Below are 57,355 nucleotides of genomic sequence, written 5' to 3'. Positions count from 1 at the left end.
GTACCTTTCCACCAAAAACACCATTCTCAAGAAGTACGATGGTCGTTTCAAGGACATCTTCCAAGAGATTTACGAGCAGGACTACTTGGCCAAGTTCAAGGAAGCCGGCATCACCTACGAGCACCGCCTGATTGACGACATGGTGGCCTCGGCGCTGAAGTGGAACGGCAATTTCGTGTGGGCCTGCAAAAACTACGACGGCGACGTGCAGAGCGACACCGTGGCCCAGGGCTTCGGCTCGCTGGGCCTGATGACTTCGGTGCTCGTGACGCCCGACGGCGGCACCATGGAGGCCGAAGCAGCCCATGGCACCGTAACGCGCCACTACCGCGACCACCAGAACGGCAAGCCCACCAGCACCAACCCCATCGCCAGCATCTTCGCCTGGACCCGGGGCCTGGAGTTCCGCGGCAAGCTCGACGGCAACCAGGAGCTCATCGACTTCTGCCACGCGCTGGAGCAAGTGTGCATCGAAACCGTAGAAAGCGGCAAAATGACCAAGGACCTCGCCGTCTGCATCCACGGCAACAAGGTCGAGCACGGCCGCGACTACCTCTACACCGAGGAATTCCTGGCTGCCCTTGATGAGAACCTGCAAGCCAAACTGACGAGCAATTAAGAATTAACAATTAGGGATTAAGAATCGGGCTGTTCCGCTACCTCGTAAGGAGTAGCGGAACGGCCCGATTCTTAATCCCTAATTGTTAATTCTTAATTGTACCCGACGCCCTTTTTCGATTTCACGTCGGCCACGAAATCCTTGACGCGCTGTTCCTCGGTGCGCTTGCAGATGAGCAGCACGTTATCATACTCGGCCACGATGTATCCTTCGAGGCCCTGCACCACTACGAGGCGCTCGGCGGGCGTTTTGATGACGCACTCCTTGGTATCGTAGAGCAGGGCGTTCCCATCGACTACGTTCTCATCGGCATCGTGCTGGCCCATGCGGTGCAGCGAGTCCCAGGTGCCCAGGTCGCTCCAGCCGAAATCGGCGGGCAGCACGTACACGTTGTCGGCCTTTTCCATCACCCCGTAGTCGATGCTGATGTTGCGGCAGAGGCTATAGGCGCGGGAAATGAACTCCTCCTCCTGGGGCGTGCCCAGCTGGTCGGCACCCTCCTCGAATACCTCGGCAATATCGCTCAGGTAGTGGTGGAAGGCCTGAATAATGGCATCGGCCCGCCATACGAACAGGCCCGAGTTCCAGAGAAACTCGCCGCTGTTCACAAACATCTGGGCCAGTTCCGGATTGGGCTTTTCCGTGAAGGTTTTCACCTTGCGCAGCTCTTTCGGGAACGTGCCATTGGTGTGGCCGGGCATGGTCTGCACGTCCTGGGGCTTCACAAAATCGTCGAGGAACTGAATGTAGCCGTAGCCGGTATCGGGGCGCGAGGGCTGAATGCCAAGCGTGATAAGCACGTTGTGGGCCCGGGCACCGTCGATGGCCGTACGGATGGCAGCGCGGAAGTTGTCCTCGTGCATCACGGCATGGTCGGCGGGCGTGACCACTATCACGGCCTCGGGGTCGAGGCGGGCGATGCGGTAGCTGGCGTAGGCGATGCAAGGGGCCGTGTTGCGGCCGATGGGCTCGCCCAGAATCTGATCAGGAGTCAGTTCGGGCAAATGCTGCTGCACCAGTTCCGTATAGTCGCGGTTCGTGACGACGAACACGTTTTCGGGTGGGCACATACCCCGGAATCGGTCAACGGTTAGCTGGAGCATCGAGCGGCCCAGGCCCAGCACATCATGGAATTGCTTGGGGTGGTGGGTGCGGCTGAAAGGCCAGAAACGGCTGCCGATGCCGCCGGCCATCACGACCAGATAGGTATGTTTTTCCATCGAAGTCAGATCAGATTAACGTGAAACGGCGAATGAAAGAGCGAATAACTGCGGCCATACGGCCAGTGCGGCTTAGCCGGAGCCAGGCGGTGCCAACAAGGTACCGAAGAAGAACTTGGCAACCCTGCCAGAGGGCAAGCGTGCTGCTACACCAGCCCTTCGCGCAGCAAATCGTGCAGGTGAATGAAGCCGCTGAACTGGCCCTGCTCCGTTACCAGCAATTGCGTGATGTTGCGGGCCTGCATCCGGGCCAAGGCCTCCACCGCAAAATCATCGGCCTCTACCGTTATGGGGTTGGGCGTGAGGATGTCGCGGGCCAGCACGGTTTCGAGGCGGCCCTCGTAAGTGGTGAGCATGCGGCGCAAGTCGCCGTCGGTGATGATGCCCAGCAGCTCGCCGCCAGCGGCCAGCACGGCGGTAGCCCCGAGGCGCTTGCCCGAAATTTCCATTATAATATCGCGCAACGGGGCCGATTCGGTTACCTGGGGTTGCTGGTTCTGGCGGCTCAGGTCACCTACTTTCAGGTAGAGCTGCTTGCCCAGCGTGCCGCCGGGGTGCAGGTGGGCAAAATCCTGGCGCGAAAACTCGCGGCTTTCGAGCAAGCATACGGCCAGCGCGTCGCCCAGGGCCAGGGCAGCGGTGGTGCTGGTGGTGGGGGCCAGGTTGTGGGGGCAGGCCTCGCTTTTCACGGGGGCATGCAGGATGTAATCGGCTTGCTGCGCCAGGTAGGAGTCGGCGTTGCTCACGAGGGCCGCCAGCGGCACGCCCTTGCGCTTAAGCAGGGGCACAAGCACCTTTATTTCGGGCGTATCGCCCGACTTGCTGATGGCAATGACGAAGTCATCGGCCTGAATCATACCCAGGTCGCCGTGGATGGCGTCGGCGGCGTGCATGAACAAGGAGGGGGTGCCGGTTGAGTTGAACGTAGCCACCATTTTGCCCGCAATGTGGGCGCTCTTGCCAATGCCCGTCACCACGACCCGGCCCCGGCGCGCGAGAATGGCATCTACGCATTGTGCAAAATCGGGGCGCTCATCGAGGGCTGCCGCTACGCCCTGGATGGCTTCCGCTTCCAGTTGGAGCACTTTTTTTGCGATGTTATGAAGTTCGGTAGGCAGTTTCAATCTAAATTTGATATCAGGTTTCAAAACTGAGGTTCAGCAGGAGCCCAGTTGGTCGGGGCGTTTTTTCTAATCGCCCGGGTCCGGTGCCGAATACCCATAAAATCCTTAGATTGAGTTTGGCAACCCCTTTAGGGCCGTCACTCTTATTCAATCAACCTAATCGAGCTAAGTGCGGATGTCGATGTCAGCGGTAAACCAGGAAGTGCAGCAGGAAGTACAACAGCAGGCTGATTTGAAGGGCAAGTTAAAGGAAGTTTTCGGCTACGGACAGTTCCGCGGCGTGCAGGAGGATATCATCCAGAACGTCATTGCCGGCCATAACACCTTCGTAATTATGCCTACTGGGGCCGGCAAAAGCCTGTGCTACCAGCTGCCGGCGCTGGTGCTACCGGGCACGGCCATCGTGATTTCGCCCCTCATTGCCCTGATGAAAAACCAGGTCGATCAGCTCAATGCCTTCGGCGTGAACGCGCAATTCCTGAACTCCACGCTGAGCAAATCGGAGATGAACCGGGTGAAGCGCGACGTGATTAGCGGCGAGGTGCGCCTGCTGTACGTGGCGCCCGAATCGTTGACCAAGGACGACACCATCGAGTTTCTGCACAAGGCCACCATTAGCTTCGTAGCCATTGATGAGGCCCACTGCATTTCGGAGTGGGGCCACGATTTCCGGCCCGAATACCGCAAAATCCGCGGTATCATCGACAACCTAGGCGCCAACGTGCCCATTATTGCCCTCACGGCCACGGCCACGCCCAAAGTGCAGCAGGACATCCAGAAAAACCTGCAGATGGATGATGCCTCGGTATTCAAAACCAGCTTCAACCGCACCAATCTCTACTACGAAGTACGGCCCAAGCACAACACCAAAAAGCAGCTGATTCAGTACGTGAAGCAGCACAAGGACCAGGCCGGCATCGTGTACTGCTTGAGCCGCAAGAAGGTGGAGGAAATTGCCGAGCTGCTGCGCGTAAACGATGTGCGGGCCCTGCCCTACCACGCCGGCCTCGACCCCCACGTGCGCATGGCCAACCAAGACGCGTTTCTACACGAGGAGTGCGATGTTATTGTGGCCACCATTGCCTTCGGCATGGGCATCGACAAGCCCGACGTGCGCTTCGTGATTCATTACGACACGCCCAAGAGCATCGAGGGCTACTACCAGGAGACCGGCCGCGGCGGCCGCGACGGGATGGATGGCGACTGCCTGATGTTCTACAGCTACGACGACATCGTGAAGCTGGAGAAGTTCAACAAGGACAAGCCCGTAACCGAGCGCGACAACGGCAAGCAGCTGCTTCAGGAAATGGCCAACTATGCCGATTCGGCGGTTTGCCGGCGCAAGCAGCTGCTGCACTACTTCGGCGAAGTTTACGCCAAAGACTGCGGCTTCTGCGACAACTGCCGCCACCCCAAGGAGCGGTTCGAGGCCCAGGCCGAGGTGCTGCTGGCCCTGAAAGCCGCCGTGCAGACCGGCGAACGGTTCGGCCTCGACCACCTCGGTACCGTGCTCATGGGCATGTCGAACCCCCACGTGGTCAGTTACGGCCACAACAGCCTGCCCGTGTACGGGCAGGGCAGCGGCCACGACGCCCAGTTCTGGCACTCGCTGCTGCGCCAGTCGCTGCTCAATGGGCTACTGGCCAAGGATGTAGAAAATTCTGGTGTTATTCGCGTAACGCAAAAAGGACTTGATTTCATCGAAAATCCCCATTCCATGAAACTCACTAAAGACCACAACTACGATGAGGAAGTAAAGGAGGAGCAGCAGCAGGAGGACGTGCAGCTGGCCGCCGGCCACGATGAGGCGCTGTTCGACATGCTGAAGGCATTGCGCAAGAAGGTGGCCAACCAGAAAAACCTGCCGCCCTACGTGCTCTTCCAGGACCCTTCGCTGAAGGAAATGGCCACCACCTTCCCCACCAAAATGGAGGATCTGGCGCACGTATCGGGCGTGGGCCAGGGTAAGGCCCAGAAGTTCGGCACCCCCTTCCTGACGCTGATTAAGCAGTACGTAGAGGACAACGACATCACGACGGCCGCCGACGTGGTGGTGAAATCGGCCGTCAATAAGTCGAAAATCAAGATTTACATCATCCAGCAGATCGACAAGAAGATGGACCTGGAGGAAATTGCGTCCTCCAAGGGCCTCGAAATGCGGGAGCTAATGGAGGAAATCGAGCACATCTGCTACTCGGGCACCAAGCTCAACCTGGGCTACTACATCAACGGCGTGCTCGACCAGGACCGCCAGGACGAAATCTACGACTACTTCATGTCGGCCAGCACCGACAACATCGCCGCCGCCCTCAAGGAGCTCGGCACCGACGACTACACCGAGGAAGATTTGCGCCTGATGCGGATTAAGTTCTTGAGCGAAGTAGCGAACTAATGTTTATTTATCCACTCCAATACACATTAATATTCGCATATACCTAATGTTAATGTATGCAAAAATCCAAATCAAAATCATCTCATTTTAAAATACTTCAAGCAATATGCTGTTCAAAAATTTGAAAATTGATGGCTGGAGACAATATAAGAATATTGATATCAACTTCCATCCTCGTCTCACTATTATAACAGGTGCTAATGGAGCAGGTAAGACAACTTTACTCGGTGTACTTAACCAGCATTTTGGCGGAATTACACCACAATTAATAGGAGTTCCTATCATAGCCTCTGGTGGATTAAAATATTTATCTAGCATTTGGGGGCAGAAAAGAGTAGGTTTAGCACCTAATAATTATCCACCTGGGATGCATAGTGGCACTATCAACATTGGGAGTGTAGAATATGGGAATGGGACTATATCACAAATTAATATTCCTGAGAACACAGGTTCGATATATCATTTTCAATTTAATAGCATGCAATCCGTTAAAGGCGCATCTATATCTTCACACAGACCAATATTCAAATATGAATCAGTTAGCACAATTCCAACAAACGTAAGTACGAAGAGTCAGATATATCAGAACTACAGAAATTCTTATATCAATAGATATAATGGAGGACAAACCAATAACAGAACAGAAACATATTATATAAAAGAAACCCTTATTTCATTGGGTGCTTTTGGAGAAGGCAATGCAGTAATTCAACCAAATCCTCAAGCTTTACAACTACTAGAAGGGTTTAAAAACATTTTAAAGGTTGTATTACCAAAAAATTTAGGATTTCAATCCATATCTGTCAGGATGCCTGAGGTAGTCCTTGTCACTGCTACTGGCGAATTTCCTATTGATGCTGTATCAGGCGGTGTAGCATCAATAATAGATTTAGCATGGCAGATATATATGTATGATAACGATGGATTTCCTTTCGTTATCACAATTGATGAACCAGAAAATCATCTCCATCCTGAAATACAAAAAAGCGTTTTAGTTAATATGATAAATGCATTTCCTAACTGCCAATTTATAGTTTCAACTCATAGTCCTTTTATTATTGGCTCCATCCCTGAATCAAACGCTTATGCGCTTAGATACGACGAAAGCAATAAAGTATATTCAACTCTTTTGGAAACGGTAGATAAGGCTGGCACTGCTAATGATATTCTGCGTGAAGTACTAGGACTAGATGATACTATGCCAGATTGGGTTGATGCTAAAATTGAATCAATTGTTAATCAGTATAAAAATATTGGCGTAAATAAGGAAAATGTGGCTAGCTTCAAACAATCACTAATAGATGCTGGCCTCGGAAAATACGTTTCTTCATCATTAATAAAACTTGTAGAAGAATATAAAATCATTGATAATTAAATGATTAATTTAACGAAAGGTTTAAAGCCTCTGATTTTGCAAAATCATGCTAATCAATGGACTAATGAGGCACTAATATTTTTCAACGCGGGTAATAGGATACCAGACGCGATAATCAATAAATATAACCATCCAAATGTAAAAAAAGCTCTGATTGAGGAAACAAATGGAAAATGCGCATATTGCGAAAGCTTTATTCTTGATGTTGATTACGGAGATATAGAACATATAATTCCTAAAAGGAAGAATCCATTGACGGCATTTGAGTGGGATAATTTGACATTATCCTGCAGCGTGTGTAATAACAACAAAGGAGATTATTTTGAGCAGCCAACACTATTATTAAATCCTTATGTAGATAATATTAATAAACATTTAAAAGTTTTTGCTACCCTTGTTATGCATGTAAATGGTAGTACGAAAGGAGAATTTACCCATAAACTTCTCAAGCTAAATAGAGCTCCTTTACCTGAAAAAAGGCGTGAAGCTATAGACTCCTTTCAAAATTTAATTGATAAATACTACCGAGAAAATCATTTATTACTTAAAGATATATTAAAAGATGAAATACTATCAATGATACAGCCTGAGAAAGAACACAGCCTTACACTTAAATGCTATGCAATTGCGCAAGAGCTAGATTTCATTTTTTGATTATATATTTTTATTAATATTCAATTTTGCTTTCTTGCTAACAAAATCTACAGCTATTAATCACACTAACATTCAAATTTCTTATACAACAAATTTATAAATATTCTAACCCCTCATCTTCCGCTTCACGAAGTTGGGGCGGCGGGTGGTTTTGAGGTTGATGCGGTAGATGTACTCGCCCAGAATACCCAGCCCCAGCATAATCAGGCCCACGCCGAAGCCAATGGAGATGATGAGCGAGGGGAAGCCCAGCAGGAAATCGTTGTAAATCAGCTTGCGCACCAACACGTAGCCCGAGTAGCCGCTGGTAACGAGGAATACGAGCACCGAAAGCGCCGTGAGCAGCCGGATGGGCAGGTTGGAGAACGTGACGAAGATGTTGAGGGAGAAGGCCAGCAGCTTGCCCAACGTGTAACCGCTGCTCCCGGCCGCCCGGGGCTGGTGCGTGACCGGCGTACTGGCCACGTGGGTCGTCAGCCAGGTCAGGTAGCCGTCGAGGAAGGTGTGGGAGTTGCGCATGTCGAGGCAGGCGCAGGCGATGTCAGTTTTGAGGAGGCGAAAGGCCGAGTAGTGGGGGTGCAGGTCGGGGATGCCGGCTTGCAGCAGGCGGCGCATCAGCCGCGAGGCGAAGTTGCGGAAGGGCGAATGGCGTAGGTTTTCGGGCATCCCGTACACCACGTCGAAATCCCCTTCCTGCTGGCGCTCTATCAGCCGCCCGATATCGGCGGGGCGGTGCTGTAAATCCTCATCGAGCGTGATAATGAAGCTTCCCCGGGCCTCGGCAAACCCGCAGAGCAAGGCGTTGTGCTGGCCAAAATTGCGCGTCAGGTGAATGGCCCGGATCAGCTCGGGCCCGTACTGCGCCTGCAACGCCCGGATAACGGCCCAGGAGTCGTCGGGCCCACAGTCGTACACGAAAATAAGCTCGAACGTGCTGCCGGCGGCCGCGAAAAAGTCGCCGAGCTGGGCCGTGAGGGCGGGCAGCGTATGCTGGCCCAGGTAAACGGGCACTACCACCGAGTAGTCGGGCATGGGTGTGGGGTTGAGGGCGGGCGCTGCAAAGATGACGGTATTCCCGCTATTGGCCCGGCCGCCGCCTCAGGGTTACAGCCACAGGTGGTACACGTGCTCCTCGTGCACCACCTCGAAGCCTTCGCGCCGGTAGAAGTTGCAGGCCGGGTTGGCAGCCTGGGTGGTGAGCTCTACCGCCGCGTGGCCCACGGCGGCGGCCCGGCAGCGGGCGGCTTCAACTAAAGCGGCCCCGATACCCCGGCCGCGCTGGGCGGCATCCACGGCAATAAGCCCTATTTCCGTAGATGCCCCCTTATCGACCAGCGTTACAAATCCCTGGGGTGGAGCGGCCGGGTCGGGTTGATACACCAGTACCTCACGGGCCAGCTCGCCGCTGAGCGAACGGGCTAGCCACAGCTCGTACAGCTGTAAGCCTACGTCGGGGGCAAAGTTAGGGTCGGTCTGAAAACGCGAGTAGGCACCTGCCTGCGGGGCCAACGCCCGCAGCGCGGCACTGTACTCATGGGTGGGCACGATACCGGCTGGGAGTGCCTTGGGCTGATGAGCCGCCACCGGCAGCCGGAACCGCACCTTCCGGTCGGATAGTAGCGCCAGCGGACACGCTTGCAGGACGGCATCGGCGGCCGAGGCGGGGGCCACGAAACAGTAGAGCAGCCGGTATTTCTGGCGGCGGGCCTCGTCGAGGGTCGTTGCCAGCTGCGCGGGCGTCGTCAGAGCCGCGGCGGGGAGCTGCCCCACGGCGAATCCGAGAAATGCACTGTCCCAGGGTAGATGTTGAATGGGCACGGGCTAATAGAAGAATGCGAGACCCGAAGATAACGGCCGTTTTACGATGCGGGCGACAGAACCGGCCGCCAAAGCAACGACGCCCGTAGCGCAGGGCCACGGGCGTCGTTGCTTTTATGCCAACAATCTGGCGGCTGTTGCCTAGCAGTACTCCTCGAAGGCGCCCTGCAGGTTGTTAACGATGCGCATCAGGTCGTTGCCTTCGATGTGGTGGCGCTCAATCATGTGCACCAGCTCACCATCTTTAAATAACGCGATGCAGGGGCTGCTGGGCGGGTAGGGCAGCATGTGCTGGCGGGCCTGGGCCACGGCTTCGCCCTCCATGCCGGCAAATACCGTCACGAGTTTGGCGGGCTTCTTATCGGAGCTGGAAACGGCCATTTTAAGGGCCGGACGGGCTTTAGCCGCCGCGCAGCCACAAACCGAGTTCACGGCTACCAGCACGGTGCCGCTGTCGGCCGTGAGGGCGCCATCAACTTCTTCGGGGGTCATGAGCTGCTCGAAACCGGCCTCAACGAGGTCCTGGCGAATCGGCGCTACCATATATTCGGGGTACGTGGCCATAGTAGAAAGCTAGGCGTTAGAAAATGAACTGTTCCGGGGGGCACGTTGCCCGGCGGCGGCGTAAAATTACGCAACTGCCGCCGCACTCCCACGGTTGGGCGCTAAAACCATGGCCGGGCCTGAGAAGTTTACTGAATGAAACTGTTAATGCCCGACCTGGGCTTCTGCTACGCCAATAGCTCTTGCCATTTTGATGATGACTTATACTGAATTTTCCGATTCCCAGACCCAGTCCGAAGTACCCGCCGGTCTTTCGCCCTTCCTCGAAGCCCTCTGGTACGCCGGCCGCGACGAGTGGCACCGCGCCCACGCCATTGCCGAGGAGCACGAAAACGCGCCCCTCTTCGACTGGCTCCACGCCTTTCTGCACCGCCAGCAGGGCGATGCCGGCAATGCCGCCTATTGGTATAACCGCGCCCGCCGTCCCGAATTCGACGGCTCGCTGCGCCACGAGTGGAAGGAGCTGGTGCGGACCCAACTGCCGGCCTGAGCCGCGGTAAGCAGCGGCACCATTGCTATTCAATCTTGTCAAAAGACAAATAAGAATCATTTTCAATCCCCTTTAAGGGCATATTCAGCAAATAAATTTATATTTATCCCGCGTCTTTGAAATCGGCGCGGTGCTATGCGAAAAACGTGTTTATTGCTGTTGACACTCCTGCTAGGCGCGGGCGCCGCCCACGCCCAAGTCGATTCGGTGCGGGCCTCCACCCTGCCGCCCGACCAGCAGGCCGAGAAGCTCTACAACAGCGGGCTGGCCAAGTTCAACCAGAAAAGCTACCGCGCGGCGGTGCTCGATTTTGACAAGGCCCTGGCCGCCAAGCCCGATTTCGCCCGCGCCTACTCCAACCGCGCTGCCGCCCGCTATGAGCTCAAAGATTACCAGCCGGCCGTGCAGGACTACGACCAGGCCATCAAGCTCGACCCGAACTCGTTTACGCCCTACTTCGGGCGGGCCCGGGCCGAGGAAGCGTTGCAACAACCAACCGAGGCCGAGCTGGACTACGGCCGAGCCACCGAGCGGCAGGCCGACTACGCCCCCGCCTGGTACTACCGGGGCGCCCTCCGGTTTGAAAAGGCCGATTACGCCGCGGCCAAAGCCGATTTCGATGCTGCCATCAAGGCCGACGCTACCTACGCCTACGCTTGGCACGACCGGGGCAGCGCCCAGCGCCAACTCGGGAGCCTGTCCGCCGCCATTCAGGATTACAGCCAGGCCCTGAAGCTCCAGCCCGATCTGCTGCCGGCGCTCCTCAACCGGGCCGGTACCCGCCGCCGCGCCGGCGACCTGAAGGGCGCCATCCAGGACTACAACAACTACCTGACCAAGAAGCAGGACAACGCCCTGGCCTACACCAATCGTGGCGCCGCCCGCTACGAGCAGGCCGACTACAAGGGCGCCGCAGAGGATTTCACGCGGGCCGTGACGCTCGATGCTGGCTACGCCTTCGCCTGGAACAACCGCGCCGCCGCCTATCTCAAACTCGAAGACTATAAAAAGGCCGACGCCGACGCCAGCCAGGCCATCAGCCTGAACAAGGAGTACGCCGAAGCCTACCTCAACCGGGGCCACGCCCGCGAAATGCTCCGCCAGCCCGACGCCGCCTGCCAGGACTGGCACCGCGCCGCCGACCTGGGCCTGGCCGTGGGCCTCACCCACGCCGCCAATTCGGGCTGCCCGTAGGGACGCGTTGCACGCGCCCGCCTACCCTCCCAATGGTACCCAAGACCTGCTTGGCTGACCGTTTGATTTAGTTAAAGTCCTGCCGAATGGGCGCTTGCAACGCGCCCCTACCACCCCAACTGCTATGTACAGATACCTACTCGCTATGCTGCTGCTCGCGGCCCCCGCGGCGGCTTCGGCCCAGAGCGTGGAGTTCAGCAAAGACCGGTTCGGCAACGACAAGGAAGGGCTGAAAGCGGCCCAGAAGGAAATCAAGGCCGGCGACGAGTTTTACGAAACCGACCCACCCCACTACGAGCAGGCCCTGGCCCGCTACCTTAAAGCCCAGCAGTTCAACCCCAACAACGACCAGCTCAACTACAAAATCGGCGACTGCTACCTGCATTCGGGCTTCAAGCCCCGGGCCCTCACCTACCTGCAGAAAGCCTACCAGCTCAACCCCGACGTAAGCCCGCGCATCCATTACCTGCTGGGCCGGGGCCTGCACTTGAACGCCAAGTGGGACGAGGCCGTGGCCGAGTACAAGCGCGCTACGCCCGCTACCGGAGCCAAAAACACGGCCGGATTGGTGCTCGACATCCAGAAGAAAATAAAGGAGTGCGAGAACGGCCGTAAGCTGGCAGCCAAACCCACCCGCGTGTTCATCGACAACGCCGGGCCGGGCATCAACTCGCCCTACCCCGAGTACGGCCCCGTGATTACGGCCGACGAATCGGTGATTCTGTTTACCTCACGGCGGGCCGGCTCGACGGGCGGCAACACCGACCCCGAGCTGGGCGGCTTTTTCGAGGACATCTACCAAAGCACCCGCGAGGGCAAGGACGGCTGGAGCGCCGCCACTAACCTGGGCGACGCCATTAATACCGACGGCCATGACGCCACCGTGGGCCTCGCCCCCGACGGCCAGCGCCTGCTCGTGTACGTGGAAGACAACGGCGGCGACCTGCAACAGGCTGAGTTGCGGGGCGTGGAGTGGCGCAAGCCCCAAAAGCTGGGTTCGCGCATCAACTCCAAGTACCACGAGTCGTCGGCCTCCTACACGCCCGACGGCCGCAGCCTGTTTTTCGTGAGCGACAAGGAGGGCGGTATGGGCAGCCGGGATATTTACAAGATTGAAATTGAGGGCCGCGGGCCGGCCCAGAACCTGGGCTCGGTTATTAATACCCAATACGGCGAGGAGGGCGTTTTCTTGCACCCCGACGGCAAAACGATGTATTTCAGCTCGGAGGGCCACAACTCGATGGGCGGCTACGACATCTTCAAATCGGTGTTTGAGAACGGCAAATGGAGCGCGCCCGAAAACCTGGGCTGGCCCATCAACACGCCCGACGACGACGTGTTTTTCGTGATTTCGGCCTCGGGCCGCCACGGTTATTATTCCTCGTTTCGGGATGACGGGCTGGGCTCGAAGGATATCTACCAGATTACATTTCTGGGGGCCGAAAAACCGCCCGTGCTCAGCCAAGAAGACCAGCTGCTGGCCTCGCGGGTGCAGCCGGTAAAGGAAATCCTGCTGGCCCCGCCAGTAGCCATTGTGGCCGCCCAGGTTACGATTTTGAAGGGCGTAGTGACGGAGGAAGCCAGCCGCCAGCCGCTGGAGGCTACGATTGACGTGATTGATAACTCGCTCAACCGGGTCATTGCCTCGTTTCAGTCGAACGAGAAATCAGGGCGCTACCTTGTATCGCTGCCTTCGGGCGTGAACTACGGCATCGTGGTGCGCAAGGACGGCTACCTGTTCCACTCCGAAAACTTCGACTTGCCGGCCGGCTCAGCTTACGCGGAAGTGGTGAAAGATATTGCGCTCAAAAAGCTCGACGTAGGCGTGAAAGTGGTGCTCAACAACATCTTCTTCGACTTCGACAAGGCGACCTTGCGCCCCGAAAGCACCGGCGAGCTGGAGCGCCTCCAGAAGCTGCTGGCCGAAACGCCTGCCCTGCGCCTCGAAATCTCGGGCCACACCGACAACGTGGGTAACGCTGCCTACAACAAGGACCTCTCCCAGCGCCGCGCTAAAGCCGTAGTCGACTACCTGCTGACCAAGGGCATTGACCGCGGCCGCCTGACCTTCGCCGGCTACGGCGACACCGAGCCGGTGGCGCCCAACACCACCAAAGCTGGTCGCCAGCTCAACCGGCGCACCGAGTTCAAGGTAACGGGCAAGTAGGTAGGCAGAGAATGTGGCACGGACTTCAGGCCGTAGCTCGCTGGCTTGAACGGCCTGTTAGTCGGGTTCCGGACTGAAGTCTGTGCCACACTCTTAGGACCCAGCTGAACGCCTAAACCAACTGGTTCGCCGGGCAAACGACCCGCTCAAACGCAGAAGCATCCGTCGCCGCGGCCCAACCCCTATCTTGCCGGTCCTGATGCGCCGCCTGCTCCTGCTTCTCTGTTTGTTTGCCCATCTGGCCGCCGCCCAGCCGCTGCCGGCCCGGCAGTTTCTCCGGCAGTTCGGGGCGGCCGAAGGATTAAGCCAGCCGTTCATCTACGCCCTAGCCCAGGACTCCGCCGGCTACCTGTGGCTAGGCACGGCCGAGGGACTGGTGCGCTTCGACGGCACTAACTTCCAGACTTTCACCACCCGCGAGGGGCTGGCCGAGGATTTCGTGACCCGGCTGGCCGTGGAGCCCGGCACCGGCCGGCTGTGGGTGGGACACTACCAGAGTGGGTTTTCGGTGAGCCAGGGGCGGGCCTTCCGCCGGGCCGGTGCCGCCGAAACCCGGCTGCTCAGCGTTGCCAAGGGCCTGCCCGCGCCCGACACGGCCCGTATTGGCCAGTTCCGGCGGCGCTACCAACCGGCATTGCCGCCCCAAACCGTTATCAGTGCCGTACTGCGCGATGCGGAGGGCGCTTACTGGCTGGCCACGGCCGGCGCGGGCCTCTGGCGGCTCACCGACCCACATATCACGCTATTTGCTACCTCCAAACGGCTCTCCGCTTTGGCGGGCAATGCCCCCGGCAGCATCATGGCTGGCACCGCGGCGGGGCAGCTACTGCGGATAGAAGCATCGGTGGCCGGGCTGGCACTCCAGTCACTGGCAGCCCCGGCGGCCAGCGGACCCATAACGGTGCTGCTGCCGGCCGGGCCGCTGTACGGCACCGAAACCAACGGCGTCCGGCCGTATCTGGCCGGATCAGCCAGCCCCAGGCAACCTGGGAGCAGCTACGATCCGGCGGTGCTGGCCGCCCTTCCCGGCCGCCTCCACGTAACGACCCTGGCCCGCGATACGGCCGGCGGCTTGTGGGTGGGCACGCTGGGCGACGGCGCTTTTTACCTGCGGGCCGGCCGCCTGCGCCACTACACCACCGCCACTGGTCTGCTCCACAACGACGTGTACGCCGTGCTGACCGACCGCCAGGGCCGGGTGTGGTTTGCCAGCCACGGCACCGGGCTGGCCGTGCTGGAAACGGGGGGCGAATTCCGTAGCTACCGGCTGCTGCCGGGCGGCATCGATGCCACCGCCCTGGCCCAGGATGCCACCGGCCGGGTGTGGGTGGGCACCGAGGGCGACGGGCTGTTCTGCTTTGAACAGGGCCGGTTCCGGCAGTTCACGGCCCGTAACAGCGGGCTGGCCAGCAACTACTGCTACGGGCTGCTGCCCACGCCCGCGGGGCTACTGGTGCAGCACCGCAACGCCCTCAGCCTGGGCCGGGGCCACGGCTTCAGGCCCCTCACCACCCCGGGCAACCCACTGGTACAGGAGCTGCTACCCAACGCCATGGCCCTGCTGCCCGGCCCCCAGCCAGCCGCAGTGCTGGCCAGCCGTCCCGGCCTGCTGCGGGTAGCCCTCTCGCGCTGGCCAGCGACTACCCACACGGCGGTTTCGGTTACGGCGGTGGAGGTAGACGGTGCGCGGCGTGACCCCGGCACGCTGCCCGAGCTGGCGGCCCGCCCCCACCACCTCACCTGGTTTTTCCGGGCGGCCAGCCTAGCCCCGGCCGGCACCTGGCAGTACCAGTACCGGCTGCGGGGCTACCAGCCCCAGTGGAGCCGCCCCAGCAGCCTCGCCGAGGCTGATTTCCCTCATTTGGAGGCTGGTAACTATCAGTTTGAGGTGCGGGCGCGGCGCGGGGCCGAGGACCACTGGGGGGCAGTGGCGGCCGCGCCGTTGCGGATTGCCACCCCGTTCTGGCAAACCGCATGGTTTGCCGTGCTGAGCGTGGCAGCGGTGGCCGGCGGCGTCTGGGGGTTCACGAGGGCCCGCACCGCCACACTGCGCCGCCAGAAGCTCCGGCTCGAAGCCACTGTGCAGGAGCGGACCGCTGAGCTGCGCCAGCAGAAAGCCGAAACCGAGCAAACCAACGCCGATTTGGTAGTGGCCCGCGACGCAGCCGAGGCCTCACGCCGGGCCAAGGCGCAGTTTCTGGCCAACATGAGCCACGAAATCCGCACCCCCATGAACGCCGTGATTGGCCTGAGCCACTTGCTACGCAACACGCCCATCAACGGGGAGCAGCAGGAGTACCTGGAGGCCATCCAGTCGTCGTCGCAGAACCTGCTGGTCATCATCAACGACATCCTCGACTCCTCTAAAATGGAGGCCGGTAAGCTCACCCTGGAGCAGGCCCCGTTCCGGTTGCCGGCCCTCGTGGAGCGCATCGGCCGCATGTTCCGGTTCGCCACCGAAGCCAAGGGCCTTTATTTTCACACCGAAATCAGCCCCGAGGTACCCGCCGCTATTTTGGGTGACCCGGTGCGCCTCAACCAGGTGCTCGTCAACTTGGTGGGCAACGCCGTCAAGTTCACCACCCGCGGCGGCATCACGCTGCGGGTGGAATTGGTGGCCCCGGCTGGTCCGGAAGCCGCGGCCGGGCTCCGGTTCGGCATTCGCGACACAGGTATCGGCATTGCGGCCGACAAGCTGGACTCTATTTTCGAGGATTTCTCCCAGGCCAACGCCAGCACCACCCGCCAGTACGGAGGCACGGGCCTGGGCCTGAGCATCGCCCGCAATCTGGTGCAGCTACACGGCGGCCGGCTCTGGGTGGAAAGCGAGGAGGGCGCGGGCTCTACCTTCTGGTTTGAGATTCCGGCCCGGCCCGCCGACCCGGCCACCGTGCCGCCCGAGGCCGCGCTGGTACTGCCGCCCTTCGAGCCTCCGCTGCGGGTACTCGTGGCCGAAGACAACCTGCTCAACCAGCTCGTGGCCCGCAAAACCCTCGAAGCCTGGAACGTGCGCGTGACGCTGGCCGACAACGGTCGCCTAGCCGTAGAAGCCGCCCAACAGCAGGTATTTGACGCCGTGCTGCTCGATGTGCAGATGCCCGAAATGGACGGCTACGAGGCTGCCCGCCAGCTGCGCGCCCTCTTCCCCGACCCGCAACGCCTGCCCCTGATCGGCCTGACGGCCTCGGCCCTACCCGAAGACCGGGTGCTGGCCCTGGCCGCCGGCATGAACGACACGCTGGCCAAGCCATTCGACCCGGCCGTACTCTATGCCCGCCTCGCCCATTACACCGGCCGCACCCCCGCTGATGCGCCCACCTCCGCTCCTTCGCCAGCCACCGCCCCGGCTCTGGCGCAGCCCGCACCCGGACCATCCGAAGCGCCCGGCCCCGAAGCGCCCGGCCCCGAAGCGCCCGACTGGACGCTGCTCGAAGAGTTGGCCGGCGGCAACGAAGCCTTTATCTGCCAGATAATCGCCACTTTCCTGGCCCAGGCCCCCCAAATGGCCGAACAGCTCCGGCTGCCCGCCGACGCGGCCCTGAGCCAGGTGGCTCACAAGCTCCGGGGCCAAGCCGCCTACTTCGGCCTCGAACAATTAGGCCTCCTGCTCGAAACTGTGGAGCAGCAGGCCCGGTTAACCCCAGCAGGCCCGGATTTAGCGGACCAACTGGCCGACATCCACCGGCGTCTGCACCACGTTTATCCGCTGCTGGAACAACGGCTGCTGATTAGTTCTACTCCGGGCTGACTGGCTTTTTCCAAGAAACTTTGTAGGTTTGCCCGGCAAATTCTACAGCAAGTAAGCTGTCCGGTTGGCCAAGAAGCAGAATTGCCCTGTAGCTTCCCCCCGTTATATTCGCTCTTTTTTTCTGCGCTCTATGGCCGAAAACTCCGCTCCGCTCCGTTGCCTGGTAGTCGACGACGACCCGCTGGCCGTGCAGATAGTCGAAAATTGCGTCCTCAATACCCCTTTCCTGGCCCACACCGCCAGCTGCGAAAGTGCAGTAGCCGCCGCCGAAATCCTGCGCCAGCAGCCCATCGACCTGCTGTTTCTTGACGTGGAAATGCCCCTCATGTCGGGCCTCGACTTGTTGCGCACCCTCCAGCATCCACCGCTGGTTATCCTCATCACTAGCAGCAAAAGCTACGCTGTGGAGGCCTTCGAGCACGACGTGCTCGATTACGTGGTCAAGCCTATCAGTTACGCCCGGTTTCTGCAGGCCGCCCAGAAGGCGCGGGAAGCGGTGGCCGCTCGGTCCGAAACGCTGCCAGAAGCTGTCAACGCGGCTTTTACCTTCGTTAAGGTCGATGCCAAGCTGGTGAAGGTGCAGTTCGATGAAGTACGCTATGTGGAAGCCCTCGGCGACTACGTGCACATTGTCACCAGCCACAGCAAGCTCATCGTTTATAGCACGATGCGGGCCGTGGAGGAAAAATTTCCGGCCGCTTTATTCGTGCGCGTGCACCGCTCCTTCATTGTCAACCTCAAGCGGGTCGAAACCATCGAGGACAACACCATCGTCCTCGACAACAAGTACATTCCCATTGGCCAAACCTACCTGAAAGAGGTTTTCCAGCGCCTGAACAAGTTTTAAACTGAAACCAGCCTGCCGGTGGCTGTGCTGCCTTCACGATACGCCCTATCCCTTCCGTGGGGCCGCTGCCCAAATCGTCACTGCTCTTTTTGTTACCACACTACTCTTGCGTGCGTTTTTTCTGTTTGTGGTTTCTGACGCCCTTACTACTGCTGGCCCGGCCCGCCGCCGCCCAGCAGGCCGGCGACACTAACAGCACCGCCTGCCCGCTGCCGCGCGTGGTGGAGCTGTGCGTGGAACTCGACGCCAGCCGTGCAGTCGATCCGGCCGCCGGCCCGCTCACCTTTCGCTGGGACATGGGCGACGGCACGCAACTCAGCGGCCCTACCGTTGCCCATTGTTACCAGCGGCGGCTCAGCTATACCGTGCGCCTCGATGTAGTAGACGAAGCCACCGGCGAAGTGCGGACTGCCGAAAAGCTGATTCCTGTTGATTTCACCCAGAAAACCGTCGTCAACTTCCGAGCCGCTGATACCGTGCGGGTGGGCCAGGCCATAGCCTTCGACGCTCTCGACTCGCAACTGCCGCTGTGCCAGAATATGGTCGTGCTTTGGGATTTTCGCGACGGTTACGTGGCCAACGGCTCCCGAGCCGAACATGCCTTCCGCCGTCCTGGCCGGTACGAGGTGCGTATGGCCCTGCGCGCCAACGGACCGGGCTCCTGTCCCGACAGCCACTGCGTGAGCCGCCCGGTAGTAGTGGTGCCATAGCCAACTGGCAACCGCGGATTGCTACTGGCCGGATTTTTTACCCCGTTCACCTGGCTTACTACCTCGTTAAGCACGGCGTTGCGCGGGGCTGGGCCGCAGCCCTTATCTTTGGATAACCTGCCATCTTAGTACTGGATTTTGCTGTTTTTCTCCCTGTTCACTTCCAGTCCTAAGCAGCCCATCCTTCCCCTCTGTAACATGAAATTTTTGATTGGGGGCCTGCTGAGCCTGCTCTTGTTATCTGCACCCGCCGTTTGGGCCCAGCAAGTAGCACCTGCCATGCGCGAAGAAGCCACGGCGGCTACCTGCCAACTGGCTGCCTTTATCTCGCTCGACGATGCCCGCCAGTTGCCCGTACGCCGGTTGGTGCACATCCGCCTCACCCAGGAGGCCGATGTGCGCCAGCAATACACCAACGACCCCGATATGCTCCAGAAAAAGCTGGAAGCCATTGGCCTCGATTACACCGATCAGCTACATAGTATCCTTTCGCCTACCCAGTATGAGAAGCTACTGAAAGCTGCCCCCGGCAGGCTGCCAGACGTTGTAGCTGCTATGCGCCCCCCTGCTCCAACGCCACCCCCTCTAGCTACTCCGGCCACGCTGGTCACGGCTCCACCTGCCTCCGGGCGTACCGCTGGCCCCAAACCAACTACGAAGCCGACGCCAGCTCGTAAGTCAGTTTCGCCCGTATTTCGGTCAGTAGTTCCCCGAACCAACACCGTGGTCCGCCACTAACTACTCCCCCCGGGCCGACAACGCCCGATAACGCAACCGCGCCCGGAACCCGTTCTCAGAAGGATAGTGCCGGGCGCGGTTGCATTAGCAAGAGCCCTGTGAGTATCTACACCCTATTGCGGGACGCATGCTCGGCAGCTACATCATCGGCGGCCAACTGGCGAAGCATGTCCAGCGTCAGTTCCCAAAGGTCTTCGTAAGGAATGATTTCAATTTCTCCGTAGGCTTGCCCCGGTAGCGGCGCAGCCAGCAGCCGCTCCAGCAGCGGCTGGCCCTTTTTCTCGCAGGCTTCCGGCTTGAAGTTCTCCTTTACAATGAGCACCAGCAGCCGGAAAAACAGCTGGCTCCGCAGCGTAGCGGGGTCGCGCAAGTGGCGCTGCTCGTACTTGCGCAGGCCTTCGAGGCGAGCGAGCAGCCCCTCAATGTCGCGCTGCTGCATAAAGTACAGAAACTGCAGAATCAGGATGGCCACGTTGTAGCCCTGCTTGTCGCGGCTGTAATCGGGCACCATCTGTACCAATTGAGTGAAGTGCCGCATTTTGAGCACCGACTGCTCAGGCCGCACGAATTGCACATAGGCTTCATATAATTCCCAGCGCTGCTGGGCCGCCGGCCGCTGCTTGCTATAATAGGGGTTCTTACGGGCCTGTTGCAACAACTGCACCGCCTGCCCATACTGCTTGGCATGAATAGCCAACAGCAGGTAGGTTTCCAGGAAGTAGAACCAGTTACCCGATGAATGGTGAAAATCCTTAAAGTAGCCCTCTGCCAATTCCAACCCTTCTCTCGCTTGCCGACATTGTAGGTGTGCGTAAACACTCATATAGTTGTTAAAACGCTTATCGAAGCGTTTTTTATTGATCTTATCCTCCTGCCAAGCTTTCTCCGTTTCGGTAGTTATAGCTATAATTTTCTGATAATTACCTATTAGTTCATGCTTAGAAATTCTAGCGGCATATAAAAAATAGAAGGTATTGTAGTTACCTATTTCTTCATGGATTTCTTCTAATTTTTTTTCAAACGTTGGCAATTGAATAAGCAGGGATTTTCTAGAGTACACCTTATGATTTAAGGCTAATTTCATATCCGTGTACACCTTCTCAGCTTCATCCTCCAGCATCAAATGAGTTTGAAAGACTGTCAACTTATCTGACATGGCTCTATAATCTGCTGGACGCCCCATCTCCACATACATTTTTCTTAACACTCTGGCTCCTAATGCACTATAATGTGTAAACTCTGCTTCGCTAGATAAACGCATAAATTTTCGGAAGAGCTTCTCTGCTAACTTATACTCACTTTCTCCCATTAGAATTTTAGCCTGATGAAATAAGCCCAAACACTGTTGGTCGTATTGCTTCGATACAATGTGACGTGGATCAGTCTGATCGAGAAAATATAAATGATTCAAAAGCTTCTGCTGAACTCGGGATTTTAACTTCCTAAAATTCGTACTGGACCTATCATCAATCTTTCCATAAACACCTTTTGTTAACTGATTTTTAGTCAATAATTTCCCTTCTTCTAACAACCGCACTAACGTCAAATCCTTGTTAGTTGACTCCTTATCTGAAAAATCGAGGAATGGTAGGACAGCGAGTCTTCTATCAGTCACAATCTTTACTAGAGTTATCAATTCATCCATGGCAAAACAGGCTTTGGTACTAGTTTTTTAGCAATATAGAGTAAGTCACTAGGGTTTTTGTGCGCGTCACAAAATATCCTTACCATGCCTTTATAACTTGATCATCCTATCTAGACCTTTGTGGTTGAGGAATTGTCGTCAAACCAGATTATATATGTCACAAATAACATCTCTTCCGTCCAGCAAAACACTCTCAATATACAAACATACATTACTTTTCAGCTTATACTGGCAACCTAAATACACTTGATAACGAGTCACATTCCCCCCCCCTGCTTCCTTTACGTGAGCTGGCTTGGAGCCCACCTTTGTGTTGTTCAATCGTCTGAACCACAAACAATTCCAAGCCATGTTAGAGCTACTCGCCTTCGCCCTTCTCCAGCTTTCTATTTTCTCCGATTCATCGGGCGAAATCCAGTCTCAGGACGCATCAGATACGAAGCCTAACACTACCACGAATAGCGCTCATGGTCTGGGGGGTTGGTGTGACGAAGGTTAATCACCTTCAAATCCCAACCATTCATAAAACGTGGTAACTTGCCGGGGTTCATTTCCTAAGTGGTTATCCGTTCATGAAGCTATTTCTTTCGCGTCTGGTACTGGGGTTATGGGTTGGCCTACTGGCCTCCTGCTCCACTCCCGCTTCGGATACCCCACCTTCCACGGTCCGGATTCGCTGGGACCGTGATCCGGAAAACCTGGACCCGCTGGTAGTCAGCAACAAAAGCGCCTACGAGGTCAGCACCCTGACTTATTGCAGCCTTTTATCGGGTAGTGAGGCTGATGCTGATTTCGTGCCCTGGCTAGCGGAGGACTTTCCTACGGTGGAACGAACGGCCGACTCGCTGCTGCTCGTCAGCTACCGGCTTCGGCCGGAGGCCCGCTGGGACAATGGCACACCCATATTAGCCCGCGACGTGGCATTCACACTGAAGGTGATGAATTGCCCCGGGCTACCGATTGAGATGGACCAAGCCATGTTCGGCTTTATCCAGGATATCCGGCTCGACTCGACTGACGCGCGGCGCTTTACGCTCGTGTGCTCCGGGCCATCGCCAGACCATATCCGGGAATCGGGCGACTTCTCCATCTTTCCCGAATACGTGCTCGACCCACGGGGTGAACTGCGCACGGTGCAGTTGGCCGACCTGCGGCGGATGCCCGCTCCGGCGGCGGCAACGGCTTTTGCCGGGCGCTACCAAGCCCTGGAATTAGCCAAACACCCCGAGCGGCTTCCTGGCTGTGGCCCTTACAAGGTGACGACCTGGCAGAACGGCCGCTACCTGACCATGGCCCGCAAACCCCACTGGTGGGCTGATACCTTGCCTGCTCCGCCCCCCGCGCTACAGGCTTTCCCCGACCAGCTGATTTACCAGATCATTCCCGACGCGGCTACTGCAACGCTGGCGTTGCGCCGGGGCGAAATCGACCTGTACGCCCTGATGCCCGCTGCCGAATTTACCCGCCTGCAACAATCGGCGGCCGACCGGGAAAAGTTACGCTTCTATACCACTAACTCGTACGAGTTTTTGGCGGCCAGCTTCGATGTGCGCCAGCCGGTGCTGCGCGACGCCCGCACACGCCGGGCACTAAGCGCCCTGTTCAACATACCGGCCCTGATTGCAGGCACTCAGCAAGGTAACGCAACGCCGAGCGTGGGCCTGATTAGTCCGCGCCTCAAAGCCTACTACAACGATAGCCTATCAATACCTGCCTTTAGTCCGGCCGCGGCCGCGGACCTGTTGCGGCAGGCTGGTTGGCAGCGCCAGCCCGACGGTACGTGGCAGCGCCCCGCAGCCGCTGGCGGCCCGCCGCAAAAACTACAACTAGGCCTAAGCTACCGGGCGGGCGAGGCCGCCTTCGAAACGGCGGCCCTGCAGTTTCAGGCGGCGGCCCGCGCCTTAGGCATCGGGGTAGACCTGCGGCCTACCGAGCAGTCGGTGCTGAGCGGTCAGCTACATAAAGGCGAAACCGACCTCTCAATTCGCACTTTCACGGGCAACCCGTTTTCCTTTGATTTTACACCCCTGCTGCATACCCGCGGCATTGGGGCGGGCAACACGACGGGCTTTTCGGAGCCGGCCAGCGACCAGTTGATTGAGCAGATTGCCGCGGCCAATGAGCCCGCCCGCAAGGCCCTGTTGCTGCGCCGATTTCAGCGGCTGCTATACCAGGAGCGGCCCTTTACGGTACTATATTTCCTGCGTTACCGTGTAGCGGCGGCCCAGCGGCTGGGCACGGTGCCGGTTACGGGCCTCAAGCCAGGCTACGAAGCCGCCCACATCCGGCCCCTGGCCCCCAAAAGTTAGCCTGGGTGGTACGGGCCGTACTACGTCGGACCCTGCGGCTGCTGCTGGCGGCCTGGCTGACGTTATCGGCCCTATTTCTGGTGAGCCGGGCCAGCACCGACCCGACGGCCTTTCTACAAGCCACTTTCAGTAACAATACCCGTTTGGGCGGGCAGACCGAGCAGGCTGCCCTCACGCAACGCCTGCTTGGCCGCTACCGCCTCGACCGGCCGTTGTTTTACGCTTCGTGGGGCACGGCTACCGGCTGGCGCTGGCACGGTTTCCATAACCAATATCACCAGTGGGCCACCGGTCTGCTACGTGGTGAGCTGGGCCGCTCCTACCGCCAGGATGAGACGGTAACCGAGTTGCTAACTCGAGCCTTGCGGTACACGCTGCCGCTCACGTTGCTGGCCGCCGTGGGCAGCGGGGCGCTGGCCTTCTGGCTGGCGCTGGGTTTCAGCTACCGGCCCCGGTTGCGGCGTTTGGGGCTAGCCCTGTTGCACGGAGTACAGAGCCTGCCGCTGTTTCTGGTGGCCGTGGGTTTGCTTTTACTGCTCGCCAACCCCGACACACTGGCTTGGTTTCCAGCTTTCGGGTTAGGCCTCGACAGCGACGCGGGAGCGTGGTGGCAATACCCGGGCCGCACGCTTTACTACTTGGCGCTGCCAACGGTAAGCCTGGTTATCGTGAGCTTGCCGGTGCTGGTTGTTCAGCTAGACGGTGCCATCCAGCGCGAATTAGCCCAGCCCTACGTAGCAACGGCCCGGGCTAAAGGGGCTTCGCGGAGGCGTACCGTGCGCCACCATGTGCTACGAAACGCCCTGCTGCCGGTCCTGGCACTGCTGCCAGAGTTGCTGCCCGGGCTGGTTGCCGGCTCGGTGGTAGTGGAGTTTCTGTTCGCGCTGCCCGGTATGGGCCGGCTGCTGGCCGAAGCCGCCGCCACCCAAGATTACCCCGTGCTGCTAGGGGCGGTGGGTCTGGTGGCTCTGGTACGGCTGGCGGCCCAGGCCCTCACCGATGTGCTCTACCAGTTCATCGACCCCCGCATCCGGCTGCTATGAGTAGGGCCCAAACCATCTTCCGACCGTGGCGCCAGTGGCTGGCCGGCACCTGGTTGGGCCTGGTGCTGCTGGCAGCCCTATTGGCGCGCCCGAAATTTCGCCTCCCGACTTAACCAGCATCAACCAACCGCCCTTCGGACCTAGCCACTGGCTGGGCACCGATTCGCAGGGCCTCGATGTGGGCGTGGCGTTACTGCTCGGGGCGCGCACGCTGGTGCTGGTAAGCGTACCTGCTACACTTGTCGCGCTATTGCTGGGGGCCGCAATGGGCAGCGCGGCCGGCTTTTTAGGCAACTCGGGCGGACGGCTACCGCGGCGAGCAGCGGTGGCGGGCGGCTTGGCACTGCTTGGCTTTGCAGCCCTTGCACCCTACTGGACCTTGGCCGCTGCCGCCTTGGTACCAGCAACAGCCGTATGGTGGCTTTTGGGGCGTACGCGCTGGGGTCGCCAAGCGTGGGGCTTTCCCATTGATGCAGCCGTGCTGGGGCTAGCAACGCTGCTCGAATCGGTGCCGCTGCTGATTCTGGTGCTGGTAGCCGTGGCCGTGCAGCGCCCTTCGCTGGGTGGGCTGGTGGCGCTACTCGGGCTAAGCTGCTGGACGGGACCCGCCCGGCTGGTGCGGGCCGCTACGCTCCAAACAGTTGCCCAACCTTATTTGGAAGCAGCCCGGGCCGCTGGCATCCCGGGATGGCAGCTACTGCGGCGGCATATCTGGCCCAATACCCGCCATGTGCTGCTGGTGCGCCTGCCACTCACCGTAGCCCTACTGGTCGGATTGGAAACCACTCTCTCCTTTCTGGGCGTGGGCCTGCCGCCCGATGTGGGCAGTTGGGGCCGGTTGCTGGCAGCCGTACGCCTCGCCCCCACCGACTGGTGGCTGGTGGCGTGGCCGGGTACAGCCTTAGTCGGCACCATTCTAAGCCTACAAAACATCATCAATCGTCGGATTCATTAACTTTTTTCTGTTGTCACTAAGCAGTAACTATACCTTAATTTTATTTCGCTTGCATAGCAACTCTCAGTAAGCTCAATTACTTTATATACAATAATATACAATATTAAAAATTATTAATTTATATCAAATACTACTAATAAATACGCGAATTAATCAAGTCACTTTTATGCTACAAGTGTCCTTTACACTCCTTTTGCTACGCTATACTATTGTAATATGAACGGCCGGCAGTTTGGCTGACCAGCACTCTAAACGGTCTTGATTACTGCCTGCTCAATGTTGTAGCAGGAATCAAAGTCGACCGCTGTGCAGCCAATACCAGGTATCAGCCTAATTTTACTACTCCTGAAAGTTTTCGTCAGCCAGCTTTTTGGCCCGATGAGCATAATATAATAATTCCAGTAGCGCCGGTGCGGTAAGTTGCCGCTCACCCCCTACTGTTAGGTTGTTGCAATAGGTGTGTGAAAATCCCGTGGGCGTTGCTTGCGGGTTTTTTTTCCTAGCTCTTACGATCCGCTAGTTTATAGTACCTCGCTTTAAACCGGTTACACTAATCGTTACGTTATATATAAGCATCAATTACCAGCCATAAAGGGCGGCCTGATACCTATCGGGCGCCTTTATGGCTTTTTACTGCCGCACTTTCGCTACTCAGCTTGCGGGGTCTGCCGAGCAACCAAAGCAATACCTTCGGCAAAGGAGTGCGGCCGATATCCCAGTTCCCGCTCGGCTTTGTCGATTATGAAGCCCGTGCGCAAAGGCCGTTGGGCAGGCTGCGAGAACGTGGCGGCATTAACGCGGGTAATGAGCGCAGCATCAAGGCCATAATAATCGGCTACCTGGAGCGCCATTTGATAGGGCGTGCGTAGTTCGGCCCCGCTAAGGTGGTAGATGCCAGTGGCATGGTGGCAGGCCGCCAGCCAGCAGCCCTGGGCCAGGTCCTCGGCTAAGGTGGGCGTACGCCACTGGTCATCAACTACTTTGATAGCCTGGCCAGCCCGTAGCGAATCGCGCACCCAAAGCACGATGTTGGTACGGCCGTAGTCGTGGGCGACGCCGTAGACGAGCACGGTGCGCAGGATGGCCCAGGGGGTGCGGCACTGCCGCACGAGCTGCTCGGCGGCCAGCTTGCTTTCCCCGTAAAAATTAACCGGCCCCGGTGCGGCTTCCTCGGCCAGTGGCCCGGCATCCCCGCTAAAGACAAAATCGGTGCTCAGGTGCAGCAAATGCACCTGATGCTGCTCGCAGGCCGCCACCAAATGCTGCACGGCCGTTACGTTCTGGCTCCAACAATCGGCCCGATTCAACTCACACTCATCCACATTGGTGAGGGCAGCAGTATGTATGAGGTGGGCGGGCTGCTCCTGCCCGATAACCCGCTGCACCTGTCCGGCATCGGTGACGTCGAGAGGCACGAAGCGCACGTGGGGGTGCAACGTGGCCAGCTTGTTGGGCCCGCGGGAGGTAGCCACCAGCTCCAGGTCGGGCTGCTGGCTGAGCAACGCCACCAGTTTCTGGCCCAGCAGACCGTTGGAGCCGGTTACAAGAATTTTCATGGGCAGGCAGCCGGGGCTTATTTATCGTACTGGTAGCCGTAGCGTTCCGTTATTTTTTTCTTCTTCATCTTCTCCACTTTCACGGTCATTCTTAGGTCCGTGACGGGGCGGTTAGCGGCTCCGGTGGGCTGCTGGGCAATTTTGTCGACCACCTCCTGACCGCTGATAACCTGGCCGAATACGGTATACTGGCCGTTGAGGTGGGGCGTACCCTGCGGGTTCTGAACGATGTAGAACTGCGAGGCGCTGCTGCGGCGCTCCGGGTTCACGAAATCGGGGGTGCGGGCGGCGGCCACGGCCCCGCGCTGGTGGGTGAGTTCGGGGCGGATTTCGGCTGGAATCGTCTTTTCGTTTTCCGGGCTCTGGCCTTCATTGGCGGGCTGGGCATCCTTTGAATTTGGGTTCCCACCCTGAATCATGAAGCCCGGAATAACGCGGTGGAACGTAGTGCCGTTGTAAAATCCGGTTGCCGCCAGCTTGAGGAAGTTGGCTTTATGCAGGGGCGTCTGGGCAAAGAGCACCAGCCGGATATCACCCAACGACGTGCTGATGGTGACTACTTCGTCCTTTTTGCTTTTGCGCGGACCTTTGGCGGCCCGGGCGGCAGGTACGGCCAAGCTCAGGAGCAAACCAATCAGCAGTGTACGGCGGAATATATTTTTCATTGGGTGAAGAGCGGCAGAAGGTAAAACGCAAATAACAGCTCAAATTTACGCGCTTTGTTCGGGAGGCCGGGCGAAAAGTTCGGCCTTGGTCAGCGCGCCTAGCAGCTCAGCAACGGCGCGGCCGGCAACGGTGAGGGGCGGCAGAAAAGCGGGAATGGCCACGCGCCAGTTCCGCGCCGTTTGTGTAGGTTGCCGCGTTTTTCGATTTTTCCTCTGCCAACTATGCCTACTATTCCGGCCCCGGCCCGCGCCTCCTGGTTTCCCAAACTGCTGCTGCTCGTCTATCTCATCGAGTTCGTAGTACTGGGTGTGCACCCCACGGACCGGGCCACCTGGTGGGCCGAGAACGTGCCAATTTTCCTACTGGTCGCTTTTCTGATGGTGCTTTACCTACGGGGCGTGCGGTTCTCCAACCTCGCTTACGCGTTGATGAGTGTGCTGATTTTCATGCATACCGTGGGTGGGCACTACACCTTCGAGAAGGTGCCTTTCGACTGGTTCAACGACCTGTTCGGTTTCAAGCGCAACATGTATGACCGGGTGGCGCACTTCTCAGTCGGCTTCTACGCCTACGCCCTCATCGAGTACACCGATTCCCTCCAGCTCATCCGCAGCCGCGCCATCAGCTACCTCTATCCGCTCTGCGTTATCGGCACGGTAGCCATGAGCTACGAACTAATTGAGTGGGTGTACGCCGAACTAGCCGGCGGCGACGCCGGCGCAGCCTTCCTGGGCAGCCAGGGCGACATCTGGGACGCTCAAAAAGACATGCTGGCCGACTCCACCGGTGCCATTTTCGCCTTGGTCCTCTACGCCCTGTTCGGGCGGGGCGACTCGGTGAGTGAGTGAGTGAGTGAGTAAAATGGTCATGCTGCGTCTTCGCTCAGCATGACCGTTTTACTCATTCCTGCCCTGCCGGATGGCTTCCAGGATTTCGCGGCCACCGCAGCCCAGGATGCTTTCTGCCAACTCCGTACCGAGCCGTTCGGATTCAGCAACGGGAGCGGTGCGGACTTCTTCGAGCAACTGCTGGCCATCGAGGCTGATGAGGCCGGCGTGCAGGTGCACGGTTTGGCTATCGGGGCCGACTAGGGTAGCCAGGGCGAAGCTGGGGATGCTGCAACCGCCTTCCATGGTGCGCAGGTAGGCTCGCTCGGTGGCCAGGCAGATGTGGGTGGGCGCATGGTCGAGGGCGGCGTGCAGTTGGGCTTTAAGGGCAGGCTCCAGGTTGCGGGCGCACTCGATGGCCACACTGCCCTGGCCGGTTGCGGGCACGTACTGCGTTTCGGGCAGCACGTGGCGGATCAGGCCGTCGTATTCCATCCGGTGCACGCCGGCATAGGCCAGCACGAGGCCATGGTATTGGCCTTCTTCGAGCTTGCGCAGGCGCGTCTGGAGGTTACCGCGGGCCTCGGCAGCGGTAGCCTGGGGCAGAAACCGGCGCAGCATGGCCTTGCGGCGGGTGCTGCTGGTGCCCAAAATCAGGTCGGGCCGGTTGAGGTCGAGGTCGGGGTCGAAGCTGACCACCACATCATTGACCCGCTCGCGCTCCATGAAGGCCAGCAGCTCCAGATCGGCCGGAATGGTGCTTTGCACGTCTTTGGCGCTGTGCACGGCAATATCGACGTGGCCGGTGCGCAGGCCCTCTTCTAATTCTTCGGTAAACACCCCCTTGGCCCCGATCTTATCGAGGGAGCGGTCCAGCACAATATCACCTTTGGTGGTGATGATGACGATTTCCGGCGCTAGGCCGGCGCTCCTCAGGCGGTCGGCGACGTGGTGGGCCTGCCAGAGGGCCAACTTGGAGCCCCGGGTGCCGATGCGAATGGAAGTTTTCAATAGGAATTAACGTCAGAAACCAGGAAACTTGGGACAGAAAGCCAGTCCGGAAGCAGCAACAAAGATACGCGCCAGGATACTTGAGGCGGCTGCCTATAATAGTTTTAGCGCCAGCTATATCAATTTAGCAAATAGTATTTACTGCGTTTTTGAGCCATTGAACTGCTTTTCAGCCCAAAATAAGCAACTTCAACTCAGCGGTGGATGAGAATAAGTCTCACCTGCCATTGCGCCTCAACGCTACATCCGCAGCAACTCGGCCAGGCGCAGGGACACATCGACGAATACCATGCGCGGGTTAGCATTGCGCTCGATGTGGTAATGGGCAGCGTTGATTTCTTGGGTGAGGGCGTCGGCGTTGCGGGGCGTCACGAAGGGGCTGAAGCCCTTGATAAACCCCTGCTCGCCAGCGGGCAAATGGGGTACCAGCTGGGGGTCGAGGCCGAAGAGGAGCACCTTGCGCAGCAGCGTGAGGGCGTACTGGAAGAACTCCTTCTGATTTTCGCGACCCAGCTTCTGAAATTCGTCGCTCTTACTCAATATATCGGCTACTTTATTGCCGTAGCAGGTGCGCATCCAGCCCACGAACAGGGCGTAATAGTCGTGCTCGGCACTGCCCGCCCCGGCGCTGGCGGCCAAAGCAGCGCCCACGTTGCCATCAGTGAGTTGGGCCAATTGCCGGGCCTTGGCTTCGGGCACGCCGTGGCTGTCGCGCAGCCAAGCCGTCAGCTCCTCCTCCGAGAGAGCCCGCACCACCACTGGCTGCACCCGGCTGATGATGGTGGGCAGCAGCTGCTCGGGCGCGAAGCTTACCAGCAGAAACACGGTAGCGGGCGGCGGCTCTTCCAGTAGCTTGAGCACGGCGTTGGCCGCCGCCGGGTGCATCAGCTCGGGCAGCCAGACAATAACGAGCTTGAAGCGCGCCTCAAATGCCTTGAGGCTCACCAGCCGCAGCAGCTGCACGCTCTCATCCTTTGAAATGCTGCCCTGCTTGTTCTCGGCCCCGATGTGTTGCATCCAGTCGTTGAGGCCTTGGTAGGGGCTGCTGAGCACAAACTCGCGCCATTCGGCCCCGAACTTGCTGCTCGTGGCATCCTTGGCCACCGCCTTGGTGGTGGTTACGGGCACGATGAAGTTGAGGTCGGGATGGATGAGCTTGTCGATTTTCTGGCAGCTCGGGCAAGCCCCGCAGGAGTCCTCGGCTTCGGGCGGACGGTTCTCGCAGTTTAGAAACGCCGCGTAGGCCAGCGCCAGGGCCAGCGCCGCCGAGCCCTCGGCCCCGCGAAACAGCTGGGCATGCGCCACGTGGCTGCGCCGCACCCCGCCCACGAGCATCTGCTTAACAACTTGCTGACCGGAAATATCGGAGAAACGCATGATTGCTACGGATTGGGAAATCAGGCTTTAAAATGAAGCTGTCACGCTGAGCGCAGCCGCAGGCGAAGTCGAAGCATTTCTACCGCAGTTACAACTCTGACACCAGGATTAGTACTACAGTAGAGATGCTTCGACTTCGCCTGCGCTCAGCATGACAGTCCTTTTTTTAACACAGAGCTAAACCGCCTTCTCCCACACCCGATCCTTGGCCGTGGCCTCGTACACGTGGCGCATGATGTACTGTTCTGTTTCGTCGTAGGCGAGTTGGCGGCGAGCCATTACGCGCTCGGCCACTTCGCCTGCTTTGGGCAAGCGGAAGGTTTCGAAGCCCGCCGGGCCGCCCCAGGCAAAGCTCGGGATGAAGGTGCGCGGGAAGCCGGCCCCGAAAATATTGGCCCCCACGCCCACCACCGTGCCGGTGTTAAACATCGTGTTGATGCCGCACTTGCTGTGGTCGCCCATCATCAGCCCGCAGAAGGTTTGGCCGGTGCTCACGAACCGGCCGGCCGCGTGGCTCCAGATTTTGACGGGGGCGTAGTTGTTCTTGAGGTTGCTCGTGTTAGTATCGGCCCCCAGGTTGCACCACTCGCCGATAATTGAGTTGCCCAAGTAACCGTCGTGGCCCTTGTTGGAATAACCCATGATAATGCTGTTGCCCACTTCGCCACCCACTTTGCAGAAGGGGCCCACGGTGTTGTCGCCGCGCATTTTGGCGCCGGGGTTGATGTGGCTGCCCTCGCCGAGTGCCAGCGGCCCGCTGATGATGGCCCCCTCGTGCACCTGGGAGTTTTTGCCCAGGTAAATCGGGCCGTTTTCGGCGTTGAGAATGGCCGCCCTGATTTTCACGCCGGGCTCGATGAAGATGTTTTCCGCGCCGTACACGATAGTATGCGCATCGCCCACCGGGGCCGATTCGCGGCCGGCAGTCAGCAGGTCGAAGTCGCGGCGGATTTCGGCCCCATTGCGCAGAAACAGGTGCCAGAGCTGCCCAATTACGGTCACGGGCTCCAGTACCTGGCGGGTTGTGCGAAAGCCTTCCTGAATCAGCTCGGCCACCTGGGTAGCGTCGTGCAAGTGGGCGGCCACCAGCAGCTCGCCATCAAACAGGGCCTCGCCCGATTCGAGGCCGCGCACCTGCCGTACCAGCAGCTCGTCGGGACATACAGCGCCGTTGATGACTAGTGCCGGCCCCTGGGTGTCGCCGGCCGGAAACTTGGCCTGCAGGTAGCTTTCGGTCAGGTAGCCGATTTGGGGCGCGTCGAGGCGGCGCTGCCACTTTTCAGCCAGCGTGAGAATGCCGCAGCGCAGCGCAGCCACAGGCCGGGTGAAGGTAAAGGGCAGCAGCTGGGGCCTGATGGCGGGGTCGTCGAAGAGCAGAACGTGCATATTTTCTTAAGCTATTAGCTGATGGCTGCTAGCGGCTAGCTCATGCAGCCGAGCCGGGGAAGGAGACGCGGGAGTTCAAAAATGGAAAATAAAAAACTCCCCCCGGGTTACGAGAGGAGTTTTTTCAAGCGAAGCTAGTAGCTATAAGCTGTCAGCTAACAGCTTAATTAAGCCTTTTTGCTGTAGCGGGTGCGGAATTTCTCCACGCGGCCGGCCGTATCGAGCAGCACGTTTTTGCCCGTGTAGAAGGGGTGCGACTCCGAGCTAACTTCCACCTTGATAACGGGGTAAGTTTTGCCATCTTCCATCGTGATGGTCTCGCCGGAGCTCATCGTCGAACGGGTCACAAATTTGAAGCCGCTGGAGGTGTCCTGGAACACCACCTCACGATACTCGGGGTGAATCTCTTTTTTCATGGTCGTAGTGGTGTTTGTACCTTGTTGCCTGCCGATTTTGCGGAAGGGACTGCAAAAGTACATGTTAGCGCCGGATTTTAAAAACCTTAACTATTTTTTCTCCAACCTGTGGCCCAAGCGCTGCCCAGACGCTCCGCCGGATACTCCTTGAGGTATTCGCAGCCAGTGGGTTTTTTTTATTAACGCCGAAAAATTGTAACATTTTCATCATCTCATTCTGACCGGATACCCTTATACTTGCCAATAATTTCTGTTACTCCTTATTTAGCTATGTCCCGTTCCATTACGCTACTGTCCTTGCTGCTCCTATTCTCGGCCCTGGCCTCGGGGGCAGGCTTTATGCTTTTCCGGGCGCACCAAGAGGCCGATGGCGTTAGTCTGGCCTGGGAAGCGGCTTCCGTACCAAGCGTGAGTAGTTATGAAGTGTACCGCCAAAACGGCCCCAACGACGATTTTGACCGGCTCGTCAGTCTCAGCCCCACCGCCCAGAACGAGTACCGCTACTTCGACAAGGACGTGCTGCTAACTCCCACCAGCCAGGGGCCCCTCATCTACCGGCTTACCGTGCGCACCGCCACCGGCACGCACTCTTACCAAACTACTCCGGCCCCATCTGCCGATAACTCGATGGCCCGCTCCTGGGACCTGATTAAGTTGATGTTCCGCTAATGGAATGCTCCCATCTTCTCCTCGTTGAAACCGGCTACCCGCCGGTTTTTTTATGCCCGTACCTTGCGCCTTCTTTCCCCGCTTCCTAATTCTATAGCCCTATGCGCCTCTGCTTTGCCTCCAACAATGCCCATAAGCTCGACGAAATCCGCCCGCTGCTGCCCGCCGGCGTCGAGTTGGTAAGCTTGGCCGATATCGGCTGCCAGCAGGACCTGCCCGAAACCCAGGACACCCTCGCGGGCAATGCCCGCCAGAAGGCGCAGTATGTGTGGGACCACTACGGTATGGCCTGTTTCGCCGACGATACGGGCCTCGAGGTAACGGCCCTGGGTGGGGAGCCCGGCGTGTATTCAGCCCGCTACGCCGGGCCCCAGCGTCTAGCCGAAGACAATGTAGCGAAGCTCCTGCACGAGTTGCGTGACAAGTCCGACCGCTCGGCCCAGTTCCGCACGGTAGTAGCCCTAGTACAGCCAGATGGTACGGTGCACGAGTTTGCCGGGGCCGTACCAGGCCGCATCAGTGAGCAGCCGCGTGGTACCAGCGGCTTCGGTTACGACCCCGTATTTGCGCCCACTGAGGCCGACGGCCGCACGTTTGCCGAGATGACGCTGGCCGAAAAGAACGGCCTCAGCCACCGCAGCCGCGCCGTAGCCGGGCTGGTGGCGTTTTTGAGAAGTGAGAAGTGAGAAAAGGAGTGTCATTCTTCGCGCCGCACTGAATGACATTCCTTTTGCTGGCAACTACCGCTGATTTGTCTCTTCCCGCCGCTTATTTCTCAGCAATGCACCACTCAGCTTATCCTATTTTGTTACTTTTGCAGGGTTGGCCCTGCCGGTACGGGTCTTGATTCTTCCTATGCAACACCCTTTCATCGTCGGTATCACGGGCGGCAGCGCCTCGGGCAAAACCACTTTTTTGCGCCGGCTGCTGGCTTCGTTTCCCGAAGACGAAATCTGCCTGATTTCGCAAGACAACTATTACCACCCCCGCGAAAACCAGCTCGTTGATGCCCAGGGCGTCACGAATTTCGACCTCCCCACCTCCATCGACTCGACTGCTTACGCCGCCGATGTGCTGCGTATCAGCCAAGGCCAGGAAGTGCGCCGCCCCGAGTACACCTTCAATAACCCCCTAGCCACGCCCACCGAACTGGTATTCCGGCCCGCGCCCATTGTGGTGGTAGAGGGCATTTTCGTGTTCTACTTTGAGGCCGTGGCCCGGTTGCTCGACCTGAAGGTGTATATCGACGCCCAAGAACATGTGAAGCTGCAGCGCCGCATCGTGCGCGACCGGGACGAGCGGGGCTATGACCTCGAAGACGTGCTCTACCGCTACACCCACCACGTGGCTCCCACTTACGAGAAGTATATCAAACCCTTCAAGCAGGACGCCGACCTCATTATTCCCAACAACCACCGCTTCGATAAAGGCCTGGATGTGCTCGTTTCGTTTCTGCGTGGCAAAGTAGCGGCCAGCAAAAGCGCGTAGGCGTTCTTACATCCCGTTAATCTGAGCCCCCGATTATTTTCGGGGGCTTTTTCGTGGAATTAGGCCGGCCGTGCCGCGGGGCGTTGCAGCGCCGGGGGCAAAAACCTATATTTGTAGTTCTTACCCCCGAACCATTGTTGCTCCTCACCACCTTTTTACCACGTCTGCGCCTAGCCTTCGTCACGCTAACCGTGCTGATGGTGCTGGGCCTGAACCACCAATCGGTGGCGACGTTGCGGGTGGTGCCCGCAGCCAGCACCCCCGCCCGGACGGCTGTAGCGGCCCGTACATCGGTCGTAAAGCAGCGCGTAAACCTCGAAGCCATTCCCATTCTAGGGACGTGGCTGGCCCCAGCGGCTACCGCCTGGCTGCCTTTTCCAACCGAATTACCAACCCCGCGGTGGGCACTGTCCCGCCCGGCCGTTTCGGCTCCCCACCTCAGTAGCGTACCGAACTTTTTCAGAGCCCGACTGCTGCGCGTGGCCCTTTCGCCCCAGGCTCCATAGCTTTCTTTCGAGGGCGCCGAGCACAAAAACCGTGTTCAGGTGTCGGCCGTTTCTTTCGGTCCGACGCCCGCAGTCCTCGCTTCCGGGCTTATCCAACTGCTTTTTTGAACAGTAGCTACCAGCCAATAGCTGATAGCTAGCAGCTTACCAAGATACATGCGTAACAAAGGTCTCATCATAACGCTGACAGTTATTCTGTCGGCGCTATGCATTTACTTTCTCTCCCTGACCCTCATTTCGCGCGGGGTGCAGCGCGACGCGGCGCAGTATGCGTCGCGGGGCGGCCAGCTGGTCGAGAAGCAGCGCCAGCACTACCTCGACTCGGTGTGGCGCGCCCCCGTGTTCGGGCCTCTTACTTATAAGGAAGTCCGCCAGTCGGAATTGGGCCTCGGCCTCGACCTGAACGGTGGCATGCACCTGACGCTGGAAGTATCGCCGGTGGAAATTGTGCGGGCTATGAGCGGCAAGAGCAAGGACGCCAACTTCAATAAGGCGTTGGCCCAGGCCCAGACCATGCAGCGCAGCAACCCATCTACGCCCTTCACCACGCTGTTCGCCCAGGCCTTCCAGCAGGTGGCGCCCAACGATAAGCTGGCCCGCGTATTCGCCAACACCACCAACAAGGGTGCCATCGACATCAACTCGTCGAACGAGAAGGTCATCGGTGAAATCAACAAGCAGATTGAGGACGCCATCGACCGCTCGTTCAACATCCTGCGTACCCGCATCGACAAGTTCGGCACCAGCCAGCCCAGCATTCAGCGGGTAAAAGGGACCGGCCGCATCCAGATCGAACTGCCCGGCGTGGATAACCCCGACCGCGTGCGCAAGCTCGTGCAGGGCCAGGCCAAGCTGGAGTTCTGGGAAGTATGGCGCCAGGATGAGTTCGCCCCCTACCTCGGCCAGCTCAACCAAGTGCTGAGCGCCAAAGAAGTGGCCGCCGCCCCGGCTGCTGCTACTGCTACTGATGCCGCTTCGGCTACTCCCGGCGACACTTCGTCGCTGGCCAAGCAACTGGCCCAGAAGAACGCCGTGGCTAAAACCGATTCGGCTGCGCCCCAGAAGAACGTGCTGGGCAGCCTGTTCACCATGCCCGGCACGCTGGGTGCCAACATCCGCGACACGGCCCGCGTGAACGCCGTGCTCAAGAGCGCCGACACCCGCGCCGTGCTGCCCGCCAACCTCACCTTTCTGTGGGGCGTGAAGCCCGACGTAATTGAAGGCCAGGAATACCTACAGCTCTACGCTATTCGGAAGGGCCGCGAAAACGAAGCGCCCATCGGCGGCGAAGTTATCAGCGACGCCCGCGGCGACTTCAGCCAGCAGGGCGGCGGTGCCGAGGTGTCGATGCAGATGAACCCCGGCGGGGCCCGCAAGTGGCAGCGCCTGACGGCCGCTAACATCGGCCGCCAAGTGGCCATCGTGCTCGACGATTACGTGTACTCGGCCCCCGTGGTGCAGGCGGAAATTGCCGGTGGCAACTCCAGCATCTCGGGTAACTTTACCATTGAGGAAGCCCAGGATTTGGCCAACGTGCTGAAAGCCGGTAAGCTCCCCGCGCCTACCCGCATCGTGGAAGAAGCCGTGGTGGGCCCTTCGCTGGGCCGCGAAGCCACCAACCAAGGCCTGTACTCCACGTTGGGCGGTTTGCTGATTATCATGGCCTTCATGGCTGCCTACTACGGCCGCGCCGGCTTAGTAGCCGATGCCGCTTTGCTCTTCAACCTCTTCCTTATTATGGGCGTGCTGGCTCAGTTCAGCTTCGCCCTTACGCTGCCCGGCATTGCCGGTTTGCTGCTCGTTATTGCGGCTTCGGTGGATGCCAACGTGCTGATTTTCGAACGAATCCGGGAGGAACTCGACCACGGTCTGATGCCCAAGGACGCCATCAACAAGGGCTACTCCCGCGCATTCTCGGCCATTTTCGACGCCAACGTTACCACGCTCATCATCGCCACTATTCTGTTCATCTTCGGCACGGGTCCGGTCCAGAACTTTGCCGTGACGCTGCTAGTGGGCGTGTTTACCTCATTCCTGTCGGCCGTGTACGTGTCGCGCCTGATTATCGAGTGGATGATCAAGGGCAAGGAAACCACCTCGCTCAATTTCAGCACCTTCCTCTCGAAGAACCTGTTCAAAAACCTGAACTTCGATATCGTGGGCAAGCGCAAAATCGCCTACGCCTTCTCCACGATTTTCATCGTAATTGGTTTCGTGCTGATGTATTTGCAGGGCGGCCCCAACCTGGGCGTCGACTTCCGCGGTGGCCGGGCCTACGTGGTAAGCTTCGATAAGCCCGTGGTGGCCTCCGACGCCCGCGAATTCCTGACCAAGGACTATTTCGCCGGTGCCGGCACCGAGGCCAAAACCTACGGCACCGACAGCCGCCTGCGCATCACGACCGGTTACCTCGCCGACGACGAGAGCGTGGAAGCTGATCAGAAAGTAAAAGCCGCGTTGCTCACCGGCCTCAACGCCAAGTACGGGGCCCTCAAGCCCAAAATTGAAAGCAACTCGAAAGTGGGTGCCACCATCGCCGACGATATCAAGCGGACTTCGGTGCTGAGTTTGGGCCTGACGCTGCTGGCCATTTTCGTGTACGTACTCTTCCGCTTCGAGAAGTGGCAGTACTCGATGGCCGCCGTCGTGGCCCTGTTCCACGATGCGCTCATCGTTATTGCCTCCTTCCCGATTGCCCGGGCTATGGGCCTCAACTACGAGATGGACCAGGTATTCGTGGCCGCTGTGCTGACCACCATCGGTTTCTCAATGAACGACACCATCGTTATCTATGACCGAATCAGGGAATACCTGCGCGAAAACAAGCAGCTTACCTTCGCTCAGGTGGTAAACCCGGCCCTGAACAGCACGTTCTCGCGCACCATGATTACGTTCACCACCGTGTTTCTGGTGATGGTCGTGCTCTACATCTTCGGCGGCGAAACCCTCCGTTCGTTCTCCTTCGCCATGATTATCGGTATCGCCTTCGGCACCTACTCGTCGCTGTTCATCGCGGCCCCGCTGATTCTCGACACCTATGGCCGCAAGGAAAAGGAGCGCATGAACACTGCCAACGAGTCCGGCGCACCTAAACTGAGCACCTCGCAAGTCTAAATCACCGATTGCCGCTGATTTTTGCGCTGATTACGCAGATGCAGGTGTCAGCAGACAAACAAAAAGAGCCCGGCCGATTGGCCGGGCTCTTTTTGTTTGTCTGCTGATTGGTTTAGCAGTGGCACTTCGCTCTGCAATGGAGGCTAGTGAAAAAGGGGCTTTGTGGCGATGTAGCGCGAAGCTTCAGCTTCGCCTGTCGTTGCTGACAACCACACTACATCCCTTAACGAAACGCGAAGCTGGAGCTTCGCGCTACAGGTTCAGCAAACAAAGAGAGCCCGACCAACCGGCCGGGCTCTCTTTGTTTGCTATACGGACGCTTGCATCTGCGTAATGAGCACAAAAATCAGCGGCAATCGGCGATTAAATAGTGATGCCTTCGGCTACTACGCTCTGCACCTCGGGAACCATGCGCTTGAGCAGATTCTCGATACCGGATTTCAGCGTAACGGTGGCCGAGGGGCACCCGGAGCAGGATCCCTGCAGGTTCACGGTCACGATGCCTTCATGGTAGCTTTTGAAGGTGATATTGCCACCGTCCTGCTCCACGGCAGGGCGCACGTAGTTATCGAGCAAATCGATGATCTTCTGGCTGGTAGCCTGGTCGGCTTCTGAGGCGTTGGCTGGCGTAGCGGCGGCCTGTTGGGCCGCGGCCTGCTCGGCGGCAGGGTCGACGGTGAAGATGGGGCCGTTGGCCTCGATGTACGACTTGAGGAAGGTGCGCAGCTCCGGAATCAGCTGGGCCCACTGGTGCTCCGTGGTTTTAGTGATGGTCACGAAGTTCTGAGCGATGAAGACGCGGCCCACATAATCGAAGTTGAACAGTTCCTGGGCCAGCGGCGAGTTGCCAGCGGCCTCCAGGTTAGGGTAGTCCACGCTCACACCATCAGCCAGAAGCTGGGCGTTGAGCACGAATTTCATGGATTCGGGGTTGGGGCTGGCTTCGGCGTAGATAGATACCGGGCCGGCAGGGGCGGTGAGTTGTTCAGCCATGTTTGAAAGACTTGGAGACAAGCGGGAGAAAAAACGGCCATTTTGTGGTCGGCCTGAATACCTAAAACCGCCTGGGGCGGTAATAGTTGCAAAGGTAGCTTTATGTATAGCTTTTAGCTATTAGCTGATAGCTGTCAGCTTCCGTTCAACGAAAAAGCTAACAGCTAATAGCTCTCGGCTAAACGCTTAAACCTTATTCGCCCGGGCCCGAAGCAGCATATCGGCCAGCACGAGGCTGGTCATGGCATCCACGATGGGCACGGCCCGGGGCAGCACGCAGGGGTCGTGGCGGCCGCGGCCGGCCAGCGTCACGGCTTCGCCTTGGTCGTTGATGGTGCTTTGGGGTTGCAGAATAGTGGCCACAGGCTTGAAGGCGACCCGGAAATACACGTCCTGGCCGTTGCTGATGCCGCCCTGGATGCCACCGGAGTGGTTGGTGCGGGTGCGGACCTGGCCGGTGGCCTCGTCGGTGTAGAAAGGGTCGTTGTGCTCGGAGCCGAACAGCAGCGTGCCGGCGAAGCCCGAGCCGTACTCGAACCCCTTCACGGCATTGATGCCCAGCATGGCCCGGCCCAGCTCGGCGTGCAGCTTGTCGAACACTGGCTCGCCGAGGCCGACGGGCAGGCCCCGTACTACCCCCGTCACGAGGCCGCCTACCGTATCGTGCCGGTCGCGGGTCTGGCGGATAAGGTCGGCCATGCGCTCGGCCGTTTCGGGATGCGGGCAGCGGACCATGTTGGTATCAATCAGCCCCAGATCCAGCTGCTCGTAACCCACCGGCACGGCCACCGCGCCCACCTGCGACACGTAGCTGTCTACTTTAATATTGTGCTGGTTGAGCAGCTGCTGGGCCACGGCCCCGGCGGCTACGCGGGCGGCCGTTTCGCGGGCCGAGCTGCGGCCCCCGCCCCGGAAATCGCGGCGGCCGTATTTCTGGTCGTAGGTGTAGTCGGCGTGCGAGGGGCGGTAGGCGTGCTCGATGTGGGAGTAGTCGTGGCTGTGCTGGTCTTGGTTGCGGATATACAGGCTGATGGGCGTGCCGGTGGTTTCGCCCCGGAAAATACCCGACTGTACCTCCACCCGGTCGGCCTCGGCGCGGGGCGTCGTCAGTTCCGACTGGCCCGGACGGCGGCGGTCCAGGGCCGCCTGAATCTGCTCGTCGGCCACGGGCAGCCCGGCTGGGCATCCGTCAATCACCACCCCAATTCCCGGCCCATGCGACTCTCCAAACGTGGTAATGCGAAACAGGCGGCCAAAAGTGTTCATGCGGGCGGTGGGTGAATAAATGAATAGACGGAGCGTAAAAGTACAACGCGCATGCTGGGCGTAGCACAACGTTCTGCTACCCTCAATTACTCATTCACCGCCGGGCCCGCCACCAGCCCAGTAGCGCGAAGGCCATAAGTACGCCCAGAAACAGGTTGGCATAGCGGCGGACGACGCCATAGGCGTTGCGGGGCTGGGGGGTGGCGTCGGCATCGGCCAGGGCTTCGCGGTAGAAGGGGTCGGCGGGGTCGCGGCGGATGGTGACGGCACTTCGCTCGGGGCCGCCCACTACGGGCCGCAGCCGCGAGCGGAGGGTGTCGTAGTGCACGGTAGTAGGGTTGAAGACGATGAGTTGAAACAGCGTGTCGAGGCGGACGGGGCCAGCCTGCCGGGCCACGAGCCGGAATCGGAAGCTCTTGCGCCCGCCTACCCGGCCATTTTCCCGGGTCAGGGTCTGCTGCACCTCGGGGCCATAGAGCTCCAGCCCGGTTGGGGGCGCCGGGGCCGCGAGGTTCACGGCCGCCAGGTTGCCTTCGCCTTCGAGCCCAAACGTGTAGGCAAACGTGCGGCCGGTGCGGAAGGTAGTGCGGTCGAGAAACTCCTTGAGCTCGTAATTACCCACCGGTACTTGGTCGCGCAAGGGGTGGGGCGGCAACGCCAGCACGGGCACCGTGCGCGGAGCCGAGCGGTAGGTTTTATAGCCCTCCAGCCGGTTGTCGAGGCCCGCGGCGGGCTTTTTGGCCACTTTGTATTTGAGCATCTGCAGCTCCACGGCCGGAAAAGCCAGCGGCTGACTGTTGAGCGGGTACAATTCGGCTTCCCAGAGGCGGTAGCGCAGAAAGGGCTTCCCCCCCACGGTCACGGTTTCGGGTATTATCTCCAGCTCATCGAAGCTCTCCTCCCACACCGTGCGCTGGCGCAGCTGGCGAATAATGGCGGGCAGCTGGGCAGCAAAGTTGTAAAAATCGAGCACCGCCTGGTCTTCGGGCCGCAGGTAGAAATACAGGGCCACGTGCAGGCCCTCACCTACGAACACGCGCTCCTTATCGGTAGCTATGGCCAGAAACGCCTGGTCCTGGGGCTCCACGTAGTCTTGGGGCTTGGGCTTGCCAAAGAGCTGGTCGAGCAGGCCGAGGCCCTGCGGCGGGGCGGCCCCGGGAACTGGCGCGGGAACGGTTTGCTGGGGCCCGACGGTAAGCGTGGCCCCGCCCGATTCCAGCACCAGCCCATTAACCTTCATGGTGAAAGGCGGGAGCTTAAACTCGCCCTCGGCAAACGCCGCGTAGCGCTGCGTAATGGTGAGCTCGACGGTCGTCTGGCCATTGACGATGCGGGTGGTGGTGGTGCTCGACTTACCGCTTTTCTTGAACCCTTCGAAGTCGGGGAAGGCCGAATAACGTTCCAGCGGGGCCCCGCGCAAGTGGAAGCTGATGGTGTAGTACTCGTTGAGCGGGAAACTCGCCCGCCCCAGCTCAATTTCAGCGTTGGGTGGGCTCACCTGGGCCCAGACCGCGGCCTCGATACCCGGTAGCAACCAACAAAGCACGACCAGTAGAAAACGCATGGGCCGATAACAGCGGATGGGATGCAAAGCTACAGAAAAAGCCTGCCGCCCCCGCCACACTAATCGTGCCGACCAAACCAGGTTTTACTGCCTTCAACATTGGGCTTATCCTCACCTAAAATCCCCCGGCTTCGGTATGCAAACCAGTAATATTAAGTAAATCAATTACAAAATAGGCCTAACATAATTTAGGCTTTTTAGAATCCGCAGGAGCAACTGAGCCGTAATTCATCTCGAACCACCTCCACCCCTGGTTTTCTTAACCTATCGGTTATTAAAACTCTGCTCTGTGGCAGGCGGATGACTATTGTCTTCATTTTTCACCCAATTACTTTTCTTATGTCCAACATCACGCAAAACGCCAGCGACGAAGCGGAATTCGCTAAGCCGCTGTACACGCCCATTAAGCGCCGCTCCTTTTTCATGTACGCTGGCGCCACGGCTGGTGCTACGGCACTGTTGCTCTCGGGCTGCGACGACGACGATAATACCAACGTAACGCCGGCAAGTGGTACGGTAAGCCTGGGTTCCGGCGATGTTGGTGTTCTCAACTACGCTTATGCGCTTGAGCAACTCGAAGCTGCTTTCTATGCCCAGGTAAAAGCTACTCCGGCTGCCGACTTCTCGGCTACTGAGAAGGATTACTTCAACCAAGTAGCGGCCCACGAAGCTATTCACCGCGACTTCTTCAAGGCCGCCATCAACCGCGACGCTCCCGGCAAGATTATTCCAACGCTGGGTGCTGCCGATTTGAACTTCGGCTCGATTGACTTCACCAAGCGGGCTTCGGTACTGGCTACCGCCAAAACGTTCGAAGACCTCGGCGTAGCTGCTTACAACGGTGCCGGTAAGTACCTCAAGAACCCTGCTTACTTGGTAATTGCTGGTCAGATTGTATCGGTAGAAGCCCGTCATGCTGCTTATGTGCGCGACCTGATTTCTAACGGTTCGTTCGCCGACGACAGCATTATTGACCCCGTTACGGGTCTCGATAAGGCAATGGAGCCAGTAGCTGTAATCGCGGCGGCCCAGCCCTTCATCAAAGTGAAGCTCGACGCCTCGCAAGTCGGCAAGTAATTCCTCCTCCTCCTAACGACACTCCATCATGAACATACTTCGCATTATTGAACAACTCTCGGAGGTAGACGCCGACGTACTTGGCCGTTTTGATTCCCGCCGTGCTGTATTCAAAGGCCTTGGCAATACCGCTAAGAAAGGTGCCCTGGCTGCTGCTCCGGTTTTCGTAGCCTCGCTGTTCTCGAAAGCATACGGCCAGACTGCTGCCCCCAGCATTCTTGAAGTCCTTAACTATGCTCTTACCCTGGAGCTGCTGGAAGAGGATTTCTACAAGCAGATGACTGCCGCCGGCAAAGTACCTGCTGGTGCTCCCGCTGGTGCTATTGCCCTCATTTTGAAGCACGAGACGGCCCACGTAAAGCTGCTCTCCGACACTATCAGGTCTTTGAATGGCACCCCTAGAACAGGTATAAAATTCAAAACGTCGGCCTTCCCTGCTGACTACGACACGCAGTTGGTAGTAGCTCAAGCGCTGGAAGACACCGGTGTTCGGGCCTACAAGGGTCAGGCTGGAAATCTGATGAGCAATAGCGCCCTGCTCCAGGTAGCCCTCCAGATTCACTCGGTAGAAGCTCGCCACGCGGCCCACATCCGTACCATGCGCGGCCAGACGCCTTGGATTCCGGCTTCGGCTTCGAGCCTGCCAGCTCCGCTGGGTCCGGTATACACCGGTTCTACTTCTCCCCGTGAGGACAATATCATCCAGTCGGGTGTTAATATCACCACTCAGCTTGGTACGCCTTACACTGCCAACGACGCAGCTGCTTCGTTTGACGAAGTCCTGACGATGGCTGAAGTAACTGATGCTTCGCGTGCTGGAGGTTTGATTGCCTAAGCTTCTCGCTTTCCAATGCATCAATAGTAAAAGAGCCGTTCCCTTGTGGAACGGCTCTTTTTTTGTACCCAATCAATGAGCCGGCGCAACCATTTGGCGGCGGCCGGCATCCGGGTGGTAGGGCATCCCGGTTCTAAGGAGTACCTTTGGTATCCGGGAAACTGCGGCCTGCGTTGGGCCACTTTCCGCCGCGTTTATTTCTGCGTATGTCTGATTCCGTAGTACCTTCTTTTCTGGGGCGCACCCTGCGCCGCCGCTCTTTTCTCCGGGTAGCCGGAGCCACTGCTGCTTCATCGGCGCTGGTGCTGGCCGGTTGTGGCAAAGATGATAACCCAAACCCAACACCCGGCCCCAACGCCGTCGCCACGCTTACCTTAACGGGCGACGACAATGGCCTGCTTAACTTCGCATATTTGCTTGAGCAGATTGAGGCCGCTTTCTATCAGAAGGTAGTAACCGCCTTTCCTGCCGATTTCACCGCCGCCGACAAGGCCGCCTTCATTGATCTGCGCGACCACGAAGTCATTCACCGCGAGTTCTTCAAATCCGTGCTGGCCGCTAATGCCTACGACGCCGCGCTGCCCGTCCCGTTCGAATTCAACTTTACGGCCTACACCCTTACTACCCGGGCCGGGGTGTACGCGGCGGCCCGCACGCTCGAAGACCTTGGCGTAGCGGCCTACAACGGCTTGCTGCGCCGCTTCAGCAACCTGACCTACCTGCGCCTGCTTGCCAAGATAGGCTCCGTGGAAGCCCGGCACGCAGCTTTCGTACGCGACCAGGCCGAGCCCAATTCTTTTGCCGGCCCCGAAGTAATCGTAGCCTCCGGTAGCCTGGCCGGCCTCAGCGTGCTGAAAACGCCGACGGAAGTGGCTGCCCTCATTGCCCCGCTCTTGCCCGTAGTGCTGGTGGCCGATAACCTTATGCTGCTTTAAGCCGCGCTTTCTCCCTGCCCATGGATTTTTTGAACCTGCTGGCCCGGCTGGCCGATCTTGATACTACTGCTTTGCCCGCTGCCGCACCGCGCCGCGCTGCTCTCGGGCGCCTGGGCCAGGCTGGCACTGCCCTACTGCCGGCCCTGCTATTCGCCGGCGCCCTACCCCAGCCCGCCGCCGCTGCCCCCCAGGATACGCGCACCCGCCTCGACGTACTGTTACTGGCCCGCCAGATTTCAGTATTCGAAAACGAATTCTATTCCCAGGCCTTGGGCCTGGTGGCCGGCGTAGCGGCCGTGCCGCTCTCGGCCACCGAAAAAACGGCCGTCCAGACCTTGCAGCAACAGGAAGCCTTGCGCGTGGCGCTGTTTTCGAAGCTGATAACCGATGGCGGTGCCACCCTGCCAACCGCCCCGCGCTACGACTTCACGGGCAGCAAAAACGGTACGAAGGCCGCACTCTACCCCGACCTGCAAACCAGCCCCGATACGTTTCTGCGGGTAGCCCAGTTGCTGGAAGACGCCGGCGGGCGGGCCCTGCTGGGCCAAGCCGAATACGTGCGCAACGACGGTTACCTGTTCGAAGCCGTTGTGCGGGCGCAGTCGGTAGAGGCGCGGCACGCTTCGCACATCCGGACCATGCGGCGGCAGCGCGGGGCAACCGTCAAGAGCTGGGTAAGCCCAGCCGACGCGGCCATCACAACGGCTGGCACAGTTGCAGCCAAAGTATACGAAGGCGAATCGAACACCGTGCAGGTATATACTACAACGGCTACGGCTACCGTTGCGGCCGCCACTGTATCAGTACCCTTCAGTTCTACGCTGCCCATTAATGTGGGCACACCGCCGCTAACTCCGGCGGGTATTCTCGAAAAAGTAGCCGAGGCTTTCGACGAGCCCTTCGACGCCATCGTGTATACGAATCTGGCCGATTTGTTTACCTATTAGTAACGCAGGCCTCACGCTAAGGAAACCAGCGGATCAGATCTTTGCCTCAGAAAGGAGCGTGGGAACACGCTCCTTTTTTCATGCTGGCCAGCTAATAATAGTACTTGCATTAGGCAGTCATTTTTTTGTATCTTTCAAGAGCAGAGCAAAAGGATTCTGCACTTACCAAGCCTTTTTACACCACTTGCGTACAAGTGCCTGTTTACTGCGCTTTACTGCCCTATCTCCGTCCTTTCCTACTTTCCTTCCCACCCATCTTAACCCCTTTAACGCTATGCTGGAATATGCTAAAACCATTTTGCTCAAGGTGAGCTTCGATAAAATTCTCTTTGAGAAAGAACTACGAAAAGCGCTGCGGACCTTGGTGCCCGCCGAGCTTTCGGAACTGAAAGCCTGGTGCTACCAGCAGTTCTCGGTCCTCTACCACCGCTTGCTGAACCGGGTGTTCACCCAGCCCACGGTAGCCTAGTATTTTTCGTCTTTCACTTGCCCCCTTACTCCGCACCGGAGTCGGGCGTCGCTCCGCTACTGCCGGAGCCCGCGCCCGGCTCCGGTGCTCTGTTTTTGTCAGCGGAGCCATTAAGAGGAGCCGTATCTGCGCCCTGAGGTTTGGCCAGCGCTAACGATCCTGTTCTCCCGTTACGAACCGGATATTGCGCTGTAGCCCCGCGTAGCCCGTGCGCTTCACGGCCGACTGCCGGAACAGCTCCGAGAACAGCTCGTGCGTAATCTCCTGCCAGTCACCGCGGCTGAGGTCTTTCAGGCCCGGATGCGGGTTGAACTGGGGTTCCTGGTGGGGCTTGGCGAAGCGGTTCCAGGGGCACACGTCCTGGCAGATGTCGCAGCCGAACACCCAGTTGCCGAACTGCCCGTCCACTTCGCGCGGAATCTGGTCCTTGAGCTCGATGGTGAAGTAGCTGATGCACTTGCTGCCGTCTACCACGTAAGGCTCCGTAATGGCCTGGGTGGGGCAGGCGTCCACGCACTTGGTGCAGGTGCCGCAGTAGTCCTTGATGGGGCCGTCGTAATCGAGGGGCACGTCTACGATGAGCTCGGCAATGAAGTAGAACGAGCCCACGCCGGGCGTAATCAGGTTGGAGTTCTTGCCCACCCAGCCCAGCCCACTCTTTTTGGCCCAGGCCTTGTCCATCACCGGCGCCGAATCGACGAAGCAACGGCCGCCCACCTCCCCGATTTCCGCCTGCATGTCGTGGAGCAGCTCCTTGAGCTTATCCTTGATGACGAAGTGGTAGTCGCGGCCGTAGGCGTACTTGCTGACTTTGAGCGTGTCCTCGGGCTGCTGGGTTTCCTCGGGCGGATAGTAGTTGAGCAGCAGCGAAATCACCGACTTAGCCCCATCCACGAGCAGGCGCGGGTCGAGGCGCTTATCAAAGTGGTTGGCCATGTAGGCCATTTGGCCGTGCATGTTCTGGTTGAGCCAGTTTTCGAGGCGCGGGGCTTCTTCCTCCAGAAACCCGGCCTTCGAAATACCGCAGTACATAAAGCCCAGCTCCGCCGCCCGGCGTTTGATGAAAGCAGTGTATTGGGCAGTGGGCAGCATTACGGAGCGGTGGGGTACAGCAAAAGTAGCGTTAATAATCATTGCTCCTAAATACAAGATTACTTATAACTTCTTTATCAGAAATAGACAAATAGCATACTTTACCGTTCTTATCAATTCCGAATGACTCATTATTCAACCACTTGCATTGCTTGGCAATAGCGTAAGAACTATCCCACCAATACCAATTATTTTTCTCCAAGATAATTCTATCAACCTTCTTCACTCCATTTACCAGTACACGTAAAGAAGCATGAGTTTCTGTTTTTTCGAGCACTATACACGCACTATGTTTTCTATCGCGAGATTTTTTACTAGGGTATTGCTTTTTAAATATAAATTTAGATTTTATGATATATTCATAAGCATCTTCGAAAAGGCTCGCATCCCAACCGTATACAACAGCTAAATCTATCGTAGCTGTATGCAAAAGGTTAAGAATATATTCATTCCTTTGATTTTCTGTTAAACTCAAATACCTATTAGCATCTATATTAATGCCATAGCTGCAAATTGAACCGAAGTAATGCGGCTTTCTAATATATTCATTCTCTGAAAAAGACACGCATATTTTTCCTGTCTTTGGAGGTTTGTATCCGTTTAATTGGTCATGATAGAAATCAGCTATAAAATTCGCTTTTCGTCTAAAATCCCAACTCTTGGGGGCATCCTCTATGATAATCCCCTCATAGTATATAGTTATATCATAGAGTGGAGCTCCCATAACTTCCTGGTTTTATAAAAATTCACTCTACTGCATTTATAGAAAAGCGGCGGAAAGCAAGTTTTACCTTCCGCCGCTTTAGTAAAGGCTTCATCCAACCTAACTGAACAGCTCCCCCGTGGCGGTATTGCCGCGCAGGTGCTGGGGCATGGGCCGGCCCAGGTGCTCGTAGGCGGCCTCGGTGGCTTCGCGGCCGCGGCTGGTACGTTTGAGGTAGCCTTCCTGAATCAGGAAGGGCTCATAGACTTCTTCAATGGTTTCGCCCTCCTCGCCGCAGGCCGTGGCGATAGTGCTGATGCCTACGGGCCCGCCCTTAAACTTATCGATGATGGTGGTCAAGATGCGCTTGTCCATGTCGTCGAGGCCACGGGCGCCACATCGAGGGCGTGGAGGGCGAACTGGGCGATGTCTTGGGTGATAGTGCCGTCGCCTTTGATTTGGGCGAAGTCGCGGGTGCGGCGCAGCAGGTTGTTGGCGATGCGCGGGGTGCCGCGGGAACGACGGGCAATTTCGTAGGCCGCCTCGTCGTCGATGGGCGTGGCCAGAATTTCGGCCGAGCGGCCCACGATGCTGGTCAGCAGCTTGGCATCGTAGTATTCGAGGCGGGAGCTGATGCCGAACCGGGCCCGCAACGGGGCCGTGAGCATGCCCGAGCGGGTGGTGGCCCCGATGAGGGTGAAGGGCGAAAGTGAAATCTGGACCGAGCGGGCATTCGGGCCCGAATCGAGCATGATGTCGATGCGGTAATCCTCCATGGCCGAGTACAGGTACTCCTCTACCACTGGGTTGAGGCGGTGAATCTCGTCGATGAACAGGACGTCGTGGGGCTCCAGGTTGGTGAGCAGGCCAGCTAGGTCGGAAGGCTTGTCGAGCACCGGGCCCGAGGTCATCTTGATGCCCGCTTCCAGCTCGTTGGCGATGATGTGGGAGAGCGTGGTTTTGCCCAGGCCGGGGGGGCCGTGGAGCAGGACGTGGTCGAGGGCGTCGCCGCGGCGCTTGGCGGCGGCCACGAACACCTTAAGGTTTTCCACCACTTTTTCCTGACCGGCGAAATCGTCGAAGGAAAGCGGCCGCAGGGCCTTGTCAATGTCTTTATCGGTGGCGTCGTAGTGGTCGTCGCCACCCGTTAGAAGCGGTTCGCGCATAAGTCTGGCATTAATTCAGCGTGTCGAAAGGTAACACTTTGGCGCGGGGCTTGGTGCCTTTTTTAGCAAAAAATACTTTGCATCTCGCATATAGCTAATCATATTAGCAAATACTTATTCCCAGCGTCTTCCCGAGTGCCCGCCCCCAGAGTTACGCCGCCCTCGTAACTTGCTGCATCCATTGCCTTCCGCTCCGTATGTCTGCTTCCGCTTCCTGGCTTGATGCCCTGCCGCTTGATTTCTACGACCAGCTGGCCCGCAGCCTGAGCCTGCACGGCATGGCGGCGCTGGAGCTGCTGAGCCTACCCGCCATGCCCGCCACCATTCGCCTGCACGAACTCACCGGCCTCGATGCGGCCACGGTACATCGCCTCAACGGCATCGAAAGCCACGAGCAGTTGTTGGTGGCGCTGCGGCAGGAGTCGCTGGCCGTGTACCACCTGCTGCTGCTGGGCCGCCTGACGCTGGAAACGAGCCTGGCCGCGCCGGTGCTGGCCTACGTGCGGCAGTCGATGGGCATCGAAGCCGGGCAACTGCACACGCTGCTGGCTTACTGCCTGGAGCTGAGCGGGGCGTTTCTGGGGCAGCTGGAAGAACAGGTAGCAGCTCCGGCGGGCGCGGTTTCGCTGGGCCTGCACCGGCTGGGCGTGGAAGAGGCATTTGCCGGACTGACCGCCGAGCTGCCTGCCCCGGCGCTGCCCCCGGCCGCCAGCCTGCGCCTCACCGAGCCCCAGCTGCACATGCTACGCCTGGCTTTGCTGCTGGTCCATAGCCTGCCCGCCACCGAGGCCGACCACCCGTTTCTGCGGGCCGTGGCGGCGCTACCCAACCTGCGGGCCGAGGCCCTGGAGCCCCTCATTGCCCACTTGGGCCAGGTGCAGGCCCAGGAGCCGCTGGCCCTCACCATGCCCGAGCTGGTACAGCTTTACCAGGGAATGCAGGTCTGCGGGATGGTGTTCGTATCGGATGTGATGAGCCGGCTGGGGCTAGAAGATGCCTTCCCCACCCTACCCGACGACGAGCGTGCGGCGGCTGGTCCGGCTCCAGCCAGCACCCGCCAAGCCGTGGGCGAAATGGTGACCGGCTTCACGTATTGGGTTCAGCAGACTTTCCCCGATAACCCCGAAATAGCTCGGGCCCGCGCGCAGGTGTTGCAACTAGCCGACGAGTTATAGGAAGTGAAAGTGCATTATTTGAACGGTCATTCTGAGCGCTGCCGTAGTCGAAGAATCTCTACCGCTTCTTTGTGGTAAATATTCTTCGACTACGGCAGCGCTCAGAATGACCGTTCTATACCAGTTCCTTACAACCTGTGCTACTGGGCCAGCAGCACCTCAATTTCCAGGTGCAGCCACTCGTCTTCCCAGGCTTTGTGGGTGAGGCGGGCCGAGAGCGGGTAGCCGGCATCGAGCAGCCGGGCCACGGTTTCGTTGCGGCCCTCAGGCAGGTAGCCCAGCCAGAAGGCCTCACCGGGGCCGCTGGTGAGCACGCGCACGGCCCAGTCGTCGTAGGAGCTGTCGGCTTCGCGGGCAAGGGCCAGCGCTTGGTCGGGCTGCAGTTGGGGCTCGAACTCGCGCAGGCCGGGGCGGTGCGTGGTACCGGCCACGAGGCATTCGAGTAGCACCAGGGACTTGGCGGGGGCAGAATCGGGCATGGGCAGGGAAGCGTAGTGAAGCCCTAAACTACACAGCAAATGGGTTTGCACCGCAACGGCCCGGTCAACTTGCCGGCGCGGGCCGCGTTTGCCCGGGTTCGGCCGGCCTTTTTCGCCCGCCCGCTACCTTTGCCGCCTATGTATAGCAAGACCGAAGCCACCCAGCTCCGCCAGGCGTTCTGGACCACGCTGGGCCAATACATGCAGCCCGTACCCTCAGCCGACGGCGGGCCCGTGAACTGGATCAATTACAAAACCGGCCTTAAGCACGTATACTTCCGCCTGCACGCCGACCACCGCCACGCTACCATCAGCATCGAACTAACCCACCCGGACGAAGGCCTGCGGGAGCTGTTCTTCGAGCAGTTCCGGGAGCTGCGACCGATGCTGGAAGAAGCTACCGGCGAATTATGGACCTGGGAGACAGCCGCCGTCAACGAGAGCGGGCAGCCGCTGGCCCGCATCTACCAGGAGCTGCGCCCCGCTAACCTGATGGCCCGCGACGACTGGCCCCGGCTCATCTCTTTTTTCAAGCCCCGATTGGTGGCGCTGGATGAGTTCTGGAGCACTGGCCAGTACGCATTTGATGCGCTGCGATAGCGGCAGCCACGTTTCCAACGTTGTTCAAGCGCTACCGTACTACCAGCGCAATAATCCCTTTCCAGCACATGGCCCAGCACCTGCTTTTTCAGGATTCCACCATCAGCATTGCCTACGATTACGTGCAGGAGTGGCTTTTCGTCAACTGGTTGGGCGAACAGGATGGGGACACTGTGCGGGCCGGAGCCATGAAGATGCTGGAGTTCGTACGCCAGCAACGGTGTACGAAAGTGCTTAACAGTAACCAAGAGGTAACCAGCATGTGGCAGGACGCCGCCGAATGGGGCGGCCGCGAATGGTTTCCGCTCATGCAGGAAGCCGGCTGCCATTATTTCGCCTGGATTTACTCGCCCAACCTCTACAGCCGCCTGTCCACCGACCTCACCCTCCAGCACAACGTGGCCGGCATCATCGTCTGCACCTTCGATGACGTGGAAACTGCCAGTGCCTGGTTGAAATTGATGTAGCTCCTAGCTGAAGACAGGCAGGAGCATTTAGTAGAGCAGGCATAGTCAGCAGGAAACGGCTAGCGGCTCAATCTATTCCTAAGTCACTGGTGAAGCGGTCCGTTAGCTGAATCTCTGAGACGTTGAGGCCGCATTGGTCGGCGGTGAGGCCGATAACGGCCTGTTGCACCTCGTAGAGGGAGGCGGGGACAGGCAGTAACGTCCGGTAATGCGCCGCCAACAACCAATCGGTGAAATCGGCTAGCGTAGCACGGGCCCAACTGGGCAGAGGGGGTGCCGGATAGCGGGGGCCAAACAGGCTACGAAGCCAGCCGGGCACGCTGAACACGGGCGGCGACGGTACCAGCGGCAGCTTCAGCATCAGACAATCGGCTAATTGCCGCCGAACCGGCTGGCCGCTTTGTAACAAGCCTAGCTCAGCGAGCGGCGTGGCGGCAGTAGCGGCCGGAGCATCGGCTGACAAGCACCGCAACACTTGTTCGAGCAGCCGGGTGTGGGCAGCGGTGCGGTGGGCAGCGGGTGGCAGCCCCCGCAAATGTGTTACCGCAACGGCCAGTTCGCCTACTGTGGCAATGGTTTCAGCCAAGGGGTCGGGGATGGCCACTTGAAAGTAGCTTTCTACCTCGCAAATCAGTTCAACACTGTCTAGTCCCATAGTTTCATTGCTGTACAATCCGGCGCGGCCGCCACCGCCCCTGATGTCGCTCCAGCAGCAGCGCGACATCGTTTTCGTAGTCACCTCCTGCGTCGAGCGTTACGCTGATCAGGGCATATTGCTGATCCAGTGAAAACAGCGGGGCGCTCAGCCAGGAAATAGCTTCCGTCTGATACTTACTGTACAGATGACTCATAGCCCCCGACAAGCCATACGCTGCACCGCGTGTCAAGCGCGTCAGGGTGTCAACTGGAATAATAGTGCAGCCGGGCAGGTACCGCGCCTCCAGCCGGAATCCAGCAGAATGCAGTATCTGTTGGTGCATGACAGCCGTATCAGCCGCCGATAGCACCTTGTCCGCGTACAATTGCCGCATCATATTGACGGACTTCTGACCGTACTAGTAGCGGACTTCCGCATCCTCCATTTTGAGATAGGCACTTATCGGCTGGTGCTCCAGCAGCACCCAGCTGATGCGAAAATCAAGTCCGGCCGGTTTCACGCCCGCTGCATCGGCCCCGGTTCGTGGCGCCCAGCCGCCCAGCTGGGCCACTGACCGAGGTCCATCGAAATCGGCTTGTTCTATCAGTTGCCGGATTAGCTCCTGGGCAACACTATCCGGCACAAAGGGGCGCGGGTACCCCCACTGGTGCGGATACTTCAGGCTGACAGGAAACTTGTATTGAACGAGCAGGAATACGGCGCCGAATAGCCCGAGCAGTATTGTGCTGGCCAGCGTGGTGCGAATGTTTAGTGGCATAGCGAACAAAGCAAAAACGGCCGCTCTGTCTCCAGAACGACCGTTTAAACTTACTCAATTGCGCGCTTACTTGAACGCCTGAATACCCGTAATATCGGCCCCTGTAATCAACAGATGAATGTCGTGGGTGCCTTCGTAGGTGATGACCGATTCGAGGTTCATCATGTGGCGCATGATGGGGTATTCGCCCGTGATGCCCATGCCGCCGTGAATCTGGCGGGCTTCGCGGGCCACGTGCAGGGCCATTTCCACGGAGTTGCGCTTGGCCATTGAAATCTGGGCGCTGGTGGCTTTGCCTTCGTTCTTGAGCACGCCCAAACGCCACACTAGCAGCTGGGCCTTCGTGATTTCAGTAATCATTTCGGCCAGCTTCTTCTGCTGGAGCTGGAAGCCGGCAATGGGCTTGCCGAACTGCTCGCGCTCCAGGCTGTACTTCAGCGCCGACTCGTAGCAGTCAATCGCCACGCCGATGGCGCCCCAGGCAATGCCGAAGCGGGCCGAATCGAGGCAGCTGAGGGGGCCTTTGAGGCCGTCGATGCCGGGCAACAGGTTTTCCTTGGGCACTTTCACGTTGTCGAACACCAGTTCGCCGGTGATACTGGCACGCAGGCTCCATTTGTTGTGGATTTCGGGGGTCGTAAAACCTTCCATACCGCGCTCCACGATGAGGCCCTTGATGCGGCCGCTTTCATCCTTGGCCCACACCACGGCCACCTGGCACTCGGGCGAGTTGGAAATCCAGAGCTTGGCCCCATTGAGCAAGTAATAATCGCCCATGTCCTTGATGTTCGTGGTCATGCCGCCGGGGTTCGAGCCGTGGTCGGGCTCGGTGAGGCCGAAGCAGCCGAGCCACTCGCCGCTCGCCAGCTTGGGCAGAAACTTCTTGCGCTGCTCCTCCGAGCCGTAGGCGTAAATTGGGAACATTACCAAGGAGCCCTGCACCGAGGCCGTGGAGCGCATGCCGGAGTCGCCGCGCTCAATTTCCTGCATAATCAGGCCGTAGCTGATGTAGTCGAGGCCACCGCCACCGTACTCGGTGGGTACGGTGGGGCCAAACGCGCCGACCTCGCCGAACTTGCGCACGATTTCGCTCGGGAAGTGCGCCTGCTGGGCCCACTTCTCGATGTAGGGGCTGATTTCCTTCTTCACGAAGTCGCGGATGCTCTGGCGAATGAGCTTGTGCTCCTCCGTCAACAGGCCGTCGAGGTCGAAGTAATCGGTGAAACCGGCGGCGTTGGTGGAGCCGCGCTGGGCGGAGTGGGCTTTGGCCTGGGGCGAAAGAACGTCAGCTTCGGAAGACATAAAAAGTAGTTGGGTGGTGGGAATAAGCAGGCAATGGTACGAAACCAGATTCGAGGGCCGCCGGCGTTACCGGGCCGGTTAGAGGCGGCAGGTTAAGCTTTGGTGTTGGAGCAGACGAAACGGGCAGCCTGCTCAAAGATAGAAGTTTCTGTATGTGCAACAGCCGGCCGCGCCCGATGGTTCGGCCCGGACCTGGGTTGGCCGGCGGGCCGGACCGGCCTGCACAGCTAGGGCCAAAAACCTGTATCTTGCCCACCGGGACAGTCGGATTTCAACTTTTTCCGTACCTATCCTCTCTCCACTTTTACCGCGTTCGGCCTACCCCTTATTATGAGTGAGCACAAGAAACTGACCGAGTTGGAAGCCACGGCCATTTGTGGCAACGATATTTCCTCCTCCTGCCTCTATGTATCGGCCCTGGCCATTGCCTATGCCGGCCAGTACGCCTTCGTGGCATTGCTAATTGTGGCGGCAGTGTTGTATTTATTCCGCGCCATTTATGGCGAGGTAGTGGGCGCGCTGCCCCTCAACGGCGGCGCCTACAACGTGCTACTCAACACCACCAGCAAGCGCAACGCCGCCCTGGCCGCCTGCCTGACCATCCTTTCTTACATGGCTACGGCGGTTATTTCGGCCTCCGAGGCCATGCACTATTTGCACACGCTCTGGCACGGGCTACCCATCATTGGGGCTACGCTGGGGCTGCTAGGAATCTTCCTGGCCCTCACCATTCTCGGCATCTCAGAGTCGGCGAAAGTGGCGGTGGCCATTTTTGTGGTTCACCTGACCTCGCTCACGGTGCTGGTGGGCACGGTTATCTGGTTTCTGTTCACCCACGACATGAGCACGTTATCGCTCAACTTCTCGGCCCCGGTACCGGGTGGCAGCATCACGGCGGCGCTATTTTTCGGCTTTAGCGCGGCCATGCTGGGTATTTCGGGCTTCGAGAGCTCGGCCAACTTCGTGGAAGAACAGGGTGATGGCGTATTCGCCAAAACGCTGCGCAATATGTGGATCGTGGTGAGCTTTTTCAACCCGGTTATTGCTTTCCTGGCCATTGCCGTACTGCCCCTGGCCACGGTGGGCGCCAACACCGAAACGCTACTTTCCTACCTGGGCACTACCACTGGCGGTAGCTGGTTGGGTACGCTCATCTCCATTGATGCTGTGGCCGTACTCAGCGGCGCCGTGCTCACGAGCTTCGTGGGCGTAAGCGGCCTGATGAAGCGCATGACCCTCGACCGCATCTTGCCCCAGTTTTTCCTCAAGGAAAACGGCCGCGGCAGCAACTACGTGATTCTCATCACGTTTTTCCTGCTCTGCATGTCGGTGCTGTTTATTACCAACGGTGAGCTCGGCCCGCTGTCGGGCGTGTATACCATCTCGTTTTTGTCGGTCATGGCGTTTTTTGCCATCGGCAACTTCCTGCTCAAGAGCAAGCGACCCAACCTACCCCGGCCCGTGTACGCCGGCATTCTGGTCGTCACGGTAGCCCTCATCAGCATTCTGGTGGCGCTCTACGGCAACATCACGCTCCACCCCGATTACCTCATCGTGTTTTTGCAGTACTTCCTACCCTCGATGGCCGTGGTCTATATTATGCTCAACCGGGCCTCCATTCTGGAGCTTATTCTGGCTGCTGTCACTTCATTTGCTCACAAATACCCAGGCGTTTCGCGCTTCAGCCGTTTGCAGGTGCAAAAGGCTACCCGCGAACTGCACCAGCAGGAGTTCGTGTTCTTCACGAAGGGCGACAATGTGGCCAACCTCAACAAGGTGATGGCTTACGTGGTGGAAAACGAGTTCACCAACCGCCTGAAAATTGTAACGTTGCTGCGCGAAGGCGAAACCTACTCCCAGGACTTGGTCAATGATATCGGTGTACTCGACCGGGCCTACGAGGAAATCCGCATCGACTTCGTGGCTATGCAAGGCCACTTCGGCCCCGAGCTTATCGACCGCCTCTCGCACGAGTGGAAGGTACCCAAAAACTTCATGTTCATCGGTTCACCCGGTGACCGGTTCCCCTACCAGATTTCTGAGCTCGGCGGGGTGCGCTTGATCATTTGATCACGGATTAGCCCGGATTTTAACGGATTTTGCAGTCAATTAAAAACCCCAAAAGCCACCTCAACCGAGGTGGCTGCGTGCAGTTTTTGCGTCGTTGGGCAAAGGTACGACAGGAGAACAACTTTGCCAACCTAGGTTGACGCAATCTGTTTCTGGCGACGCCACGATGCTG

General features: G+C 58.6%; 51 protein-coding genes and 1 pseudogene (1 of these 52 cut by a window edge). 29 read left to right on the top strand and 23 right to left on the bottom strand.

The window, feature by feature from the left end; genetic code table 11:
- Positions 1-619, top strand: partial view of an NADP-dependent isocitrate dehydrogenase gene (locus tag CDA63_RS13025; RefSeq protein WP_088464898.1) — the 3' portion only. The gene continues 617 nt to the left of window position 1, outside the view; only the last 619 of its 1,236 coding nucleotides appear in the window; the start codon falls outside the window, past its left edge; it ends in the stop codon at positions 617-619.
- A 92-nt stretch (positions 620-711) separates the two neighbouring features.
- On the opposite strand, the gene CDA63_RS13020 is transcribed toward CDA63_RS13025, so the two are convergent.
- Together CDA63_RS13020 and CDA63_RS13015 are read right to left on the bottom strand one after the other, a co-directional pair.
- Complete coding sequence (locus tag CDA63_RS13020) at positions 712-1,839, bottom strand: mannose-1-phosphate guanylyltransferase (RefSeq protein WP_088464897.1); 1,128 nt, start codon at positions 1,837-1,839, stop codon at positions 712-714.
- A 146-nt stretch (positions 1,840-1,985) separates the two neighbouring features.
- Positions 1,986-2,963 carry a KpsF/GutQ family sugar-phosphate isomerase gene (locus tag CDA63_RS13015; protein ID WP_165768293.1) on the bottom strand — a complete coding sequence of 326 codons (978 nt, stop codon included), beginning with the start codon at positions 2,961-2,963 and terminating at the stop codon, positions 1,986-1,988.
- Between the two features lie 181 nt (positions 2,964-3,144).
- Here CDA63_RS13015 and recQ point away from each other — a divergent pair, with 181 nt between their 5' ends.
- The 3 genes from recQ to CDA63_RS13000 all read left to right on the top strand — a co-directional run bounded on the left by recQ (position 3,145) and on the right by CDA63_RS13000 (position 7,384).
- Positions 3,145-5,355 carry a DNA helicase RecQ gene (gene recQ, locus CDA63_RS13010; protein WP_088464896.1) on the top strand — a complete coding sequence of 737 codons (2,211 nt, stop codon included), beginning with the start codon at positions 3,145-3,147 and terminating at the stop codon, positions 5,353-5,355.
- Between the two features lie 106 nt (positions 5,356-5,461).
- Complete coding sequence (locus tag CDA63_RS13005) at positions 5,462-6,730, top strand: AAA family ATPase (protein WP_088464895.1); 1,269 nt, start codon at positions 5,462-5,464, stop codon at positions 6,728-6,730.
- A complete protein-coding gene (locus CDA63_RS13000; protein ID WP_088464894.1) occupies positions 6,731-7,384 on the top strand; it encodes an HNH endonuclease in 654 nt (217 codons plus the stop codon).
- Positions 7,385-7,489: 105 nt separating this feature from the next.
- On the opposite strand, the gene CDA63_RS12995 is transcribed toward CDA63_RS13000, so the two are convergent.
- The 3 genes from CDA63_RS12995 to CDA63_RS12985 form a co-directional block, all read right to left on the bottom strand.
- A complete protein-coding gene (locus CDA63_RS12995) occupies positions 7,490-8,416 on the bottom strand; it encodes a glycosyltransferase family 2 protein (RefSeq protein WP_088464893.1) in 927 nt (308 codons plus the stop codon).
- Positions 8,417-8,488: 72 nt separating this feature from the next.
- A complete protein-coding gene (locus CDA63_RS12990; protein WP_088464892.1) occupies positions 8,489-9,202 on the bottom strand; it encodes a GNAT family N-acetyltransferase in 714 nt (237 codons plus the stop codon).
- 141 nt (positions 9,203-9,343) lie between these two features.
- A complete protein-coding gene (locus CDA63_RS12985; protein WP_088464891.1) occupies positions 9,344-9,766 on the bottom strand; it encodes a BrxA/BrxB family bacilliredoxin in 423 nt (140 codons plus the stop codon).
- 193 nt (positions 9,767-9,959) lie between these two features.
- Between CDA63_RS12985 and CDA63_RS12980 the strand changes: the two genes are divergently transcribed.
- From CDA63_RS12980 to CDA63_RS12950, 7 genes are all read left to right on the top strand, one after another.
- A complete protein-coding gene (locus CDA63_RS12980) occupies positions 9,960-10,256 on the top strand; it encodes a hypothetical protein (RefSeq protein ID WP_242434662.1) in 297 nt (98 codons plus the stop codon).
- A gap of 159 nt (positions 10,257-10,415) precedes the next feature.
- Positions 10,416-11,450, top strand: a complete 1,035-nt coding sequence (locus CDA63_RS12975; RefSeq protein ID WP_165768292.1) for a tetratricopeptide repeat protein — start codon at positions 10,416-10,418, stop codon at positions 11,448-11,450.
- 124 nt (positions 11,451-11,574) lie between these two features.
- Entirely contained in the window at positions 11,575-13,617 is a 2,043-nt protein-coding gene (locus CDA63_RS12970) for an OmpA family protein (RefSeq protein ID WP_088464888.1), read from the top strand.
- 199 nt (positions 13,618-13,816) lie between these two features.
- On the top strand, positions 13,817-17,365 hold the full coding sequence (locus CDA63_RS12965; protein WP_088464887.1) for a hybrid sensor histidine kinase/response regulator: 3,549 nt from the start codon (positions 13,817-13,819) through the stop codon (positions 17,363-17,365).
- 130 nt (positions 17,366-17,495) lie between these two features.
- Positions 17,496-18,212, top strand: coding sequence for a LytR/AlgR family response regulator transcription factor (locus CDA63_RS12960; RefSeq protein ID WP_088464886.1), 717 nt, complete (start codon positions 17,496-17,498; stop codon positions 18,210-18,212).
- A 110-nt stretch (positions 18,213-18,322) separates the two neighbouring features.
- Positions 18,323-18,922: a PKD domain-containing protein gene (locus CDA63_RS12955; protein WP_126546861.1), complete on the top strand. Its 600-nt coding sequence runs from the start codon at positions 18,323-18,325 to the stop codon at positions 18,920-18,922.
- Between the two features lie 198 nt (positions 18,923-19,120).
- A complete protein-coding gene (locus CDA63_RS12950; protein WP_126546860.1) occupies positions 19,121-19,660 on the top strand; it encodes a hypothetical protein in 540 nt (179 codons plus the stop codon).
- 106 nt (positions 19,661-19,766) lie between these two features.
- On the opposite strand, the gene CDA63_RS20505 is transcribed toward CDA63_RS12950, so the two are convergent.
- Complete coding sequence (locus CDA63_RS20505; protein WP_126546859.1) at positions 19,767-21,305, bottom strand: hypothetical protein; 1,539 nt, start codon at positions 21,303-21,305, stop codon at positions 19,767-19,769.
- Positions 21,306-21,877: 572 nt separating this feature from the next.
- Here CDA63_RS20505 and CDA63_RS12935 point away from each other — a divergent pair.
- From CDA63_RS12935 to CDA63_RS12925, 3 genes are read left to right on the top strand one after another with little or no spacing between them, the layout of a single operon-like run.
- Positions 21,878-23,614: an ABC transporter substrate-binding protein gene (locus CDA63_RS12935; protein ID WP_088464881.1), complete on the top strand. Its 1,737-nt coding sequence runs from the start codon at positions 21,878-21,880 to the stop codon at positions 23,612-23,614.
- A 5-nt stretch (positions 23,615-23,619) separates the two neighbouring features.
- Positions 23,620-24,657 (top strand): ABC transporter permease, encoded by a 1,038-nt coding sequence (locus CDA63_RS12930; RefSeq protein ID WP_165768291.1) that lies wholly within the window; start codon positions 23,620-23,622, stop codon positions 24,655-24,657.
- 25 nt (positions 24,658-24,682) lie between these two features.
- Entirely contained in the window at positions 24,683-25,612 is a 930-nt protein-coding gene (locus CDA63_RS12925; protein WP_126546858.1) for an ABC transporter permease, read from the top strand.
- A gap of 647 nt (positions 25,613-26,259) precedes the next feature.
- On the opposite strand, the gene CDA63_RS12920 is transcribed toward CDA63_RS12925, so the two are convergent.
- The gene (locus tag CDA63_RS12920; protein ID WP_088464878.1) at positions 26,260-27,168 is read right to left on the bottom strand and encodes an SDR family oxidoreductase; all 909 of its coding nucleotides are present in this window, start codon (positions 27,166-27,168) and stop codon (positions 26,260-26,262) included.
- 17 nt (positions 27,169-27,185) lie between these two features.
- Positions 27,186-27,833: a peptidylprolyl isomerase gene (locus CDA63_RS12915; protein WP_088464877.1), complete on the bottom strand. Its 648-nt coding sequence runs from the start codon at positions 27,831-27,833 to the stop codon at positions 27,186-27,188.
- 222 nt (positions 27,834-28,055) lie between these two features.
- Between CDA63_RS12915 and CDA63_RS12910 the strand changes: the two genes are divergently transcribed.
- The gene (locus CDA63_RS12910; RefSeq protein ID WP_088464876.1) at positions 28,056-28,682 is read left to right on the top strand and encodes a DUF2238 domain-containing protein; all 627 of its coding nucleotides are present in this window, start codon (positions 28,056-28,058) and stop codon (positions 28,680-28,682) included.
- A 48-nt stretch (positions 28,683-28,730) separates the two neighbouring features.
- Here the strand turns inward: CDA63_RS12910 and hemC are convergent, their stop codons facing one another.
- From hemC to CDA63_RS12890, 4 genes are all read right to left on the bottom strand, one after another.
- Complete coding sequence (gene hemC / locus CDA63_RS12905) at positions 28,731-29,672, bottom strand: hydroxymethylbilane synthase (protein WP_088464875.1); 942 nt, start codon at positions 29,670-29,672, stop codon at positions 28,731-28,733.
- 240 nt (positions 29,673-29,912) lie between these two features.
- Positions 29,913-31,049 carry a DNA polymerase III subunit gene (locus tag CDA63_RS12900; protein WP_088464874.1) on the bottom strand — a complete coding sequence of 379 codons (1,137 nt, stop codon included), beginning with the start codon at positions 31,047-31,049 and terminating at the stop codon, positions 29,913-29,915.
- Positions 31,050-31,226: 177 nt separating this feature from the next.
- Positions 31,227-32,435, bottom strand: a complete 1,209-nt coding sequence (locus CDA63_RS12895; RefSeq protein ID WP_088464873.1) for a GlmU family protein — start codon at positions 32,433-32,435, stop codon at positions 31,227-31,229.
- Positions 32,436-32,602: 167 nt separating this feature from the next.
- Entirely contained in the window at positions 32,603-32,851 is a 249-nt protein-coding gene (locus tag CDA63_RS12890) for a type B 50S ribosomal protein L31 (RefSeq protein WP_088464872.1), read from the bottom strand.
- Positions 32,852-33,121: 270 nt separating this feature from the next.
- On the opposite strand from CDA63_RS12890, the gene CDA63_RS12885 reads away from it, so the two are divergent.
- The 5 genes from CDA63_RS12885 to secDF all read left to right on the top strand — a co-directional run bounded on the left by CDA63_RS12885 (position 33,122) and on the right by secDF (position 38,628).
- Complete coding sequence (locus CDA63_RS12885) at positions 33,122-33,520, top strand: hypothetical protein (RefSeq protein ID WP_088464871.1); 399 nt, start codon at positions 33,122-33,124, stop codon at positions 33,518-33,520.
- A gap of 101 nt (positions 33,521-33,621) precedes the next feature.
- Positions 33,622-34,206: an RdgB/HAM1 family non-canonical purine NTP pyrophosphatase gene (rdgB, locus tag CDA63_RS12880; protein ID WP_088464870.1), complete on the top strand. Its 585-nt coding sequence runs from the start codon at positions 33,622-33,624 to the stop codon at positions 34,204-34,206.
- Positions 34,207-34,375: 169 nt separating this feature from the next.
- Positions 34,376-35,008 carry a uridine kinase family protein gene (locus CDA63_RS12875; protein ID WP_088464869.1) on the top strand — a complete coding sequence of 211 codons (633 nt, stop codon included), beginning with the start codon at positions 34,376-34,378 and terminating at the stop codon, positions 35,006-35,008.
- A gap of 137 nt (positions 35,009-35,145) precedes the next feature.
- The gene (locus CDA63_RS12870) at positions 35,146-35,514 is read left to right on the top strand and encodes a hypothetical protein (RefSeq protein WP_126546857.1); all 369 of its coding nucleotides are present in this window, start codon (positions 35,146-35,148) and stop codon (positions 35,512-35,514) included.
- Positions 35,515-35,670: 156 nt separating this feature from the next.
- Positions 35,671-38,628 carry a protein translocase subunit SecDF gene (gene secDF, locus CDA63_RS12865; protein ID WP_088464867.1) on the top strand — a complete coding sequence of 986 codons (2,958 nt, stop codon included), beginning with the start codon at positions 35,671-35,673 and terminating at the stop codon, positions 38,626-38,628.
- Between the two features lie 363 nt (positions 38,629-38,991).
- Here secDF and CDA63_RS12860 read toward each other — a convergent pair whose 3' ends face one another.
- The 3 genes from CDA63_RS12860 to CDA63_RS12850 form a co-directional block, all read right to left on the bottom strand.
- Positions 38,992-39,621 (bottom strand): NifU family protein, encoded by a 630-nt coding sequence (locus CDA63_RS12860; protein ID WP_088464866.1) that lies wholly within the window; start codon positions 39,619-39,621, stop codon positions 38,992-38,994.
- Positions 39,622-39,807: 186 nt separating this feature from the next.
- A complete protein-coding gene (aroC, locus tag CDA63_RS12855; RefSeq protein ID WP_088464865.1) occupies positions 39,808-40,887 on the bottom strand; it encodes a chorismate synthase in 1,080 nt (359 codons plus the stop codon).
- A 94-nt stretch (positions 40,888-40,981) separates the two neighbouring features.
- Complete coding sequence (locus CDA63_RS12850; protein WP_088464864.1) at positions 40,982-42,451, bottom strand: BatD family protein; 1,470 nt, start codon at positions 42,449-42,451, stop codon at positions 40,982-40,984.
- Between the two features lie 339 nt (positions 42,452-42,790).
- Between CDA63_RS12850 and CDA63_RS12845 the strand changes: the two genes are divergently transcribed.
- From CDA63_RS12845 to CDA63_RS12825, 5 genes are all read left to right on the top strand, one after another.
- The gene (locus CDA63_RS12845; protein ID WP_088464863.1) at positions 42,791-43,528 is read left to right on the top strand and encodes a ferritin-like domain-containing protein; all 738 of its coding nucleotides are present in this window, start codon (positions 42,791-42,793) and stop codon (positions 43,526-43,528) included.
- A 28-nt stretch (positions 43,529-43,556) separates the two neighbouring features.
- Positions 43,557-44,363, top strand: a complete 807-nt coding sequence (locus CDA63_RS12840) for a ferritin-like domain-containing protein (protein ID WP_088464862.1) — start codon at positions 43,557-43,559, stop codon at positions 44,361-44,363.
- Positions 44,364-44,569: 206 nt separating this feature from the next.
- Positions 44,570-45,298: a ferritin-like domain-containing protein gene (locus tag CDA63_RS12835; RefSeq protein ID WP_088464861.1), complete on the top strand. Its 729-nt coding sequence runs from the start codon at positions 44,570-44,572 to the stop codon at positions 45,296-45,298.
- A gap of 20 nt (positions 45,299-45,318) precedes the next feature.
- Positions 45,319-46,245, top strand: a complete 927-nt coding sequence (locus CDA63_RS12830) for a ferritin-like domain-containing protein (protein WP_088464860.1) — start codon at positions 45,319-45,321, stop codon at positions 46,243-46,245.
- Between the two features lie 274 nt (positions 46,246-46,519).
- A complete protein-coding gene (locus CDA63_RS12825) occupies positions 46,520-46,714 on the top strand; it encodes a hypothetical protein (RefSeq protein ID WP_088464859.1) in 195 nt (64 codons plus the stop codon).
- Between the two features lie 150 nt (positions 46,715-46,864).
- Here CDA63_RS12825 and queG read toward each other — a convergent pair whose 3' ends face one another.
- From queG to ruvB, 3 genes and pseudogenes are all read right to left on the bottom strand, one after another.
- The gene (gene queG, locus CDA63_RS12820) at positions 46,865-47,806 is read right to left on the bottom strand and encodes a tRNA epoxyqueuosine(34) reductase QueG (protein WP_088464916.1); all 942 of its coding nucleotides are present in this window, start codon (positions 47,804-47,806) and stop codon (positions 46,865-46,867) included.
- A 31-nt stretch (positions 47,807-47,837) separates the two neighbouring features.
- The gene (locus tag CDA63_RS20500; protein WP_126546856.1) at positions 47,838-48,530 is read right to left on the bottom strand and encodes a hypothetical protein; all 693 of its coding nucleotides are present in this window, start codon (positions 48,528-48,530) and stop codon (positions 47,838-47,840) included.
- Positions 48,531-48,629: 99 nt separating this feature from the next.
- Positions 48,630-49,675, bottom strand: a pseudogene (ruvB, locus tag CDA63_RS12815) (Holliday junction branch migration DNA helicase RuvB).
- A 197-nt stretch (positions 49,676-49,872) separates the two neighbouring features.
- Between ruvB and CDA63_RS12810 the strand changes: the two are divergent.
- On the top strand, positions 49,873-50,850 hold the full coding sequence (locus CDA63_RS12810) for a hypothetical protein (RefSeq protein WP_088464858.1): 978 nt from the start codon (positions 49,873-49,875) through the stop codon (positions 50,848-50,850).
- Positions 50,851-50,990: 140 nt separating this feature from the next.
- On the opposite strand, the gene CDA63_RS12805 is transcribed toward CDA63_RS12810, so the two are convergent.
- On the bottom strand, positions 50,991-51,329 hold the full coding sequence (locus tag CDA63_RS12805; protein ID WP_088464857.1) for an HIRAN domain-containing protein: 339 nt from the start codon (positions 51,327-51,329) through the stop codon (positions 50,991-50,993).
- Positions 51,330-51,467: 138 nt separating this feature from the next.
- On the opposite strand from CDA63_RS12805, the gene CDA63_RS12800 reads away from it, so the two are divergent.
- Together CDA63_RS12800 and CDA63_RS12795 are read left to right on the top strand one after the other, a co-directional pair.
- Entirely contained in the window at positions 51,468-51,929 is a 462-nt protein-coding gene (locus CDA63_RS12800) for a DUF4268 domain-containing protein (RefSeq protein WP_088464915.1), read from the top strand.
- Between the two features lie 68 nt (positions 51,930-51,997).
- On the top strand, positions 51,998-52,396 hold the full coding sequence (locus CDA63_RS12795) for a hypothetical protein (RefSeq protein ID WP_126546855.1): 399 nt from the start codon (positions 51,998-52,000) through the stop codon (positions 52,394-52,396).
- Between the two features lie 67 nt (positions 52,397-52,463).
- Here CDA63_RS12795 and CDA63_RS21885 read toward each other — a convergent pair whose 3' ends face one another.
- The 4 genes from CDA63_RS21885 to CDA63_RS12775 form a co-directional block, all read right to left on the bottom strand.
- Entirely contained in the window at positions 52,464-53,000 is a 537-nt protein-coding gene (locus CDA63_RS21885; protein ID WP_126546854.1) for a hypothetical protein, read from the bottom strand.
- A 55-nt stretch (positions 53,001-53,055) separates the two neighbouring features.
- A complete protein-coding gene (locus tag CDA63_RS20495; protein ID WP_126546853.1) occupies positions 53,056-53,247 on the bottom strand; it encodes a hypothetical protein in 192 nt (63 codons plus the stop codon).
- Positions 53,248-53,451: 204 nt separating this feature from the next.
- Positions 53,452-53,811, bottom strand: a complete 360-nt coding sequence (locus CDA63_RS12780) for a hypothetical protein (RefSeq protein ID WP_088464853.1) — start codon at positions 53,809-53,811, stop codon at positions 53,452-53,454.
- Positions 53,812-53,877: 66 nt separating this feature from the next.
- Positions 53,878-55,113: an acyl-CoA dehydrogenase family protein gene (locus tag CDA63_RS12775; RefSeq protein WP_242434661.1), complete on the bottom strand. Its 1,236-nt coding sequence runs from the start codon at positions 55,111-55,113 to the stop codon at positions 53,878-53,880.
- Between the two features lie 330 nt (positions 55,114-55,443).
- Here CDA63_RS12775 and CDA63_RS12770 point away from each other — a divergent pair, with 330 nt between their 5' ends.
- A complete protein-coding gene (locus tag CDA63_RS12770; protein WP_165768290.1) occupies positions 55,444-57,183 on the top strand; it encodes an APC family permease in 1,740 nt (579 codons plus the stop codon).
- Positions 57,184-57,355: the final 172 nt, after the last annotated feature.

Source organism: Hymenobacter amundsenii (assembly GCF_002204745.1).
Lineage (GTDB): Bacteria > Bacteroidota > Bacteroidia > Cytophagales > Hymenobacteraceae > Hymenobacter > Hymenobacter amundsenii.
The sequence above is the reverse complement of the archived record's forward strand: the minus strand, read 5'-3'. Positions and strand labels throughout refer to the sequence as shown.

Bases quoted from the DNA above. Each gene is read 5' to 3' on its own strand.
- CDA63_RS13020 (WP_088464897.1), bottom strand. From the start codon at position 1,839: ATGGAAAAACATACCTATCTGGTCGTGATGGCCGGCGGCATCGGCAGC.
- recQ (WP_088464896.1), top strand. From the start codon at position 3,145: ATGTCAGCGGTAAACCAGGAAGTGCAGCAGGAAGTACAACAGCAGGCT.
- CDA63_RS13005 (WP_088464895.1), top strand. From the start codon at position 5,462: ATGCTGTTCAAAAATTTGAAAATTGATGGCTGGAGACAATATAAGAAT.
- CDA63_RS13000 (WP_088464894.1), top strand. From the start codon at position 6,731: ATGATTAATTTAACGAAAGGTTTAAAGCCTCTGATTTTGCAAAATCAT.
- CDA63_RS12995 (WP_088464893.1), bottom strand. From the start codon at position 8,416: ATGCCCGACTACTCGGTGGTAGTGCCCGTTTACCTGGGCCAGCATACG.
- CDA63_RS12985 (WP_088464891.1), bottom strand. From the start codon at position 9,766: ATGGCCACGTACCCCGAATATATGGTAGCGCCGATTCGCCAGGACCTC.
- CDA63_RS12980 (WP_242434662.1), top strand. From the start codon at position 9,960: ATGATGACTTATACTGAATTTTCCGATTCCCAGACCCAGTCCGAAGTA.
- CDA63_RS12970 (WP_088464888.1), top strand. From the start codon at position 11,575: ATGTACAGATACCTACTCGCTATGCTGCTGCTCGCGGCCCCCGCGGCG.
- CDA63_RS12965 (WP_088464887.1), top strand. From the start codon at position 13,817: ATGCGCCGCCTGCTCCTGCTTCTCTGTTTGTTTGCCCATCTGGCCGCC.
- CDA63_RS12960 (WP_088464886.1), top strand. From the start codon at position 17,496: ATGGCCGAAAACTCCGCTCCGCTCCGTTGCCTGGTAGTCGACGACGAC.
- CDA63_RS12950 (WP_126546860.1), top strand. From the start codon at position 19,121: ATGAAATTTTTGATTGGGGGCCTGCTGAGCCTGCTCTTGTTATCTGCA.
- CDA63_RS20505 (WP_126546859.1), bottom strand. From the start codon at position 21,305: ATGGATGAATTGATAACTCTAGTAAAGATTGTGACTGATAGAAGACTC.
- CDA63_RS12935 (WP_088464881.1), top strand. From the start codon at position 21,878: ATGAAGCTATTTCTTTCGCGTCTGGTACTGGGGTTATGGGTTGGCCTA.
- CDA63_RS12920 (WP_088464878.1), bottom strand. From the start codon at position 27,168: ATGAAAATTCTTGTAACCGGCTCCAACGGTCTGCTGGGCCAGAAACTG.
- CDA63_RS12915 (WP_088464877.1), bottom strand. From the start codon at position 27,833: ATGAAAAATATATTCCGCCGTACACTGCTGATTGGTTTGCTCCTGAGC.
- CDA63_RS12910 (WP_088464876.1), top strand. From the start codon at position 28,056: ATGCCTACTATTCCGGCCCCGGCCCGCGCCTCCTGGTTTCCCAAACTG.
- CDA63_RS12900 (WP_088464874.1), bottom strand. From the start codon at position 31,049: ATGCGTTTCTCCGATATTTCCGGTCAGCAAGTTGTTAAGCAGATGCTC.
- CDA63_RS12895 (WP_088464873.1), bottom strand. From the start codon at position 32,435: ATGCACGTTCTGCTCTTCGACGACCCCGCCATCAGGCCCCAGCTGCTG.
- CDA63_RS12890 (WP_088464872.1), bottom strand. From the start codon at position 32,851: ATGAAAAAAGAGATTCACCCCGAGTATCGTGAGGTGGTGTTCCAGGAC.
- CDA63_RS12885 (WP_088464871.1), top strand. From the start codon at position 33,122: ATGTCCCGTTCCATTACGCTACTGTCCTTGCTGCTCCTATTCTCGGCC.
- rdgB (WP_088464870.1), top strand. From the start codon at position 33,622: ATGCGCCTCTGCTTTGCCTCCAACAATGCCCATAAGCTCGACGAAATC.
- CDA63_RS12875 (WP_088464869.1), top strand. From the start codon at position 34,376: ATGCAACACCCTTTCATCGTCGGTATCACGGGCGGCAGCGCCTCGGGC.
- secDF (WP_088464867.1), top strand. From the start codon at position 35,671: ATGCGTAACAAAGGTCTCATCATAACGCTGACAGTTATTCTGTCGGCG.
- CDA63_RS12860 (WP_088464866.1), bottom strand. From the start codon at position 39,621: ATGGCTGAACAACTCACCGCCCCTGCCGGCCCGGTATCTATCTACGCC.
- aroC (WP_088464865.1), bottom strand. From the start codon at position 40,887: ATGAACACTTTTGGCCGCCTGTTTCGCATTACCACGTTTGGAGAGTCG.
- CDA63_RS12850 (WP_088464864.1), bottom strand. From the start codon at position 42,451: ATGCGTTTTCTACTGGTCGTGCTTTGTTGGTTGCTACCGGGTATCGAG.
- CDA63_RS12845 (WP_088464863.1), top strand. From the start codon at position 42,791: ATGTCCAACATCACGCAAAACGCCAGCGACGAAGCGGAATTCGCTAAG.
- CDA63_RS12840 (WP_088464862.1), top strand. From the start codon at position 43,557: ATGAACATACTTCGCATTATTGAACAACTCTCGGAGGTAGACGCCGAC.
- CDA63_RS12835 (WP_088464861.1), top strand. From the start codon at position 44,570: ATGTCTGATTCCGTAGTACCTTCTTTTCTGGGGCGCACCCTGCGCCGC.
- CDA63_RS12830 (WP_088464860.1), top strand. From the start codon at position 45,319: ATGGATTTTTTGAACCTGCTGGCCCGGCTGGCCGATCTTGATACTACT.
- CDA63_RS12825 (WP_088464859.1), top strand. From the start codon at position 46,520: ATGCTGGAATATGCTAAAACCATTTTGCTCAAGGTGAGCTTCGATAAA.
- queG (WP_088464916.1), bottom strand. From the start codon at position 47,806: ATGCTGCCCACTGCCCAATACACTGCTTTCATCAAACGCCGGGCGGCG.
- CDA63_RS20500 (WP_126546856.1), bottom strand. From the start codon at position 48,530: ATGGGAGCTCCACTCTATGATATAACTATATACTATGAGGGGATTATC.
- CDA63_RS12810 (WP_088464858.1), top strand. From the start codon at position 49,873: ATGTCTGCTTCCGCTTCCTGGCTTGATGCCCTGCCGCTTGATTTCTAC.
- CDA63_RS12805 (WP_088464857.1), bottom strand. From the start codon at position 51,329: ATGCCCGATTCTGCCCCCGCCAAGTCCCTGGTGCTACTCGAATGCCTC.
- CDA63_RS12800 (WP_088464915.1), top strand. From the start codon at position 51,468: ATGTATAGCAAGACCGAAGCCACCCAGCTCCGCCAGGCGTTCTGGACC.
- CDA63_RS12795 (WP_126546855.1), top strand. From the start codon at position 51,998: ATGGCCCAGCACCTGCTTTTTCAGGATTCCACCATCAGCATTGCCTAC.
- CDA63_RS20495 (WP_126546853.1), bottom strand. From the start codon at position 53,247: ATGAGTCATCTGTACAGTAAGTATCAGACGGAAGCTATTTCCTGGCTG.
- CDA63_RS12780 (WP_088464853.1), bottom strand. From the start codon at position 53,811: ATGCCACTAAACATTCGCACCACGCTGGCCAGCACAATACTGCTCGGG.
- CDA63_RS12775 (WP_242434661.1), bottom strand. From the start codon at position 55,113: ATGTCTTCCGAAGCTGACGTTCTTTCGCCCCAGGCCAAAGCCCACTCC.
- CDA63_RS12770 (WP_165768290.1), top strand. From the start codon at position 55,444: ATGAGTGAGCACAAGAAACTGACCGAGTTGGAAGCCACGGCCATTTGT.